Below are 55,426 nucleotides of genomic sequence, written 5' to 3'. Positions count from 1 at the left end.
AAGGGGCGTCCGTACGACGACGAGGCGGACGCCGGACTGCGCGCCATGGTCGAGCAGCAGATCGAGTCCGAGTCCCTGCCGATGTTCCTGTCCGGGCGGCTGTACGACGACGGGGTCATCGACCCGCGCGACACCAGGACCGTCCTCGGGATGTGCCTGTCCGCCGTCCACACCGCACCGGTCGAGGGCGCCCGCGGCGGCTTCGGCATCTTCCGGATGTGAGCTGACATGATCACCACTCTGCTTGTGGCCAACCGGGGCGAGATCGCCTGCCGGATCTTCCGCACCTGCCGCGCGCTCGGCATCGCGACCGTCGCCGTGTACTCCGACGCGGACGCCGGCGCGCTGCACGTACGGGAGGCCGACACCGCCGTACGGCTGCCGGGGGCCGCGCCCTCCGACACGTACCTCCGCGGCGATCTCGTGGTCGCCGCCGCCCTCGCGGCGGGCGCCGACGCCGTCCACCCCGGATACGGCTTCCTCTCCGAGAACGCCGGATTCGCCGCCGCGGTGCAGGACGCCGGGCTCACCTGGGTCGGTCCGCCGGTCAAGGCCATCGAGCTGATGGCGTCCAAGACCCGCGCCAAGGAGCTGATGGCCGCCGCCGGGGTTCCGCTGCTCGCCCCCGTCGACCCGGCCGCGGCCCGCGCCGAGGACCTGCCGCTGCTGCTCAAGGCGGCGGCGGGCGGCGGCGGGCGCGGCATGCGGATCGTACGGGAACTGGGGGATCTGCCCGGCGAGTTGACGGCCGCTGCGGCCGAGGCGCTGTCCGCGTTCGCGGACGGCGAGGTGTTCGCCGAGCCGTACGTGGAGCGCGGCCGGCACGTCGAGGTCCAGATCATGGCCGACGAGCACGACGGCGTCTGGGCGCTCGGCACCCGCGACTGCTCGCTCCAGCGCCGCCACCAGAAGGTCGTCGAGGAGGCCCCTGCGCCCGGCCTCGACGACGGACTCCGGGACCGGCTGCACGACGCCGCCACGGCCGCCGCGCGAGCCGTCGGCTACCGGGGCGCCGGCACCGTCGAATTCCTCGTCGCCGCCGACGGACGTCCGTACTTCCTGGAGATGAACACCCGCCTCCAGGTCGAACACCCCGTCACGGAGGCCGTGTTCGGCCTCGACCTCGTCGCCCTTCAGCTGCGGGTCGCGGAGGGCGAACCGCTGCCGGCCGCCGTGCCCCCGCAGCCCACCGGGCACGCCGTCGAGGCCCGGCTCTACGCCGAGGACCCGGCACGGGGCTGGCAGCCGCAGACCGGAGCGCTGCTCGCACTCGACGTGCCGGCCGAGCCGGGCCTGCGCCTGGACACCGGATACACCGGCGGCGACACCATCGGCGTGCACTACGACCCGATGCTCGCCAAGGTCATCGCCCACGCCCCCACCCGCACCGAAGCCGTACGCCTGCTCGCCCGCGCCCTGGAGCGCACCCGCATCCACGGCCCGGTCACCAACCGCGAGCTCCTCGTACGCTCCCTGCGCCATCCGGACTTCGTCGCCGCACGCCTCGACACCGGCTTCTACGACCGGCACCTGGCAGCCCTGACCGCCGCGCCCGATGAGAGCGGCCAACGGCTCGCCGCCACCGCCGCCGCCCTCGCCGAAGCCGCCCGCCGCACCACCGCCACCGGCGGCGTCGCCCGCTTCGGTGCCTGGCGCAACGTCGCCTCGCAGCCCCGGCTGCGGCGCTACCGCGGCGAACCCGACGGCCGTGAGTACGACATCACCTACCGCACCACGCGCGAAGGCCTCGCCCTTGAAGCGGGCACCCGCGTCGTCGCCGCCCGCCCCGGCCACGTCACCCTCGAAACCGGCGGTGTCACCCGGCACTTCGCGGTGGCCAGCGAAGGCGACCGGGTGTACGTCGACACCGCCACCGGCTCGTACACCTTCACCGCCCTGCCCCGCTTCACCGACCCCACCGATCGCACCGAACCCGGCTCCCTGCTCGCCCCGATGCCCGGCACCGTCGTCCGCCTCGCGGACGGACTCGCGACCGGGACCGCCGTCGAGGCCGGGCAGCCGCTGATCTGGCTGGAGGCGATGAAGATGGAGCACCGCATCCTCGCCCCCGCCTCCGGCACCCTCACCGCCCTGCACGCCGCCCCCGGCCTCCAGGTGGAGGTCGGCGCGCTGCTCGCCGTCGTCACTGACGCACAGGAGGAACCGACCGCATGAGCACCGTCCTCGAAACCGAAGAGCACCAGGGCCTGCGCGCCGCCGTCGCCGCACTCGGACAGCGGTACGGGCGCGACTACATGACCTCCGTCGTCCGCGACGGCTCCCACCCGCGCGAACTGTGGGCCGAGGCCGCGAAGCTCGGCTACCTCGGCGTGAACCTCCCGGAGGAGTACGGCGGCGGCGGCGCGGGCATGGCCGAACTCTCGATCGTGCTGGAGGAGTTGGGGGCGGCCGGATCCCCACTCCTCATGATGGTCGTCTCACCCGCCATCTGCGGCACCGTGATAGCCCGCTTCGGTACCGACGACCAGAAGCGGCAGTGGCTCCCCGGCCTCGCCGACGGCAGCCTCACCATGGCCTTCGGCATCACCGAACCCGACGCCGGATCCAACTCCCACCGCATCACCACCACCGCCCGCCGCGACGGCGAGGAGTGGGTGCTGAGCGGCCGCAAGGTCTTCGTCTCCGGCGTCGACATCGCCGACGCGACCCTCATCGTCGGGCGCACCGAGGACGCCAGGACCGGCAAGCTGAAGCCCTGCCTGTTCATCGTCCCGCGCGAGGCCCCCGGCTTCCGGCGCTCCCACATCGAGATGGAACTCCAGGCCCCGGAGAAGCAGTTCGAACTCGTCCTCGACGACGTACGCCTGCCCGCCGACGCGCTCGTCGGCGAGGAGGACGCCGGACTCCTCCAGCTCTTCGCCGGACTCAACCCCGAACGCATCATGACCGCCGCGTTCGGGATCGGCATGGGCCGGTACGCGCTGGGGCGTGCCGTCGAGTACGCGAAGACCCGCCAGGTGTGGAAGGAGCCCATCGGCGCCCACCAGGCCATCGCGCACCCACTCGCCCAGGCCCACATCGAACTCGAACTGGCCCGTCTGATGATGCAGAAGGCCGCCCGGCTCTACGACGACGGCGACGACATCGGCGCGGGCGAGGCCGCCAACATGGCGAAGTACGCCGCCGGGGAGGCCTGCGTCAAGGCGGTCGACCAGGCCGTGCACACCCTGGGCGGCAACGGTCTCACCCGCGAGTACCGCCTCGGGTCCCTGATCACCGCGTCCCGGGTGGCCCGGATCGCGCCGGTCAGCCGGGAAATGATCCTGAACTACGTCTCCCACCAGTCCCTGGGCCTCCCCAAGTCCTACTGAGCCCACCGGCTCCCGCTCATCGTTCACGGCCCGCTCTGCCCGCGTCGAAGGGAACCGCCATGGTGTTCCACAGCGAGTACGAAGACGTTCCGGCCCTCGAAACGCCCATCCACGAAACGGTCCTCGGCGGGGCCGCGGCCTTCGGTGACACCGTCGCCCTGATCGACGGAACGAACGGCCTCTCCGTCACGTACGCCCAGCTCGACACGTTCCACCGCCGCATCGCCGCCCACCTCGCCGAGGCGGGGGTGCGCAAGGGTGACGTCCTGGCCCTGCACAGCCCCAACACGATCGCCTACCCCGCCGTCCTCTACGGCGCCACGCGCGCCGGAGCGTCGGTCACCACCGTGCACCCGCTGTCCACGGCCGAGGAGTTCGCCCAGCAGCTCAACGACTCCGACGCCCGCTGGATCGTCACCGTGTCCCTGTTCCTCGACGTCGCCCGCCGGGCCGCCACGCTGGCGGGCGGCATCCAGGAGATCTTCGTCTGCGACCGGGCCGAGGGCCACACCTCCGTCCTCGACATGCTCGGCTCCACCGCCCCGGAACCCGACGTCGAGTTCGGCCCCCAGGACGTCGCCGTCCTCCCGTACTCCTCCGGGACCACCGGCGCCCCCAAGGGCGTCATGCTCACGCACCGCTCCATCGGCACCAACCTGGAGCAGCTGCGCCCCTTCATCCCCATGGAGCCCGGCCACAGCATCCTGGCCGTTCTCCCCTTCTTCCACATCTACGGGCTGACCGCCCTGATGAACGTCCCGCTGCGCTGCGGGGCCACCGTCGTCGTGCTGCCCCGCTTCGACCTCGACCAGTTCCTCGGCGTGATCCAGGAACACCGCATCACCGGGCTGTACGTGGCCCCGCCCATCGTCCTGGCCCTCGCCAAGCATCCGGCCGTCGGCGACTACGACCTGTCCTCGCTGGAGTACGTCGTCAGCGCCGCCGCGCCCCTGGACGCCGACCTCGCCGCCGCCTGCTCCGCCCGCCTCGGCATACCGCCCGTACGTCAGGCGTACGGCATGACGGAACTCTCGCCCGGCACCCATGTCGTGCCCCTCGAAGCCGAGAACCCGCCGCCCGGGGCCGTGGGGAAGCTGCTGCCGAGCACCGAGATGCGGATCACGTCCATCGAGGACCCCGGGACGGACCTCGGCATCGACGCCGACGGCGAGATCCTCATCCGCGGCCCCCAGGTGATGAAGGGCTACCTCGGCCGCCCCGAAGCCACCGACGCCATGATCGACGACGACGGCTGGGTGCACACCGGCGACGTCGGACGCGTCGACGCGGACGGCTGGCTCTTCGTCGTCGACCGGGTCAAGGAACTCATCAAGTACAAGGGCTACCAGGTCGCCCCCGCCGAACTCGAAGCGCTCCTCCTGACCCACGCGTCGATCGCCGACGCGGCCGTCATCGGCGTGAACGACGCCGACGGCAACGAGATCCCGAAGGCCTTCCTCGTACGCCGGCCGGCCACCCCGGACCTCACCGCCGAGGACGTCATGGCGTATGTCGCCGCACATGTCGCCCCGTACAAGAAGATCCGCCGCGTGGAGTTCGTCGACGCGGTACCGCGTGCGGTCTCGGGGAAGATCCTTCGCCGTGAACTGCGCGACAGGGAGAAGGAGAGGCAGCAATGACCCTCGCCCCACCCACCCACGACCGGGGCATCACCACGCTCACCCTCGACTCCCCGGCCAACCGCAACGCCCTGAGCGCACCGCTCGTGGCCGGCCTGTCCGAAGCCCTCGCCGCCTGCGCGGCGGACGACACCGTACGGGCGGTGGTCCTGACCCACACCGGCAACACGTTCTGCGCGGGCGCGGACCTCAGGGCGCCGGCCGACCCGCACGCCTTCGTCGCCCTCATGAGGCTGATCATCACCCTCCCGAAACCGGTCATCGCCCGGGTCACCGGCCACGTCCGGGCGGGCGGTCTCGGACTGCTGGGCGCCTGCGACATCTCGGTCGCCGGACCCGACTCCTCCTTCGCCCTCACCGAATCCCGCCTCGGCCTCGCCCCCGCCGTCATCTCCCTGCCGCTGCTGCCCCGCCTCGACCCCCGCGCGGCAGCCCGCTACTACCTCACCGGCGAACGCTTCGACGCGGCCGAGGCTGCCAGGACCGGCCTCGTGACCCTCGCCGCCGAAGACGTGGACAAGGCGCTCGTACCGGTACTCGACGGGCTGCGCAGAGCCTCGCCCCAGGGGCTGGCCGCATCGAAGGAGCTGGTCACGGCTACTGTGCGGGAGACTTTCGACCAGTACGCGGAAGACCTCATCGCCCGCTCCGCGGCACTCTTCGCCTCCGACGAGGCACGGGAGGGGATGACGGCCTTCCTGGAACGACGGGATCCCGCATGGCTGCTGTGACACCACCCAAGCAGGACCGCAGCCGTGCCACCCGGCAGAGGCTCCTCGAAGCCGCGGTGGCCTGCCTCGCCGAACACGGCTGGGCAGGCTCCACCGTCTCCGCCGTCGCGGAGCGCGCGGGCGTCTCCCGCGGCGCCGCCCAGCACCACTTCCCGACCCGCGAGGACCTGTTCACCGCAGCCGTCGAGTACGTCGCCGAGGAACGCTCCGCCGCCCTGCGCGCCGTCCCCGACCAGGACCGCGCCGAGGTGGTCGCCGCCCTCGTCGACCTCTACACCGGCCCCCTCTTCCGCGCCGCGCTCCAGCTCTGGGTCGCCGCCTCCAACGAGGAACAGCTCCGCCCCCGCGTCACCGAACTCGAAGCCCGCGTCGGCCGCGAGACCCACCGCATCGCCGTGGGCCTCCTGAACGCCGACGAGACCCGCCCCGGTGTACGGGAAACGGTCCAGGGGCTCCTCGACATGGCCCGCGGCCTGGGCCTCGCCAACGTCCTCACCGACGACACGGCCCGCCGGGGGCGGGTCGTGGCGCAGTGGGCGGCGCTGCTGGACGGGGCGCTGGGCCGATGAGCGGGCGGCGCGCCGCCGTCAGGCGCGTACGGCGGTGATCTCCAGGCCGTTCCCGGCCTGGATCCTGAGCGTTCTGCCGTCCCAGACGACGGGCAGCGGCGTGGGTGTGGTGTCCACCGGCGAGCCGGCGTCGACGGGGCCGGACTCCTCGTCATGGCCCCACTGGAGGGTGAGGGCGGCCTTCTCGCCGACCGTGGCGGGCAGGCCGGACGCGGCCCATACGTTCTCGGAGGTCCGGCCGTCGACCCGGACCACCAGCTCGCTTCCGGAGAGTTCGAAGGAACCCGTCTCGTCGTCCCCGTCGAGACTCCACCGGCGGCCCGTGAACTCGATCCGCTGATACGCGTCGTTGACCTGTCCCTGCGGGGAGTACGAGAGCTTCCAGGCACCGCTGACGAAGGCCTCGACCGCCGCCCCGGCGACCGTCGGCCCGGCGGCCGGCTTGCCCGCCGCGCCCGGTGCCTCCAGCGATCCGTCGGAGCCCTTGTCCCTGGAGCAGGCCGCCAGGGCGACCGCGAGCAGGCCGATTCCCCCGTATCGGAGCGCGTCCCGTCTTCGGACGACCTTCCGTAACTGCCGCATGTCGTCGAGCATGGGGTCCCGCCTTTCCCTGGTTAGGACCGGTCTGTCATGGTCCGGAGCCAGAGTGTGTCCCAGGAATCGCCTTGGTGTCAGCGAGTTGCGCGTATATGGTCCGCAGCATGAGCGGCACCACCACACCCCCCTTCCCCGAGCACATCGAACTCACGGGCGAGGGGCTCGTCCTGCGCGACTGGACGGAGGCGGACCTGGCCGCGATGCCGGACCTCTTCGACCACCCCGACGTCGCGCACTGGACCCCGATCGTCTCTCCCTTCGGCGAAGAGGCCGCGCGCACGCGGCTGGACAAGGCCCGGCAGCTGCGGCGGGAGGGCACGACGGTCCTGCTCGCCATCACCACGGACGGCGGGGCCGCGCTCGGCGAGGTCATGCTGCGGCGCGCCCCCGAGGGCAACGAGATCGGGTACGCGGTCGGCCCCGCACACCGCGGCCAGGGCCTGGCCGCGCGGGCGGTGCGGGTGATGGCCGCGTACGCCTTCGAGGAACTGGGCGTGGAACAGGTGATCCTGGAGCTGGAGGCCGAGAACGCGCCCAGCGTCGCCGTGGCGAAGAAGACCGGCTTCCGCCTGCTCGACGTGCCACTGATCAAGGGCGAGGAGAAGGGCCGGCCGTTCGTCCTGCAGACGTGGGGCCTGGACCGTCCCTGACACGTCTGGTTCGTGAACTTCCCCTGGAGGGCATGGGCATGACCACGTACGAGACGATGCCGTTCCACCTGGAGACCGAGCGGCTGATCCTGCGCCCGTGGTCCGACGCGGACGCCGCCGAACTCCGCGCCCTCCGCGCCGAACGCGGCGAGGGAACGTCCACGCTCGAGTACACCCGGAACCTCATCGCGCAGCTGATCACCGCGACCGAGACGACCGGGATCGCCCTGCTGCCCATCCAGCGCCGCGACGAGGGCGACTTCATCGGCTACTGCGGACTCATCATCGGCCGCTCCACCCTGGAGGAGCCCGAGATCGCCTACGAGCTCTTCCAACGGGTCCATGGCCACGGCTACGCCACCGAAGCCGCCCGCGCCGTGCTCGACGCCGCCGCGGCGACCGGGCGGGAGCGGATCGGGGCGACCGTCGACGCGGGGAACGCCGCGTCGTTCCGCGTCCTGGAGAAGCTCGGGTTCGTGCGGGACCGCGTCACCGTGGAGGACAAGGGCGAAGTGGTCTGGCTGACGCGCCCGTTGACGTGACGCCCGGCGGCGTGCGTCCGGGAATATGCGATGCTGCGCGCTCAGGCCCTCGCGCTCCCGCCCGCCGCCCGGGCCGTTTTCACCGCACACGTGGGCTGCTGAGGAACCGGGGGAATCATGGGTGACTACTTCCAGTCGATCGTCGACCTCGACGCCACCGAGCGGGACGCGCAGGAGCTCGGGGCCCGGGTACTGGACTGGCTGATCGCGGAAGGAATCGTGGCCGCCGAGCGCACCGACTGCGTCCTGGGCGGCGACGGATACGGCCACGCGCCCGGCCCGCACTTCACCAAGGCCGTCGATGACCCGGAGCCGGTCGACCTGTGGTCCAACGGACTTCACGTCCAGACCGGCCGTACGGTCTTCGACAGCGGCCAGGGAGAACCGGGCGCGGCCACCTGCCCGCTCTGCCGGACCGAGATCCGGCTGGTCGACGAGGTGTGGGAGCCCATCGAGTCCGCCTGGGACCCCTTCGACGGGCGGTTCCAGGACTGGGCGGAGGAAGGCGGCGAAGGAATCGTGCACTGCCCGTCCTGCGGAGGTTCCTCCGGCATCGACCGGTGGAGCTGGGAGGACGACTACTACGCGTGCGGGCACCTCGGGTTCACGTTCTGGGGCTGGGCGGAGCTCACCTCCGGCTTCACCCGCGAGGTCGGCCGCAAGCTGGGCGGCCACCGCACCGTGCTCCTCGCCGGAAAGCTGTAGAGCGCGGGCCGGCCGCCGGCCGGGCATCCGTCGAGGACGGGATGCCCGGCGCGCGGACTCGGGATCGGTCGGTCAGCTGGTCCAGAGGACCGGGCTGTCGCTGTACGCGTCACCCTCCTCGAACGAGGCAGCCGCGATGGGGTCGGTCTTCGTGGCGCTGAGCGAACAGGTCTCGTACGACGCGCCCTTGGCGGCGAATTCGCGCGGTGCCGACTCGCTGTCGCACTTGCCCGGGAGGTCACCGATCAGGATGACGCCCGTGGGGCCGCCGCCCGCCAGCTTGCCGCGCAGCTTCAGCGACGAGTAGGACAGGTCGGTGCCGCCGACGTTCTCCACCTTCATGCGGATGTAGTAGGGCGTCATGCCCTTCGCCTTCTCACCGAACGCGGCCATGTCGGCCTCGGCGCCCTTTTCGATCGCCGTGACCGTCACGGCGATCGTGCCCTTCTTCTCGGTCCCGTACTTGAACGGCAGGATCGCCCGGTCACCGATCTTGAGCTTCGTGCCCGGAGCGGCGACGTCACCGCCGGCGGGGGCGGCGGCGTCGTCGCTGGGATCGGCGGACGGGCTCTCGCCGGCCGGGTCGGACGAAGCCGGGGCGGAGGCCGAAGGCGATTCCTGTGTCGATGCCGAGTCCTCGCCGTCGTTGCAGGCCGTGAGACCGAGCCCCAGGGTGGAGGTGAGGGCGACTGCGAAGACGATGCGTCCCTTGTGTGTCATTTTGACCTAACTGGCAGTGAGGGCTGCCCTGGACGACAGCCGGAACGTTCAACAACTGGGCGACGCCCCCGGCCGTGCGACCGGGGGCGTCGGAGCGCCACGTCGACAGCGGTGCGTCAACGAGGCGCGCCGCGACGCCCATCCCAGACTGGGGCGGGAATGACACAGGCTCGCCACAGGCACGGCACAGATGCGCGACGGGTGCGACCAGGTCACCGCGCCGGACCCGCACACGACCGGGCGGTGGGCTCCACCGTCCGCGTCCGCCCTCTCCGGACTCGCCGGCAACGGTCGCCTCTACCGCCGTGGAGGACGCCGCGCATCCCGCCGCGGTACGGTCCGGCCGGACCGTACCGAGCCACGGGGGCACTGATGGGTGACTACTTCCAGACGATCGTCGACACGGAGATCTCCGGGGCGGACGCCGTGCCCATGGCCGCGCGCATCGTCGAATGGCTCGTCGCCGAGGGGGTCGTCGGGCCCGACCGCACCGAGCCCGTTCTCGGCGGCGGACCGGGGTACCCGCCGGGGCCCCGTCACCGCGCGGTCGTCGACAGCGCCGGCTGGAGCGAGCCGTGGCAGGCGGGCGGCCTGGAGGTCGTGACCACCCGCACGGTGTTCGACGCCGGGCAGTACGCGGAACCCTCGGGCGCCGACTGCCCGCGTTGCGCAAGGACCACCGAGTTCCGCGACGAGGAGACGTGGGACGACATCCCCGGCGCGTGGGACCCCTTCGCCGTCGCCGAGGGGGCCTGGCTCGCGGGTGCCGACGCGCCGGTCCGCTGCGCGCACTGCCGCGCCGAGTCCCCGCTCACCGACTGGACCGGCATGGACAGCGCCTTCGCGTACGGCAGCCTCGGCTTCACCTTCTGGGGCTGGCCCGACCTCACGCCCCGCTTCCTCGCCGAGTTCGGCCTCCGCCTGGACAAGCACCGCACGGCCCACGTGCGCGGCAAGATCTGACGGACGGGGGCGCGGAGGCGCCACGCAACCCTCCGCCCGTCAGAGCCTGCTCCGGGCCTCAGTTCCCGAGGTCCGCCAACTGCTCGTATCCGTCGATCTCCCGCGGACTGCGCGTCGACGGGCCGACGTACTTCGCCGACGGGCGCACCAGGCGCCCCGTCCGCTTCTGCTCCAGGATGTGCGCCGACCAGCCCGCCGTACGCGCACACGTGAACATCGACGTGAACATGTGCGCCGGAACCTCCGCGAAGTCCAGCATGATCGCCGCCCAGAACTCCACGTTCGTCGCCAGCACCCGGTCGGGGCGCCGTGCGTGCAGCTCCTCCAGCGCGGCCTTCTCCAGCGCCTGCGCCACCTCGAAGCGTGGTGCGCCCAGCTCCTCGGCTGTCCGCCGCAGGACGCGGGCGCGCGGGTCCTCGGCCCGGTAGACGCGGTGGCCGAAGCCCATCAGGCGCTCGCCCCGGTCCAGGGCCTGCTTCACGTACGCGGTGGCGTCGCCGGTCCGCTCGATCTCCTCGATCATGCCGAGGACCCGGGACGGCGCGCCCCCGTGCAGCGGGCCCGACATCGCGCCCACCGCGCCGGACAGTGCGGCGGCCACGTCGGCGCCGGTGGAGGCGATGACGCGGGCGGTGAACGTCGAGGCGTTCATGCCGTGCTCGGCGGCCGAGGTCCAGTACGCGTCGATGGCCTTCACATGCCGCGGATCCGGCTCCCCGCGCCAGCGGATCATGAACCGCTCCACGACGGATCCGGCCTTGTCGATCTCGCTCTGCGGCACCATCGGCCGGCCCTGTCCGCGCGCGGACTGCGCGACGTACGACAGTGCCATGACGGCGGCCCGCGCCAGGTCGTTGCGGGCGGTCTCCTCGTCGATGTCCAGCAGCGGCTTCAGGCCCCACACGGGCGCGAGCATCGCCAGGGCGGACTGGACGTCGACCCGGATGTCACCGGAGTGGACCGGGATCGGGAAGGGCTCGGCGGGCGGCAGGCCGGGAGCGAACGCCCCGTCGACCAGCAGTCCCCACACGTTGCCGAACGACACCTGGCCGACGAGATCCTCGATGTCGACGCCTCGGTAGCGAAGCGAACCGCCTTCCTTGTCGGGTTCGGCGATCTCCGTTTCGAACGCGACGACTCCTTCGAGTCCGGGTACGAAGTCGGACATCAGGCGGCTCCCTCGGATCGGCGGCTGCGGGCGGGCCCCAGGGCCCACCCAAGATACTGGCGGGTTCCGACGTGACCGGGAAGCGTGACATCCGGCACAGCCTTCCCGTTCCACCGCGTTACGGCGGGGCGGACCTCCTTACGACCTGTGTCCGGCCGCTGCGGCAGGATGACACCGTGCCCACCGCAGACTCCTCCTTCGATTCCACCACTGATCCGGCCGCGATGCGCGAGCAGTACCGGTCCGAGGCCTTCTCCGAGGACCAACTCGCCGCCGATCCGATGCGGCAGTTCGCCCACTGGTTCCGGCAGGTCGCCGCCGGCGGCATGCTCCACGAGCCGAATGCCATGGTGGTGTCCACGGCGACCCCCGAGGGCCGCCCGTCCTCCCGCACGGTCCTGCTGAAGATGTACGACGAGCGCGGCTTCGTGTTCTTCACCAACTACGACTCCCGCAAGGGCCGGGAGCTCGCGGCCAACCCGCATGTCTCGCTGCTCTTCCCCTGGCACCCCCTGGCCCGCCAGGTCATCGTCACCGGCACCGCCGCCCGCGTCCCGCGCGAGGAGACGGTCGCCTACTTCCGTACCCGCCCCCACGGATCCCAGCTCGGCGCGTGGGCGAGCGAGCAGTCGACGGTGATCGGCTCCCGGGAGGAGCTGATCAGCCGCTACGAGGAGCTGGAGAACCGCTACCCGGAGGGCGAGAAGGTCCCCGCGCCGCCGCACTGGGGCGGCTTCCGCGTCGTCCCCGACACGATCGAGTTCTGGCAGGGCCACGAGAACCGCCTCCACGACCGGCTGCGGTACGTGAGGGAAAGCGGCGCGTGGCGCGTGGAGCGGCTCTGCCCGTAGAACGCGGGACGCCGCCTCCGACATGCAGAAACCCGCAGGCTCTGGTCCCTCCTTGCGGAGGAGCCGGCCGGACTTACCGGCGAGCCTGCGGGTCGGTGACTGCTTGGGTTTCGGCAGACGAGCCTGCCGAGGTGCACTGTGTGCGACGACGGGCTGTCAGCCCGCAGCCACCTCACGAATCCGATAAGACTGCACTTTTCGGATCACCTCCTTTCAACGTGTAAGACCACCTTAGGAACGTCCCCCGGGCCCGCACAACCGAATTATCGAAGCGATTGATTTCGGGGAAGTCGCTGTGTGCTGGGTCACGTTCGAGTTCAATGGTCTGACGTGCGGCAATGGCGGACACGACCTGTCGGGGGTCCGGGATGAGCGCTTCCACGACCAGCGGAACGACCGATGCTCTCGGTCCCGACGGCCCCGGTCCGGTGTCCGGGGCGGAGCTGCTGGCGGCTCTCCTCGACGGGATGGACGCGGCCCTGTGCGCCTTCGACGCGGACGGGACCGTCACCCACTGGAACCGTGAGGCCGAGCGCATCCTCGGCTGGTCCGCGGAGGAGGCCGTCGGGCGGCCCGGGTTCGCCGGCTGGGCCGTGCGGCGGGCGGACGCGGGTGAGGTGCAGGGACGGCTGATGGCCGCCATGGACGGGCCCGGTCGGCAGGTCCACGAGTTCGCGCTGCTGCGCAAGGACGGCGGGCGGGTGCTCGTACGGACCCAGTCGGCCGGGGTGCGGAGCGCCGACGGGAAGCCCGCCGGGGTGTACTGCGCGTTCAGCGAGGTCCATGCGCAGATCGATCTGGAGCGGTCCATCGCGCTGAGCGAGGCGCTGTTCGAGGACGCGTCGTGGGGTGTCGTCCTCGTGGACGTCGACCTGCGGCCGACCGTCGTCAACGCGCACGCCGCCCGCGCGCTGGGCGGTGGCCGGACGACGCTGCTGGGACGGCCCCTGGGCGAGCTGATCGTGCAGGGCGTAGAGGACCTGGAGGGCGCCCTCCAGCACGTACTGGCCGAGGGCGCGCCGCCCGCCCCCGCCGAGCTGTGCGTCACGCTGCGGACGGGCGACGGCGACCGGCGCCGCTGCTGGCGCAGCGGATTCCTGCGGCTGGCCTCGCCGCTCGCGGAGGAACCGGTGCCGCTGGGCGTCGGCTGGCTGTTCCAGGACGTGACGGCGGCGAAGCTGGCGGCCCAGGAGGCGGACCGGGCCCGGTTCAGGTCCAGCCAGCTGCACCGGGCCTCACGGTCGGCCGCCGAGTGCGAGGACCCGATGGAGGCGGCCACGTCGTCGCTGGACTACGCCCTCGCGGGCTTCGCCGACCACGCGCTGATCGACCTGGTGGCGGGCGACCGCCTGGTACGCGCCGCGGGAACCCCGTCCGACGCCCCGGGCCCGTGCCTGCCCGTGGCCGGCGGCGGCATCCCGTTGCGGTACGCCCCGGGCCACCCGGCCCTCCAGGCCGTGGACCGCACGGGCTCGGTGCGGGCGTCGGCGGGTGCCGGGTCACCGCAGGCGGCAGGGGAGTGGGCGACGGAACGCCGCTGGCCGTCCGACGCGGTGCACGCGCTGTGCGTGGTGCTGCGGAGCCGGGGCCGGACCCTGGGCGTGGTGACGTTCCTGCGCTCCTCCCACCGCGCCGCGTTCGAGCGCCCGGACGCGGTGTACGCGGAGAGCGTCGCGGACCGGGTGGCGGCTTCGGTGGACCTGGGACAGGTGGTGGGGGGCGGGGCCGGGCCGTCGGGGGACTGAGGCCGGGGAGCGGGCGCCCTCAGACGCCGGCCGGCAGAAGCTGCCGGCGGAGGCGGGTGAAGGCGGTCGGGCCGGTGCGGTGCGGCAGGAACTCCTTGATGTGCTGCGCACAGGCGCGCGGGCTCGCCGTACCGGTGTCGCACTCCAGGTCGTAGTCGCCGTGGGCGTGGACCGCGTCGTACTGGAGGGCCGCGAGCCCCGGCGGGCGGTCGCCCCGGGCCAGCTCGCGGCGGACCAGCTCGTCCAGCGGGCAGCGGACGCCGACGAACAGGACGTTCTCGGGCGGCAGCACCGTCAGGCAGTCGAGCAGCCGCCACGGCTCGCTCAGCACATGGTCGACCACGACGTCGTTGCCCACCGCGGCCATGGCCGCGATCGAGCGGTGGAAGCCCATCCTGGTCCGGCGCAGCGCGGCGTCGAGCTCCTGCGCCCCGAGCTCCCGTTTGGTGCGCATCGCGTTGAAGCTGTCGACGGCCAGGTGGAAGAAGACGCCGTCGTCGAGGATGTCCAGCAGCTCCCGGGCAATGCTGGACTTCCCCGAACTGGACGTCCCGTTGAGGAAGATGATCCGGCCGGATGTCATGGCGGCATGCTCGCACGGTGGCCCGACGGGCGGGCCGGCCGGGCGGGCCGGCCGGGCGCTCAGTGGCGGTAGAAGATCCGGTCCGCGTACTCCGTCATCACGCGCCCGTTCCACTCGTGGCCCCCGTCGACGTTGCCCGACCGCAGCAGCGGCGGCTCGACGCCCCGCTCCAGCAGGCTCTCCGCCGCGGCGGCCATCATCGACTGCATGATCGCGCTGGTGACGACCGTCGACGCGGGAGCGAAGGGGGCCTCGATGCCGTCGACGTCCAGTTCCGCGTCGCCGATGGAGATCTTGCTGTCGAGGACGATGTCGCAGTGGTCCCGGAGGAATCCGCCCGAGCTGTGCCGGGAGCGGGTGCCTTCCGCGTACGCGACCGAGGTGACGCCGATGACCTTCAGGCCCAGCGCGCGTGCGTTCAGCGCCATCTCGACCGGCAGGGCGTTGCGGCCGGAGAGCGAGATGATCACGAGGACGTCGCCCGCCTTCGCCGGGCTGGAGTCGAGCACCGCGCCCGCGAGGCCGTCGACCCGCTCCAGGGCGGAGCCGAGGGTCGCCGGCATGACGTCGACGCCGAGGGTGCCGGGGACGGCCAGTACGTTCATGAGGGCGAGGCCGCCCGCGCGGTAGACGACGTCCTGGGCGGCCAGCGAGGAGTGCCCGGCGCCGAAGGCGAAGAGCCTGCCGCCGTCCACGACGGTGTCGGCGATCGCGGCACCGGCGGCCGCGATGGAGCCGGACTCCTCGTCGCGCACCCGCTCCAGCAGGCCGATCGCTGCGTCGAAGAACTGACCGGCCAGCTTGCTTTCGCTCATCGAGGAGGGCCTTTCCGGCGGAGTGGGGGTGATCGCGGGACGTCCTTGCCGCCGATCACGTTGCGGTCTGGACCAGTGACATGTCAATACCGCACAGGGCGTTCCGGGCCCCGCGGGGACAGCTCCTTCGGACGGTGAGGCACGGTTGTCGGCGCTATGCGTCAGAATTGGACGAGGGCCAGCGCACGACTGCATCGAGGGGCACGAATGTCCGGACTGATCGACACAACGGAGATGTATCTCCGCACCATCCTCGAACTCGAAGAGGAAGGCGTGGTCCCCATGCGCGCCCGGATCGCTGAACGGCTGGACCAGAGCGGTCCCACCGTCAGCCAGACGGTGGCGCGGATGGAGCGCGACGGCCTGGTGCAGGTCGCGGGAGACCGGCACCTGGAGCTGACGGAGGAAGGGCGCCGGCTGGCGACCCGCGTGATGCGCAAGCACCGGCTCGCCGAGTGCCTGCTCGTCGACGTGATCGGCCTGGAGTGGGAGCAGGTCCACGCCGAGGCGTGCCGGTGGGAGCACGTGATGAGCGAGGCCGTGGAGCGGCGGGTGCTGGAGTTGCTGCGCCACCCGACCGAGTCCCCGTACGGGAATCCCATCCCGGGCCTGGAGGAGCTGGGCGAGAAGGCCGAGGCCGACCCGTTCCTCGACGAGAGCATGGTCAGCCTGGCCGAGCTCGACCCGGGCGCCGACGGCAAGACCGTGGTGGTCCGGCGGATCGGTGAGCCGATCCAGACGGACGCCCAGCTGATGTACACGCTGCGGCGGGCGGGCGTGCAGCCCGGTTCGGTGGTCAGCGTGACGCAGTCGCCCGGCGGAGTGCTGGTCGGCAGCAGCGGCGAGGCGGCTGAGCTGGACTCGGAGGTCGCGTCGCACGTGTTCGTGGCGAAGCGCTGAACGGGGCGCGGGGCTCAGCAGTTCTGAAGGGACGTGCGGCGCTGCATCCGGTGCGGCGTTGAACGTGGCGGTGCTCGGAAGATGAGCTGCGCCGAAGTGCGGGTGGCGGACGATCAGCGGTTGCTGACGTCCGTTTTCCGTTTTTCCGTCCGGAATTGCAGCGCCCGGACGGATCGCGTGCCAGTCTGTGGCTGAGGGATACCTGAGAGTGTCGGCCGTCTGGCCGCGCGGTCGGGGAGGGGAGCAGGGAATGCGCCCGTCGTACTGGCATGTCCGGCCTGCGCACCGGGAGAGGGCTCCCGCAGACCCGCAGGCCCGGTCCGCGCACGCGGCCGTGGCGAGCGGCCCTGAAACGGCGGATGGCCCCGGCGCCGCAAGGCGCCGGGGCCTGTCCTCCCCTGTCCCGACCTGGAGCCCCGAGCTCTCGAGGTCGGTTCCCGCGAGCCCTCATCCCCGAGTGGCCCGCCTCCCGGAGAAGATCTCCCCTCCGTGGCCGACGTCAATCCTGAGAGGCGGTCACTCGAACGAGCGGTGTTGTGTGCCGGAACCCGGTTTTCGAATAAAGGTTCGATAGTCTGGCCGACGCGACCACATGGTGATCGAGGGACCAGAAGGGGGTGCCAGAACAGATGGTGCGGCGCATCGATGTGACCGGAACCGACGGCGTACGCCTCGCGGCCTGGGAGTTCGCAGACCCGCCCAAGGGGCCCGGGGAAGCGGAGCGCCCCGGAGGTGTCTTACTGCTCCACGGACTGATGGGCCGGGCCTCGCACTGGGCCTCCACCGCCCGCTGGCTCGCCGAGCGCCACCGTGCGGTCGGCCTCGACCAGCGCGGACACGGCCGCAGCGAGAAGCCGGCCGAGGGCCCCTACACCCGCGAGGCGTACGTCGCCGACGCGGAAGCCGCGATCGAACAGCTCGGCCTCGCCCCCGTCACCCTCGTCGGGCACTCCATGGGAGCGCTCACCGCCTGGCAGCTCGCCGCGAAGCGCCCCGACCTCGTCCGGGGCCTGGTCATCTGCGACATGCGGGCCTCCGCGCTGGGCGCGGCCTCGCAGCGGGAGTGGGAGGACTGGTTCACGTCCTGGCGGCTTCCGTTCGCCACCCTGGCCGACGTACGGAAGTGGTTCGGCGAGGACGACCCCTGGGTGGAACGGCCCAATCCGGCCCGCGGTGAGTTCTTCGCCGAGGTGATGGCCGAACGGGCCGACGGATGGCGGCCCGTCTTCTCCCGCCGGCAGATGCTCCGGTCCCGCGCCACCTGGGTCCACGACGCGCACTGGGAGGAGCTGGCCCAGGTCCGCTGCCCGACCCTGGTCCTCCGCGGCCTGGACGGCGAGCTGGGGAGGGCGGAGGCCCAGGAGATGGTCCGGGTGCTGCCCCGCGGGCAGTACGCGGAGGTGGCCGACGCCGGACACCTCGTCCACTACGACCGGCCCGAGGGCTGGCGCGCCGCGGTCGAACCCTTCCTGGAGCAGCTCGCCGAGGACACCCGGGACGACCGGGAACCGGTGGCACCCTAAGGGCTGTCCCGCGGATCCCGCCCGGACGGCCCCGCCCGTCACCCCTTGCTGACCGCCGTCAGGATCTCCGGCAGCCGGTCCGCCGTGCGGGGCGCGGCGACCCGCAGACCGGCCCAGGCGATCAGGGCCCCGTAGGCGGCGCCGCCCGGAAGCAGGAGCCACAGCCCGTCCTTCGCGTCGGAGAGATGCAGCCAGACCGTCAGACCGATCACGGGGGAGCACAGCAGCGCCGCCGAGACCATGCCGCCGAAGATCGAGATCCAGGCGAGCCCGGCCTGCCCGGGCGCCACGTTCTTGAACGCGCCGTCCTGCGGGATCGAGTACGGGAAGCTCGCCGAGGCCACCGCACCCGTCGCCAGCATCGCGCCCAGCAGCGCGAACGACAGCCCCATGACCCCCGGCAGCGCCGCCCAGTCCCCGAGCACCGCCGCCGTCAGGACCGTCACCAGAACCGTGTACGGCAGGGTGATCAGCAGCAGGGCCAGGGCCCGGGCCCGCAGTTCCAGATACGCGTCACGGGTCGAGGAGATCGTCAGCGCCACCATCCAGAACGCCGAGGTGTCCTGCCCGAACTGGTTGTACATCTGGATGCCGAGCATCCCGGCGCCGAAGCACGCGAAGTACAACGACCCCGTGCCCTGGAGGGCGTTGAACAGCGGCACGATCAGCCCGATCGCCAGCGCCGTCACCCAGGCGGCCTTGGTCTTCGGGTCCCGGGCGACGTACCGCAGGCTGCGCCGCATCACCGTGCCGGTGCGTCCCTCGGGGAACAGCGCCCAGAAGCCGGAGCCGTCCGTGCCGGACCTCGTGCGGGCCGGTTCGGCGGCGGAGAGCGTCGAGCCGTCCGGCTCCGTCATCAGCTTCTCCAGGCTGCGCCGCCACAGCACCAGCAGCAGGACGAGTGCGGCCGCGGAGAGGAGCAGTTGCACGGCGGCCCGCCCGTACGCCCCCTGGGAGGCGGAGTCCACCGAGCCGATCGCCGAGGCGGGCGGCAGCCAGCGCACCACGTCCGCCGCCGGGTCGAGCGCGGAGAGCCCGCCGGCCCGACTGAGCCGCTGGATACCGAAGTTGACGCCCTGGATCCCGACCGCGATCACGAGCCCGCTGAGCACCGCGAGATCGCGGCCCTTGCGCGAGGTCAGCAGCCGGGTGTTGGCCGTGGCGACGGCCCGGGCCAGTGCGACGCAGACCAGCAGGGTCAGCGGGGCCGCGAGGACGGCGAAGACCACCGCGCCCGCCCCGTGCGCCAGCGCGGTCACCGACCCGGCCGCCAGGCAGAGCGTGAACAGCGGGCCGATGCCGACCAGCGACGACACCAGGAGCGCGGTGATCAGGGGGCGGGGCCGCAGCGGAAGCATCACGAGACGGCTCGGGTCGAGGGTCTCGTCACCGGCGGCGAAGAAGAGCGGCATCACGGCCCAGCCGACCGCCAGCACCGCGGCCAGCAGCACGACGAGGGAGCCCGCGTGGGCGTTGCCGCGCAGCGCGATCAGCTCGATCAGCTGGCCCAGGGCGATCAGCAGGGTCGCGACGACGGAGGCGATGTACACGGCCCGGCGGCCGGCCGACTGCCGCAGCCCGTTGCGGAGCAGGGCGAGCTTCAGTCGTACGAGAACGGGGACCAGCTCCGTGCCGCCGGCCGGGCGGCTCGTGCGGGGGCCGGAGCCGGCCGGGGCGTCGAGCACGGTCATCGGGCACCGCCGAGCCAGTCCAGGGCGGCGCTGTCGTCGCGGTCGCCCGCGCCGACGAGTTCCAGGAAGGCGTTCTGCAGCGAGGACGCGTCGCCGCGGACCTCGGCGAGGGTGCCCTGGGCGCGGATGGTGCCCGCCGCCATGACGGCCACCCAGTCGCAGAGCGACTCGACGAGCTCCATGACATGGCTGGAGAAGACGACGGTGGCCCCCGAGCCGGTATATCGCTCCAGCACCCCGCGAATGGTCTGCGCCGACACCGGGTCGACGCCCTCGAACGGCTCGTCCAGGAACAGCACTTCGGGGTTGTGCAGCAGCGCGGCGGCGAGCCCGATCTTCTTGCGCATGCCCGTCGAGTAGTCGATGACCAGTTTGTGCTGGGCGCCCGCCAGGTCCAGGACGTCCAGCAGCTGGGTGGCCCTGCTGTCCACCTCGACGCCGGGCAGTCCGCGCAACCGGCCGGTGTAGCCGAGCAGTTCACGCCCCGAGAGGCGCTCGAAGAGCCGCAGGCCCTCGGGCAGGACGCCGATGCGGGACTTCACCTCGACCGGGTCGCGCCAGACGTCACGGCCGCCGATCTCGATCCGGCCCAGGTCCGGGCGGAGCAGACCGGTGACCATGGACAGGGTGGTGGTCTTGCCGGCGCCGTTGGGGCCCACGAGACCGATGAACTTGCCCGCGGGCAGCACCAGATCGATCCCGGCGACCGCGGTGTGTTCGCCGAACCGTTTCCACAGTCCTTCCACCCGTACCGCGGGCGATTGCGCCCGCGGTACGTCGGGCTCGACGGCCCGGTCGGCGCCGTCGCTGTCTGTCCGGTCCGGCATGCTGCACGCCCTTCGAAGTCCCCGTACTTGGGGACACCCTACGAAAGGCGCCCCCGCGCGTCGGCGGCTTCGCGTCCGCAGGCGTACGCGAGCGGGCTGATGAGCTCGTCCACCTCGGGCAGCCAGCGGTTGGCGGTGGAGGGGCTGCGGGCCCACTGCACCACCCCGGTGCCGCCGACGCGGGTCGGCGGGGCGGCGAGGTAGTGGCCCTCGCCGATTCCCCGCAGACCGATGGCCGTGGCGTCCCAGCCGACCCTCCGGACGAGGCCGTCGGCCTTGGCGGCGGCGCCCGGCAGGACGAAGAACTGCATCCGGCGGTCGGGGGTGCGGGTGACCGGGCCGAGCGGCAGGCTCATCCGCTCCATCCGGGCCAGCGCCAGGAAGCCCGCCGACTCCGGAACGTCGATCGCGTCGAAGGCGCGTCCGGCCGGCAGCAGGATGGAGGACGGGGGGTACTGGGACCACATCCGGCGGGCCGCCGCACCGCTGCCGGTGGCCCGGCCCGCCCAGTCGGCCCGGGTCGGATGGGCGCCGGGCGCCGCGCAGCCCGCCTCGCCGCACGAGCACCGTTCCGTGCCGCCGGCCGGCTCCAGCCAGGTGCCCGGGCACACGTCCCAGTGCCGCTCCTCCGCGTACCGCACCGCGGCGTCGAGCAGCTGCTCGGCTCGCTGTTGGGGGATCTGTGCGGCTTCCATGACTCCGATGGGCTCTTCCACGCACAGCACAACTCCCGCCGCCACCTGGGGTTACGGGCGTGGCGGACGCGGTTACGGTCCATCGCTTCCGCATGTGGGGCGCACTGGTGCACGGGTGGGGGCGCGCGGGAGGGACGTGGGCGGTGGGCGGGTAGCCACATACCGGAGATCCGGCACAGGTCGTTCGGCATCCTAGGGTGCGTGCCGGGAGAATAAGGCGGAGACGCCTCAAAAGTGACCAACACGATGAATCGGCGAATTTCTCAGGCATATGTCGGGCAGTGATCCTTTACCGATCACTGCGGCCTCAGGGGGACACACATGGCAGCCAGGCCTCTCGTCGCACGCCAGCCGAACGAACGGCTCCAGGCGCTCATTCAGGAAGCCGGATGCTCCAACGCGGGCCTCAGCCGCCGCGTCAACATGGTCGGGGCCGAGCGCGGGCTCGACCTCCGTTACGACAAGACCTCCGTGGCCCGCTGGTTGCGCGGACAGCAACCACGCGGCAGGGCACCGGGCATCATCGCCGAGGCGCTCGGCCGCAAGCTCGGCCGTACGGTCACGATCGACGAGATCGGCATGGCCAACGGCAAGAACCTGGCCTCCGGCGTCGGTCTGCAGTTCGCCCCTACGGTGGTCGGGGCGATCGAGCAGGTCTGCGAGCTGTGGCGCAGCGACGTCGGCCGCCGCGACTTCCTGTCCGGTTCCGCGGTCGCGTCCTCGGCGCTGGTCGAGCCCAGCAGGGACTGGCTGATCACCGGCGCGGATCCGCAGGTGGCACGGGTGGCCGGGGCCAGGGTCGGGATGCCGGACGTCGAGGCGGTGCGGGCGACGACGGCGGCGCTGGTCGACCTGGACCACCGCTTCGGCAGCGGCCATGTGCGGCCCGTCCTGGTCCACTACCTGAACAGCGTCGTCTCCGGATTACTCTCGGGCGCGTACCGCGAGTCGACCGGGCGGCAGTTGTTCGCCGCGGTCGCGCGGCTCACCGAGCTCGCCGGGTACATGGCGATCGACACGGGCCAGCCGGGCCTCGCCCAGCGCTACTACATCCAGGCGCTGCGCCTCGCGCAGGCGGCGGGCGACCGCGCCTACGGGGGCTATGTGCTGGCCGCCTCGATGAGCCATCTCGCCGCTCAGCTCGGCAATCCGCGGGAGATCGCCCAACTGGCCAGGGCGGCGCAGGAAGGGGCGCGCGGCAGGGTGACGCCGCGGGCGGAGGCGATGTTCTACGCGGCGGAGGCGCGCGGCCACGCGCTGCTCGGGGACGCCCGCACCAGCCAGGCGGTGGCGGGCCGGGCGCTGACGGCGCTGGAGCAGGCCGATCCGGAGAGCGGGGACGATCCCGACTGGATCACGCACTTCGACCACGCGTATCTGGCCGACGAGCTGGCGCACTGCCACCGTGACCTCGGCCAGGCGGAGGCGGCCGCGCGCCGGGCGAAGGAGGCGCTGGGCGGCCTTCCGGAGTCCCGTGCCCGCCGCCGGGGCATCGGCCTGGCCCTGCTGGCCGCGGCGCAGGTGCAGCTGCGCGAGGTGGAGCAGGCCTGCCACACCGGGACGCGGGCGATGGAGCTGCTGGGTACGGTGCGCTCCAGCCGGGGCGCGGAGTATCTGGACGATCTGCAGCAGCGCCTGGTGCCGTACGGGGACGAGCCCGCGGTAAGGGAGTTCGGCGCCCGTCTGGAGCTTCAGGCGGCCTGACGGGAGGACGTGTCCGGTCCCGCTGTGCGCGGGCGCCCCCTTAACTGCGTCGTGAGGCGGCTGAGTGTTACAACCCGTGTGAAGGGGTGGTGAGTGACAACACGCGCTTGGCGAACGACAGGGACCACCCGATAGCGTGAGCCGACGATTCCATAGGTTCACACGTAGGAGTCCCGGTGACACAGAGCGGACAGGGTGACGAGCAGCAGCTCCCTGCTGTACGACCCGCGCACGAGGGCGTCGTGCTGCCCGCGGGCGGCGGCGAGCCCTGGACGCCGGGGGGACCCGCGGACCAGGCGGCCCCGGCCGGCGGTCAGCCGTGGGGGCAGCCCTGGGGACCGCAGGCGTCCCACCAGGACCCCGCCCCGCAGGCGCAGAACCAGGTCCAGGGCGGGTACGGACAGGACCAGCGGAGCGGTGCGTACGGGCAGCAGCAGGGGCCGTACGGGCAGCAGGCGCAGCAGTCGCAGCACGGTGCGTACGGGCAGGCACAGCAGGACTCCGGGTACGGCCGGCCCCAGCAGCCCCAGCAGCCCCAGCAGCCGTCGCCGTACGCCCAGCCGCTGCCGCCCGAGGCGGTGCCCGGCGGGAGCGGCGACGCGGACGCCACGCAGTACATCGCGGCGGTTCCGGCCGGTCCCGGGCCGGGCGGTCTGCCGCCGGAGGCTCCCGCGGAGTCCACGCAGTTCCTCGGCCGTGACCCGCAGCAGGCGTACCAGCAGCCCGGCGGCCACGCGGCGCCGCCGCCTCCGCAGGGCGGTCAGGACGCCGACGCGACCCAGTACATACCGCCCGTGCCCGGTGGCGACATACCGCCCGTGCCCGGGGGCGCCCCGTACGGCATCCGGCCCGGGGCCCCCGGTGAGCGGCAGCCGCCCGCGGAGTTCGACAACCTCTTCCGCAGCGACGAACCCGCGGGCGCCACCCAGCAGATGCCCCGGTTCGACCCCACGCAGCAGCACCAGCAGCACCAGCAGAACCAGGGCGGACACCAGCAGTATCAGGGCGGGCCGCCCCCTCAGGCGTACCAGCAGGCGCCCCCGTACGCAGGCCCCGATGACGGGCTGCCGCAGGGCGGGCAGGACGGGCGGCGGAAGAAGTCCGCGCACGTCCCGCTGATCGCCGCGGTCGTCGTCGGCTGCGCCGTGATCGGGCTCGGGGCCGGCGCCCTGATGAGCGGTGGCGACGACAAGGGCGACGAGGCCAAGCAGCCGGTGGCGGCGGCGAGTTCACCCGCCTCCCAGCCCGCGACGCAGACCGCTCCGGACCCGGCGAAGCCACAGGCCGAGGAGCTCGACAAGCTGCTCGCGGACAGCAACAACAGCCGGGCCGCGGTGATCGGCGCGGTGGAGAAGGCCAAGAACTGCACCGACCTGGACAAGGCCGTGGCCGACCTCAAGGGCGCCGCCCAGCAGCGCCGCGACCTGGTGACCCGGCTCAAGGGGCTGTCGGTCGACAAGCTGCCGGACCACGTCCAGCTGTCCAACTCGCTCACCAAGGCCTGGCAGGCGTCCGCCTCGGCGGACGACCACTACGCGGCCTGGGCCACGCAGGCCAAGAGCAAGAAGGTGTGCAAGAAGGGCAAGGCCCGCTTCACCACGCACTACCAGCAGGCCAATGTGCAGAGCGGCGAGGCGACGGCGGCCAAGAAGCAGGCATCCAAGCTGTGGAACGCCATCGCGACGAAGTACGGCCTGACGAAGCGGGAGTCCACCGCGCTCTGAGGCCGGCCCCGGCGACAGGCCTAAGGGCTGTCCCGCAATTCCTGGCGGGCGCACGACGACAGCTACGGCACCTCGCCGCGTTGTCGAAACGCCCGAATACATCCAGTATGCGGGCGCCTCTCCGCCTTGCGATGCACCGCATCTGACGCCGCGCGCTGATCCACCAGGAATTGCGGGACAGCCCTTAGCCGGACGCGCTGGCGTCCGACAGCGTCTTCGTCACATCCACGAAGCCCTTGCTGTCGGCGACCAGCCGGCCGTCGCGCACGACCTGGAACGTCACCTTGCTGTTCACGATGCGGGGATACGAGGACGAGCCGATCATGTCCTCGTAGCGCCAGCGCAGGGCGGGGGTGAGGCCGCCCGTGTCCACCCGGATGCCGTCGTTGAGGGCCTTGGTGACCTTCCGGGACGTGATGTCCGCCTCGTTCAGCGACTCGACGATCGACTTCAGGGCGGTGTAGGCGATCCAGGTCGTCTGTACGCCCGTGTCGTCCGGATCGATGCGGTTGTCGCCGAAGGCGTGCTTGCCGATCACGTCCCGCATGAGATCCCAGCGCGCGTCGCCGGGGGCGGGGTACCACCCGGTGACGTAGGCGCCCTCGAACGGGCTGTCGCGACCGCCGGTGCGGTCGATGAGCGGCTGTCCGATGCTGCCGAGGACCGAGGAGATCCGCACCGATCCGCCGGCCGGCTCCAGCCGTCTGAAGGAGTCGAAGAAGGTCTCCGTACGGTCGCCGAGCACGGCCGTCACACAGCCGCCGTCCTTGCCCGCCCCCGTCAGCGCGCGCCCGGCCGCCCCGTCGTACGACGTGGTCCCCTCGTCCGCCCGGACGTCGACCGGCGCGGGGCGGCGGGCCTCGGAGAGGCCGGTGTTGAGGAGCCACGCCTGGCTGTCGCCGCCCAGGGTGTCGGGACGCACCAGGGAGACCCGGTCGCAGGTGGCTGCCAGCTGCTTCGCGTTGCCCGCCAGGAGCGCCGACTGGCCGCCGGTGACCGGGTAGGACATATAGCTCCGGAACTCCTCCTCGGAGGCGCCGTAGCCGCCGATGTACGGGATCCCGGCGACTTCGAGCGGCGCCATGAACGCCCGCCCGTGCCGGCTGTAGGAGCCGAGGACCGCGACGGCCTTCTCCTTGACGGCCCGGCGGGCGCAGTTGCCCGCGCCGATCGAGCTGTCCTGCTCGTCGCAGGTGACCACGCGCAGCTCGTGCCCGTCGATCCCGCCCTCTCCGTTGATCCAGCGGGCGTACGTCTGCGCCATCGCGGTCATGCCCGCCATGTTGGCGGCTTCCGGCCCCGAGGCGCCGCTCGGGGCCCAGGTCACGACGGTGACGGGCTCCCTGGAGTCCCCCGAGGCCCCAGGGAGCACACCGCAGCCGGTCATCAGCAGAGCCCCTGCCGCCACCGCTCCGGTGAGCAGTCTGAAGGGGCGGGGGGAGGTGGGGCGTCGCCGTCCGGTCATGGGCACAGACACTTCCCGTCCCCGGGTAACGCCACAGTGTGCTCCGTTCAACGCTCGGTGACGTCCAGGTGAATTACAGGGGGCCGTACGGAGAGCCGGAAAGGGAACGTACGATCGACAACCGTGCAGCAAGGTTCCGAGAACTCTTCCCGTCGCGGCCGTCGCTCCTCCACCATGGGCGGCATGCCGCTCAATGACATTCCGTGGTGGCGCTGGCGCAGCAACGTGCGCTCGGCGCTGCACATGCTCTCCGACCCCGTCTTCCATCACGAGTGCTGGCTGGCCGGCCGGGAGGGATACGGCGACGTCACCGACGCCGTGTACCGCCTGGTCGAGGACACCTGGCTGGACAACTGGTCCGCCGAGAAGTACGTCGGCACGGTCTTCCGGGACTCCGGTGAGGCCGCCCTCGTCGACGTCGCCGTGCTGCGGGTGCTGCGCATCATGCACCAGGTCGGCGCGGACGCCCCCGTCTCCGCCTATCTGGAGCACCACGGCTGGCCGGAGGCCGTCAGGGCCGCCCGCGAGGCCCATGTGCTGCTCGCCACGAACGACGGCGAGGACCCGGACGTCCCGCCGCGCTCACTGGACGTGCTCCGCATCATGACCAGGAGTTGAGAGGCCCCCTCGTAAAAGTTGACGGTGTGGCACGCTACGGGGATGACCGCGCCGCAGCCTGCTGACACAGCCCCCGAGCAGTACGTCCTCACCCTCTCGTGCCCCGACAAACAGGGCATCGTGCACGCCGTGTCGAGTTATCTCTTCATGACCGGCTGCAACATCGAGGACAGCCAGCAGTTCGGGGACCACGACACGGGTCTGTTCTTCATGCGCGTCCACTTCTCGGCGGACAGCCCGGTGACGCCGGAGAAGCTGCGGGCAAGCTTCGCGGCGATCGGTGACTCCTTCCGGATGGACTGGCAGATCCACCGCTCCTCGGAGCGGATGCGGATCGTGCTGATGGTCAGCAAGTTCGGCCACTGCCTCAACGACCTGCTGTTCCGTTCCCGGATCGGGGCCCTGCCGGTCGACATCGCGGCGGTCGTCTCCAACCACACGGACTTCGCCGAACTGGTCGCCTCGTACGACGTGCCCTTCCGCCACATCCCCGTGAACAGGGAGAACAAGGCGGAGGCGGAGGCGCAGCTGCTGGAGCTGGTCCGCGAGGAGAACGTGGAGCTCGTCGTCCTGGCCCGCTACATGCAGGTCCTCTCGGACGATCTGTGCAAGCAGCTCAGCGGCCGGATCATCAACATCCACCACTCGTTCCTGCCGAGTTTCAAGGGTGCCAAGCCGTACCACCAGGCGCACACCCGCGGGGTGAAGCTCATCGGCGCGACGGCGCACTACGTCACGGCCGACCTCGACGAGGGGCCGATCATCGAGCAGGAGGTCGAGCGGGTGGGCCACGGCGTCACGCCGGACCAGCTGGTCGCCGTCGGACGCGATGTGGAGTGCCAGGCCCTGGCGCGTGCGGTGAAGTGGCACGCCGAGCGGCGCATCCTGCTGAACGGCCGCCGTACGGTGATCTTCGCGTAGCGCCTGTCGTCTCCCGGCCGCTCAGGTCACAGCCTGCTGAGCGAGGCCGCCGCGAAGAGCACGTCCCGGATCGCCTCACGGTCCCCGCGCTGACCGGCCGCCGCCTCCACGGGCGGCACGTGCCCCGCCACCAGCTGGCAGAACTCCACCCCGTCCAGCGCGACCTGCGCCACCGTGTGATCGGGCGAACCGAGAGCGGCGGGGGAGTCCAGCGCGATGTACCAGTCGCCGCCGCCCGAACCCTCGACCTCCAGATGGAGCGAGCGGCCCGGCGATCCCGCCGTCACCAGATGGCGGGCCGGACCGGCGAGCCCCGCCCGGCGCCGTTCGGCCAGGGCGGCCGGCAGGAGCCGCGCTGCCAGGTCGATCATCCGGTGCAGATGGGCGGCGGCGGGCGGCTCGTACGGGTAGTCCACCGCCTCCGCGATGTCACCGGCGTGCACCCAGCACTCGAAGGCGCGGTCCAGCAGGGCGTCCTGCAACGGCAGGGCGAAGTCGCCGTAGGAGACGGAGAGCTCCGAGACGCCGCGCCCCGCGAAGGACACGGTGCGGATGAGGGTGTGGCTCTGGTCGCGCCACGGTTCACGGACGGTGCGGGTCGGCGGGCGCCGGGCGGCCGACCAGTACGTCTCGGTGCGGGAGGTGGGGGCGAGCGGCAGTCCGGAGCCCCGGCGCGGGGCGTCGGTGACGCTCTCGGCGAGCGGGTCGTCGAGACCGAGGGCGGTGCTGACCAGGCCGTCGACGGTCATCAGATGACCGATCACGCCGGCGACGGTCGTCTTGCGGTTCACCCCGCGCTCGCCCTCGAACCACTTCAGCCGTACCGGGGCGTGCCACTCGGAGTCACCGATGTCGCGCAGCAGCGCGTCGAGCCGGGCCGTCTCCGCGTCGTACGGGGAGGCCCACTCCGGGACCGGGATCTTGGCCGGCCGGCGGTTCAGGCAGTTCTCCAGCACCCGGCTCCGGAGCATCGGATCCAGGTCCAGGCTGCGGTCCGTGTGCAGCAGCCCGACCGCGTCCCGCAGGCGCAGCGCCTCGTCCGCGCAGGGGGCGCACTCGGTGAGGTGCTCCTCGACGGCCTCGGTCTCCGCGGCCGAGCACGCGGTCAGCGCCCAGGCTCCGAGCAGGGCCTTCAGGACGTGGTGCGGCAGCTTCGGGGCGGGCGGTCCGGCGTCGTGTTCCTGGGTCACGGGGACGGCCTTCGGTGGCGGGACGAAGCGGTCGGGGTCGAAGTCGTCGGCGGCGGCCCGTGGGCCCGGTATGCGCCGGGCCCCCCGCACCTCGTCGTCGCGGCCGTCCCCCTCCCGGCTGCCCCCGTCGCGGCCGTCCGGGTCGTCGGTCACAGCGGCCGCCCGTATCCGGGCGGCGAGGAGCCCTCCATCGGACGGGTGTGAGCGGTGGACAGCAGCTGCAGCCCGAGCCGCAGCCTGCGGCGCGCCTCGTCCTCGGTGACGCCGAGGTCGGTCGCGGTCTGCCGGTAGTCGCGGCGCTGGATGTACGCGAGCTCCAGCGCGGCCCGCAGCGGTGCGGGCATGGACGCGACGATGTAGTCGGCCCGGGCCGCCGCGGTGGCCAGCCGCACCCGCTCCTCCAGGTCGGCCGGCGCGAAGCCGGCCGCGTCGTCCCCGTAGTCGTCCCCGCGACCGCCGTACGCCTCGTCCGTCCGCGGGGCGGCGCTCCCGCGCAGCCGCTGCACGGACTCGCGGTGCGTGAGCCGGGCGACCCAGGCGCGCATCGAGCCCTGCCTGGGGTCGTAGGCGTTCGGGTTCTCCCACACGTAACCGAACACCTCGCGGGTGACGAGGTCCGCGGCGCTCTCGTCGTCGAGCATCCGGCTGGCCTGGCTGTGTACGAGGGAGGCGAACCGGTCGTAGAGCTCGCCGAGGGCCGCGGCCTCGCCGCGTGCCAGCCGCTGTTGCATGCTGCGGTCCCAGCGGGGTGGTGTGTTTTTAGCCATCCGACCCCCAGCCCTGTCTCGTCAGGGCCTCGTGCCCTGTACCCCTCGTCACATCGAATGTAGTCGGCAAGGCTGACCGAGCACGCCCCTTTGCGGCAAGTACGTCCCCGCGATCGCCCTGGATGGTAGGGAATGCGGCGCCCCACAGGATCGGAATCGGACCCGAAGTGATCATTTCTGCCCGAAACCGTTCTGGGCCTTCCTGCGGGAGGCGGTGTTTCATGGGGAGTACGCCGGGGCAGCCGCGAGGAGGAACGCAAACTTCCGGATCACTGGAATCCCCCGGGATCCCCGGAGCGAGAGGCCCAGTCGCGTGACACTGAGAGTGGCCGAGACCGAGCGGGGCGAGTGGACCGTTCTGCACATGCACGGCGAACTGGACCTGGTGACCTCACCCGTCGTTCGCCAGTCCGTCCACGACGCGGTGGCCGTGGGCCGCCACAACGTCGTACTCGACCTCTCCGAGGTCTTCTTCTGCGACTCCAGCGGCGTCGGTGTCCTGATCGCCTCCCGCCGTCTGATGCGCTCCTGCGGGGGCCGGCTGCGGCTGATCCTGCCCGCGCGGGGCGCCGAGGACGGCTCCCACGTCAACCGGGTGCTCGGCGCGCTGGGCGTACGGCGGCTGTTCGAGGTCTACCCGGACTGGGACTCCGCCGTCGACGACGAGGCCCAGCCGCTCTCGGCCTGAACGGCCCCGTCCAACCGCCCGCGGTGGACATTAATACCGGGTTGTCACACCGGTGACGCGCTTAAGTGACACGTGACGCCTGCGGGCGTCGTACGCTCCCCGCATGGACAGCGCAGAGTATGAGCGCAAGATCGCCTTCCGGTTCGCCGCCTTCGACCAGGACGGCAACGGATACATCGATCGCGCGGATTTCAGTGCCGCCGCGGCCCGTCTGCTCACCGAATTCGGTACGACGGCCCGCTGCGACAAGGGCCAGGCGCTCTACAGCGGCGCCGAGGCGTTCTGGCAGGGCATGGCGGGCATCGCCGACGTGGACGGGGACCAGCGGGTCACCCGGGAGGAATTCGTGGGCGGCGCGGTGAAACGCCTCCGCGACAGCCCCGAGCGCTTCGCGGAGATCGCCCGCCCCTTCCTGCGGGCGGCGATCGCCGTGGCCGACCCGGAGAACGACGGCGCCGCCGCGGTGTCCGCCGTCGAGCGGGCCCTGCGGGTCCTCGGCGCGAGCGCGGACGCGGCGGCGTTCGCCGCGCAGAGCCTGGACGCGGACCGCGACGGGCGGATCGCGGAGGCGGACGCGGTGGCGGCGTTCGCCGCGTATTTCACGGTGATCGAGCCTGACGCGTAGCCCTTGGGCGGGCGGCAATGGGGTTGCCCCGGTCCGGGGCGCGGGGTTCCGTCCTCAATCGCCGGACGGGCTTGATGGGGTGCGGGTCCCCCGCGGGGTGCGCCTTTGTCCGGTGGGTGGGGGTGGGGTCCCTCCGGGGAGATCTCCTCGGAACTGGCGTGTTCACCCGGGTCCGTGAGGGACCCGGGTCGTACGCCATTTCCTGCGGGGACTCCCCTGCACGCCCCCACCCGGCATCAGTCGCGTGTGCACACCGGCGTGACGACTGTCGCAGACGCAAGACGGGCCGGTCCGGGGCCGTGCAGGGGAGTCCCCGCAGGACGACGCACATCGACCCGGGTCGTTCGCGTACCGGCGGAACGTGCGGCGTCCGAGGAGATCTCCCCGGAGGGGCCCCGGACCCCCACCACCGGAGCAGGCGTCCCGCACCCGGCGGGGCACCCGCACACCCCAAGCCCGTCCGGCGATTGAGGACGGAACCCCGCGCCCTGCGGGGAACCCGCGCCCTGCGGGGAACCCGCGCCCCGCAGGGGACCCGTCAACCGCCGAACCGCTCCCGCAACTGGTACTTCAGGACCTTGCGGAGCGCCTCGTTGCGGGGCAGCGCGTCGACCAGTTCCAGTTGTTCCGGAAGCTTGTGGACCGACAGGCCCTCACCCCGCAGGTAGGCCGTCAGCTCGGGGAGGGTGAGCGCGGCGGCGCCGGTCGGCTGCTCCACCACCGCGCAGACGCGTTCGCCGCGTGACCGGTCCGGGAGGCCGATCACCGCCGCGTCGCCCACGCCGGGGTGGCGGGCCAGGAGGTCCTCTATCTCCTTAGCCGAGATGTTCTCGCCCTTGCGGATGATGATGTCCTTCAGCCGGCCGGTGAGCACCAGGTGCCCGCTGGGACGGACGTGCCCGACGTCCCCCGTGATCAGGAAGCCCTCGGCGTCGAAGGGGCTGGTGGAGGTGGACGCCAGGTAGCCGCGGCAGACCGCCTCGCCCCGCAGCCGCACCTCGCCGTCCACCCCGTAGGGCACCCGCTTGCCGTCCTCGTCGGTGATCCGGATCTCCATGCCCTCGGGCGGCCGGCCCTCGGTCTCGGCGAGCTGCTCCACCGTGTCGTCGGGGGCGCCCATCGTGATCATGGGGACCTCGGTCATGCCGTAGCCGTGGGTGAGCTGGACGCCCATCTCGCGGACCACCGCGTGGTAGAGCTCCGGGGGCTTCGGGGCACCGCCGCCCGCCAGCAGCCGGAGGGTGGGGACGACCCGGCTGGACGGGTCCTTGCGCTGCTCGGCCAGGAACATCGAGTAGAAGGCCGTGGAGCCCCCGGCGACCGTCACCCCATGGCGCCGAAAGCCCGCAAGGGCGCCCGGCATCGAGAACTGCTCGAACAGCACCGCGGGGAAGCCGTAGAGGAGCAGCATCACCGCGTAGTCCGGGCCGCCGACGTGGGCGAACGGGAAGGCCACCGAGCCGATGTCGTCGGCCGTCAGGTGCAGTGCGTGGGCCAGGCAGGCGCCGCCCGCGATCAGGCTGCGGTCGGTGTGCAGGACGCCCTTGGGGTCGGACGTGGTGCCCGAGGTCCAGTAGATCCAGCGCACCGACGTGCCGTCGGCGGGCGGTGGGGGCAGGACGGAAGGGTCGCCGTCCGGGAGGGTGTCGTACGCCTCGAAGACCTGCGGCGGGCGCGGCAGGTCCTCCGACAGACGGGCGGCCATCGCGGCGTGGTCGAAGCCGCGCCAGGTGCCCGGCACCGCGAAGAACTCCGCCTTCGACTCGCGCAGGGCGAAGCCGACCTCGCGGTCGCGGTAGAAGGGGATGACGGGCGTCTGTACCGCGCCGATCCGGGTCAGGGCGAAGGACAGCAGGACCGTCTCCACCCGGGTCGGCAGCTGCCAGGCGACGACGGTGCCGGGGCGCACGCCCAGGCCGTACAGGCCTGCCGCCACCCGTTCGGCCCGGGTGCGCAGCTCGCCGAAGGTGAGCGTGCGGTCGTCCTGGATCAGGAAGGGCCGCTCCGGCGTCAGGGCGGCCCGGCGTTCGATGAGCTCCCAGAAGGTGCCCGATGCACCCAGGGCGTGTGCGGTCTCGTTCACGGCGAACCCCTCACAGCTGACGGGTAGTCAGATCGTGCGGAGAGCGTAGAGCGCTGCGCCTTGTCGGTCCAGGGGTGCGGGGCTAGCCTGTGGGTGACGTCAATCTGACGGGTCATCAGAAATGCGTGCGCCGAAGGGGACACCATGACGGAACTGCCTCGGATCGTCAGCGTCGACGACCATGTGATCGAGCCGCCGCACCTCTTCTCGACCTGGCTGCCCGCCAAGTACCGCGAGCGCGGACCGCAGCCCCTGACCGCGGGCATCGGGGAGCTGGCGTACACCGGCGGGAAGTACGTCATCACGATGGACCCGGACGGACCGCCGACCGACTGGTGGATCTACGAGGACCTCAAGTTCCCGTACAAGCGGAACATCGCCGCCGTGGGGTTCGACCGGGACGACATGACGCTGGAGGGCATCACCCGGGCCGAGATGCGGCGTGGGTGCTGGGACCCCGTCGAGCGGCTCAAGGACATGGACCTCAACCATGTCGAGGCGAGCCTCTGCTTCCCCACCTTCCCGCGCTTTTGCGGGCAGACCTTCGCGGAAGCCCACGACAAGGAGGTCGCGCTCGCCTGTGTGCGCGCGTACAACGACTGGATGGTCGAGGAGTGGTGCGGGGACAGCGGCGGCCGGCTGATCCCGCTGTGCATCATCCCGCTCTGGGACATCGACCTGGCCGTCGCGGAGATCAGGCGGAACGCGGCGCGCGGGGTGCGGGCGGTGACCTTCTCGGAGATCCCTACCTACCTGGGGCTGCCGTCGATCCACACCGGCTACTGGGACCCGTTCTTCGCCGTCTGCCAGGAGACCGGCACGGTCGTGAACATGCACATCGGGTCCAGCTCGCAGATGCCCGCCGCCTCACCGGACGCCCCGCCCGCCGTCCAGGCCTCGCTCTCCTTCAACAACGCGATGGCCTCGATGATGGACTTCCTGTTCAGCGGCGTGCTGGTGAAGTTCCCGCAGCTCAAGCTCGCGTACAGCGAGGGCCAGATGGGCTGGATCCCGTACGCGCTGGAGCGCGCCGACGACGTCTGGGAGGAGCACCGGGCGTGGGGCGGGGTGCGCGATCTGATTCCCGAGCCGCCGTCCACGTACTACTACCGGCAGATGTTCTGCTGCTTCTTCCGCGACAAGCACGGCGTCGCCTCGCTCGATGTCGTCGGGCGTGACAACGCGACGTTCGAGACGGACTACCCGCACGTCGACTCGACCTTCCCGCACACCAAGGAGGTCGCGCTCGACCACGTCAAGGGACTGGACGACGAGACCATCTACAAACTGATGCGCGGGAACGCGATCCGGATGCTCGGTCTCGACCTCGACAAGTAGGCGCGTGCGACATGGACCTTGCCTACACGGAGGAAGAGGAAGCCTTTCGGGCGCGGCTGCGGGAGTGGCTGGGCTCGGTGCTCCCGGGGCTGCCCGGGAAGCCGGATCCCGGTGACTGGCCGGGCCGCAGGGCGTACGACGCCGGCTGGCAGCGGCTGTTGTACGACGCCGGGTACGCGGGCCTGCACTGGCCCGCCGACGCCGGTGGCCGCGGCGCCACCCCCACCCAGCACCTGATCTTCCTGGAGGAGACGGAGCGGGCCGGGGCGCCCTATGTCGGGGCGAACTTCGTCGGGCTGCTGCACGCCGGCCCCACCATCGCGGCCGAGGGCACCGCCGAGCAGCGGGCCCGTTGGCTGCCGCCGGTGCTGCGCGGCGAGGAGATGTGGTGCCAGGGGTTCAGCGAGCCGGACGCGGGATCGGATCTGGCCTCGCTGCGGACCCGGGCGGTGCGCGACGGTGACGACTACGTGGTGAGCGGGCAGAAGATCTGGACCTCGCACGCGGAGGTCGCCGACTGGTGCGAGCTGCTGGTGAGGACGGATGCGCAGGCGCCGAAGCACCGGGGCATCAGCTGGCTCGCGATGCGGATGGACGCCCCCGGCGTCACCGTCCGGCCGCTGCGGACGCTGGCCGGGTCCACCGAGTTCGCCGAGATGTTCCTCGACGAGGTGCGGGTGCCCGTCTCGCACCGCGTCGGGGCGGAGAACGACGGCTGGCGGGTCACCATGGTCACGCTCTCCTTCGAGCGCGGCACGGCGTTCGTGGGGGAGGTCGTCGCCTGCCGCCGGACGCTGGACGCGCTGGCCGCCGAGGCCCGCAGGAACGGGCGCTGGGACGACGCGGTGCTGCGCCGGAGGCTGGGCAGGCTGAGTGCCGAGTTCCGGGCGCTGTGGCGGCTCACCCAGTGGAACGTCAGTGAGGCGCAGGCCAGTGGGGGAGTACCCGGGATCGGCGGTTCGGTCTTCAAGCTGCGGTACTCGCATGTCCGCCAGGAGCTGTACGAGGCGGCGGCCGAGGTGCTCGGCGCCGGAGACGCCCTGGATCTGGACCGGGAGTGGGTACTGGACCGGCTCTCCTCGCTCTCGTACACGATCGCGGCCGGCACCTCGCAGATCCAGCGGAACATTGTCGCCGAGCGGATTCTCGGCCTGCCGAAGGGACGGTGAGCGGGGAGTGGACTTCCAGCTCTCGGAGGATCAGCGGGCCCTGCGGGCGGGGATACGGGGCCTGCTCGCCGGCCGGTTCGACAGGGACCGGATGCGGGCGGCGCACGAGCGGGGAGGGGGCGTGGACCGGGCGCTGTGGCGGGAGCTCGGTGCGGCCGGCTTCTTCGCGCTGCGGCTGCCGGAGGCGGCGGGCGGGGTCGGTCTCGGACTGCCCGAATCCGTACTTTTGTTCGAGGAGGTGGGGCGGGCGCTGCTGCCCGGGCCGTTGGCCGCCACCCAGCTCGCCGCGGGCGCGGTGAAGGGGGCGGCCGAGGGTGGGGCCGTGGTCGCGCTGGCTGAGGCGGGGCGGCCCGTGGGGCACCTGGAGGGGGCCGACGCGCTGCTGGTCCTGGACGGGGACCGGACTCGGCTGGTGAGCGGCGGGGCGCTGCGGCGGCTGGTGGACGAGGCCCGGCCCGTGCGCTCGCTCGATCCGGGTACGCCCTTGTGGCGGGTGCCGGACCTGTCCGCGTGCGAGGGTGAGGTGCTGCCGGACGGGGCGCGGCTGCGGTGCGAGGGTGCGCTGCTGGCCGCGGCCGAACAGCTCGGCAGTGCCACCCGCAGCCTGGAGGCGGCCGTCCAACACGCCGGTGGGCGGGAACAGTTCGGAGCGCCGATCGGGGCGTTCCAGGCGGTCAAGCATCTGTGTGCCGGCATGCTGGTGCGCGCCGAGCCGGCCCGCAGTGCCGTCTACGCGGCCGCGGTGACCGGGGACCCGGTGGAGGCCGCGGCGGCCAAGCTCCTCGCCGACGAGGCGGCCGTCGACAACGCCCGCGACTGCCTCCAGGTGCACGGCGGCATGGGCTTCACCTGGGAGGCGGATGTCCATCTGCGTCTCAAGCGGGCCTGGCTGCGGTCGGGGCAGTGGCTGACGGCGGCGGACGCGGAGGAGGCGCTGGCGGCCGATCTGGGGTGAGCGGGGTGCGTGGGTGCCCGGTGCACGCAGGTGACGCGACGGACCCCTGAGGTTCACGCTGCGGAGTGACGCAGCGCAGTCGGCACGTCCCGATACCGGCTTGTGTCCTTTGCGTAATTCGTCACGGGCCGGAGTCGGCGCCGGGCTCGGGTACGCTCCGTTGGATGCGAGTGGTTCTGGAACCTGGCGATCCGGATGTGGCCTGTGCGGCGACTCCGGTCCGCGAGAGGTGCCCTGCTCGTGATCCACACGGAAGCGCCGGGCCTGCCGGGGAAGCGATTCCCGGGGCGACCGCGCGCCTCTGTTCGACTCTCCGCAACGCGCGTCGCACAGTATGCACCACGCGTACTCCTTCGCGTTGGAATATGCCCGAAGCGCTTGTTGCGGTGACTGTACGTCAACCATGCTGTCTCGTAAGGGAATCACGTTCCGTGACCCTGAGGAGGCGCGAGGCGATGTGTCCGCCGGTTCGGATGGTGTGAGCGGTGCAGGTGCTTCAGGTTCAGTTGGAGGTCGGGCCCGACCCCGCGGAGGTCGGACGGGCTCGCAGATGGGCGCGTTCGAGGCTCGTCGGTTCCGGGATAGGAGACGACGAGCCGCTGGCCGAGACGCTCATCCTGCTCATCTCTGAGCTGGTCACGAACGCGGTCGTGCACACGGGCTGTCCGGCCGTGCTGCGCATGCTGTTCGGTTCGACGGGTGCCCCGGGCAACGCCGGGACCGTCCGGGTCGAGGTGGCCGACGCAAGCTGCCGCCCACCGCAGCAGCGGCACGCGGAGGGCGAGGACACCGGCGGCCGAGGCCTTGAGCTGGTCGACGGCCTGGCCGACCGCTGGGGCTGGCAGCCGGAGGGCGCGGGCAAGCGGATCTGGTGCGAGGTCGACCGCGGCATCCCGCTGATCCAGGTGCAGCTGCAGCCCGGACCGCCCGAGCGCGAAGGCGCCGACGGCTGCGGCGCGGGTGCCGCGTACGAGGCGCACGCGGGCAGCCACCGCGCGTAGCGGCGCTGCCGCCCGCGCACGGGGAGGGCGGGGGCGGGTTGCCGTGCGCGCGGCGGCGGCTCAGAGGATCGCGACCGGGGCGACCGGTGTGCCGGTGGCGCCGGTGAAGGGCTCCGGCATGGCGGAGAGCAGGAAGGCGTAGCGCCCCGCGTCCGCACAGGCTGTGGACAAGTCCTCCAGGTTCCAGTTCTGGCCCTGGAGCATGCCCATCTCGACCAGGTCGAGCGCGTGCACCCCCAGCCACAGGTCCTCGATCTCCGGCGGGAAGATCTCGAAGGTCAGCGTGTCGTTGGCGACCGCGGCCACGTCGCGGGCCCGGAACCACTCCGGCGTGCGGATCGACAGACCCGGTGACGGGTACCCGTACGCGTTCTTGTCCCCGGAGAGGTACACCCGCACCTGCCCCGTACGCACGAGGACGATGTCCCCGGCCCGCACCCGGACCCCGGCCAGCTCCTCGGCCGCCTCCAGGTCCTCGGGAGTGACCGCGTGGCCGCCCGGCAGCCGGTCGACGCCGTGGGCGCGGGCGACGTCGAGGAGGACCCCGCGCGAGACGATGTGCGGCGCCTTGTCGATGCCGCTGAACTGTGCGCCGCCGTGGGCGGTGATGGTGGCGGCCGGCCGGCCGTTGTAGATCTTCCCCGAGTGCGAGGCGTGGGTGAGCGCGTCCCAGTGGGTGGCGGTCTGGAGGCTCATGACCACGCTGTCGTCGCTGGTGGCGACGGTGCCGGGGCCGAAGAGCTCCTGGTTGATCTGGACCATGGTGTGCAGCGGATTGACCCGCCCCGGGATGAGCCCGTTCTGGACGCCGTCCTGCTGGAGCGGGAGGGCGAGCGGGACGCGCCGGCCGCTGCGGACGGTGGCCGCCGCCTCCCGTACGACCTCGTCGGTGATGAGGTTGAGGGTCCCGATCTCGTCGTCGGCACCCCAGCGACCCCAGTTGTTCACGCGCTTGGCGAGGTCGTGGAACTCGTCCGGCAAAGACATGGCGCCTCCTGGGGCTTGTGCCGGTGGACCTGATGACCCATAGAATCTAACGGTCCGTCAGAAACCGCGGGAAGGGGCCGGGCATGGGGAACTTCTTGGCAGGCAAGGTCGTGGCAGTGACGGGTGCCGGCCGCGGCATCGGGCGGGCCGTCGCGCTCGCCGCGGCGGCGGAGGGGGCGCGGGTCGTGGTCAACGACTACGGCGTCTCCATCGAGGGAGGTGAGCCCGCCAGCGAGATAGCCGAGTCCGTCGTCAAGGAGATCGTGGCGGCGGGCGGCGAAGCGGTCGCGGTGGCGGACGACATCTCCACCATGGCGGGCGGGCAGCGGGTCGTGGACACCGCGCTCGCGCAGTTCGGCCGGATCGACGGCGTCGTCTGCGTGGCCGGGATCCTGCGCGAACGCATGCTCTTCAACATGTCCGAGGCGGAGTGGGACCCCGTGGTCGCCACCCACCTCAAGGGCACGTTCACCGTCTTCCGGGCGGCCTCGGCGGTCATGCGCAAGCAGGAGGGCGCCGGCACGCTCATCGGCTTCACGAGCGGCAACCACCAGGGCAGCGTGGCCCAGGCCAACTACAGCGCGGCCAAGGGCGGCATCATCTCGCTCGTCCGCAGCGCGGCGCTGGGCCTCCACAAGTACGGCGTCACGGCGAACGCGGTCGCGCCGGTGGCGCGTACCCGGATGTCCGCGAACGTCCCCATGGAGCTGAAGGAGATCGGCGAACCGGAGGACGTCGCGGCGCTCGTCGTCTACCTGCTCAGCGAGCGCGCCCGCGCGGAGAAGATCACCGGCCAGGTGTACACGATCGCGGGCCCGAAGATCGCGGTCTGGGCCCAGCCGAGGGAGCTGCGCGCCGGGTACGCGGAAGGGGCGGCGTGGACTCCGGAACGCATCGCGGACTTCCTGCCCGGGACGGTCGGGACGGACCCGATGCCGATGCTGGCGCAGCTGGAGGAGATGGCCGCGGCGGCGAAGGCGGCGGAGCGCCCGAACGCGTAGGCGGCGTGCGCCGCCTGATCCCTGGGTCTGCCTGTGCGGCCTCTGCGGGTGGCGGCAAACCAAGCCCCTCCGGCGATTGAGGAGCGGGGGTGCGGGGGCGGAGCCCCCGGTGGGGGCCGAGCCCCGTTTGCCGGCGCGGGCGCCTTGCCGGGGCGCTGCCCCGGACCCCGGTCCTCAATCGCCGGACGGGCTTGAAAGAGGGCCCCGGGCCAACGGAACACCACCGCCGAGCGCAGCACGCGCTCGGCCTAGCGAGGGAGCCGAGATGAGAGGCGTCGTCTTCGACGGCAAACGGACCGAGGTCGTCGACGACCTTGAGATACGCGACCCCGGCCCCGGCGAGGTGCTGGTCGGCGTCGCCGCGGCCGGGCTCTGTCACAGCGATCTGTCGGTGATCGACGGGACGATCCCGTTCCCGCTGCCGGTCGTGCTCGGCCACGAGGGCGCCGGCGTCGTCGAAGCGGTCGGCGCAGGCGTGAGCCATGTCGCGCCCGGCGACCACGTGTCGCTGTCCACGCTCGCCAGCTGCGGCGCCTGCGCCCAGTGCGACCGGGGAAGGCCCACGATGTGCCGCAAGGCGATCGGTATGCCGGGGCAGCCGTTCTCGCGCGGCGGGAAACCGCTGTACCAGTTCGCGTCCAACTCGGCCTTCGCCGAACGGACCCTGGTCAAGGCCGTGCAGGCGGTGAAGATCCCCGACGATCTGCCTCTGACCTCGGCCGCCCTGATCGGCTGCGGGGTGCTGACGGGAGTCGGAGCCGTACTGAACCGGGCCAAGGTCGACCGCGGCGAGAGCGTCGTCGTCATCGGCACCGGCGGCATCGGGCTCAACGTGATCCAGGGCGCGCGGATCGCCGGTGCGCTGACCATCGTCGCGGTCGACTCCAACCCCGACAAGGAGGCCGTGGCGCGGCAGTTCGGCGCCACGCACTTCCTCACCTCGGCCGAAGGGGTCAAGGAGATCCTTCCGCACGGCGCCGACCACGCCTTCGAGTGCGTGGGCCGCACCGAGCTGATCCGCACCGCGATCGACCTGCTGGACCGGCACGGCCAGGCGATCCTGCTCGGCGTACCGGCGGCGACGGCCGAGGCGTCGTTCCTGGTCTCGTCGATGTACCTGGACAAGTCGATCCTGGGCTGCCGCTACGGCTCCTCGCGCCCGCAGCGCGACATCGCGCTGTACGCGGAGCTGTACCGCGAGGGCCGGCTGCTGCTGGACGAACTCGTCACCGAGACCTACCCGGTGGAGGACTTCGCCAAGGCGGCGGACGACGCGCACCACGGGCGGGTGGCCCGGGGCGTGCTGGTCTTCTGAGGAGCGATCGAACGTGCGGGGCGCGGCCGGAGGGACCGGCCGCGGCCCGGTTCCGGCCCCTCAGAGGGGCACGCTCCGGGCATCCTCCCCCTTCTGCCTGCCGATGGCGTCAGGACCGGCCGCCGGCGGCGGCTTGCGGAGGGAGAAGGCGAGCAGGCCGCCCGCGGCGGAGGCGGCGCCCCCGATCCACATCGCGCTGCGGAGCCCGTCGGCCGCCTCCGCCACCGCCGGGACGGCCCCGGCGTCCCCGGCCGTACCCGCGGTGGCCACCGCGACGAGCAGGGCCAGCCCCGCCGCGCCGCCGATCTGCTGCGACGTGCTGGCCAGCGCGGACGCGATACCGGCTTCCTGCGGGGCGACACCGGACGCGGCGCAGGCGAACATCGCGGGGAACGTGATGCCGCCGCCCACTCCCCAGACGACCAGGCCGGGGACCAGGTGCCAGAAGGAGGCGTCGGCGGACATGGCGACCGACAGCGCGACCATGCCGACGCCATTCGCGGTCATGCCCAGGAACAAGGTGGTCCGCGGACCCAGCCGGCCGAGCATCGCCCCGGCCGCCTTCAGTGAGGCCGCCATGGAGATCACCGTCAACGGAACGAAGGCGAGACCGGCCTCCAGCGCGTCGTAACCCAGCACGCCCTGGAGGTAGTTGGTGAACAGGTAGTACGCGCCGCCCAGGGCGCTCTGGAACACCAGGATGATCAGGATCGCCGTCACCAGGCTCCGGTTGCCGAACAGACGCAGGGGGACGAGCGGGTCCTTCGTCCGCTTCTCGACCAGTACGAAGACCGTGAGGACCACGGCACCGGCCATGATCGAACCGGCCCCGCGCAGTGAGCCCCAGCCGGCTTCCGGGCCGCTGACCAGGCCGAGTACGAGAAGTGAGGAGCCGACGGTCGCGAGCAGCGCACCGAAGGCGTCGAAGCCGTTCCGGCCCGGGTGCGTGCGCGCGTCGGGTGCCAGCACGGCGGGCGCGGCCGCGGCGGCGAGCAGCGCGAGCGGGACGAGGACGAACAGCACCCACTCCCACCCCCACGCCTGCGTGAGGACGCCGCCGAGCAGAGCGCCGGCCGCCAGTCCGCCGCTGCCGGCCGCGCCCCAGAGCGCGAGGGCCTTGTTGCGCTGCACGCCCTCGGCGAACCGGGTGTGGATGAGGGCGAGGGTGGCGGGCGTGAGCAGTGCGGCGCCGAGGCCCTGGATCGCGCGGGCGGTGACGAGGAGGGCGGGGCTCCCCGCGAAGCCTCCCAGCAGGCAGGAGAGTCCGAAGACCGTCAGGCCCAGGACGAACACGCGACGGGCGCCGAGCCGGTCGACCGCGCGGCCGCCGAAGAGCAGTAATCCGCCGAAGGCCACCGCGTAGGCGCTGACCACCCATTGCAGGGACTGGGTGCTGAAGCCGAGCGCGCTGCCGATCTCCGGGAGCGCCACGAACACGATGTTGTAGTCGACGGCGACGATGAACTGGGCGAACGCCAGCAGCGCGAGCATCGCCCCGGTGCGCCGCGCCGGGGGGACGGGAAGGGTGACCACTGATCCGACTCCTGAGTGCGCATCTGCGTGCACATCGTGGATTGAACGCCGTGGATTTACTACACGGCGTGTAGTGACTGCACGGAGGTTAGTACCTGCACGCTGTAAGCTGTCAAGCGTGGGAGACCAGACACCGAACCGCCGGGCTCGCCTCCGTGCCGAAACGGGGGCGGAGATCAAGGCGATCGCCCTCGAACTCATGGCTGCCAGCGGGCCGGACGCGATCACGCTGCGGGCCATCGCCCGCGAGATGGGCATGACGGCAGGCGCCATCTACGGCTACTTCGCGACGCGCGACGACCTCATCACCACGCTGATCAGGGACGTGCACACCTCGCTCATCGACACGCTCGAAGCCGCCCGCGACGGGGCGCTCCGCGATGACGCGGCCGGCCGCATGCTGGCGTGGGCCGGAGCGTTCCGCGCATGGGCGCTGGCCAACCCCGAGGGGTTCCGGCTCATCTACGGCGATCCCGTGCCGGGTTACGCGGCCCCTGAGGGAGGCGCGGCGCCCGAGGCGGAGCGGCGTACGTGCGCCGGGCTCACCGGGCTCGTCGCCGACGCCTGGCCCGAAGCGGAGTCCCGCCAGCCGCGGGGCGACTACGCGTGGTCCGACTTCGACCCGCACCTGACGGCCATGGTGCGGGAGCGGTTCCCCGGACTGCCCCCGGCCGCGGTCGCGTTGGCCCTGCGCGTCTGGGGGCGCCTGCACGGACTGGTGTCCCTGGAGGTGTACGGCCACCTGCGCCATCAGACGCTCGATCCGGCGAAGGTCTACCGCGCCGAGATGCTCGACCTGCTCGCCTCGCTGGGCCTCGGGGCGCCGGCGTAGGGCGGTCGCCTCAGACCCGGTCGGCCGCCGTCGACCGGAACGTCCGCCGGTACATCGTCGGCGACACCCCCAGCGCCGCCTGCAGATGCTGCCGGAGGGAGGTGGGGGTGCCGAAGCCGGCGTCCCGCGCGATCCGGTCGACCGACAGATCGGTGGACTCCAGCAGCCGGCGGGCCAGCTCCACCCGCTGCTGGGTCAGCCACTGGACCGGGCTGATCCCGACCTCCTCGCGGAACCGCCGGGTGAACGTCCGTATGCTCATCGACTCCTGCTGCGCCATGTCGCGCAGCAGGATCGGCGACTCCAGCCGGCCGAGCGCCCAGGCGCGGGCGGTGGTCGTGGCCGAGACGCCCGGGTCGGGGAGCGGGCGCTGGATGTACTGGGCCTGGCCGCCGTCGCGGTGCGGCGGTACGACCGTGCGCCGGGCGACGTCGTTGGCGACGGCGGTGCCGTGGTCGCGGCGCACGATGTGCAGGCAGAGGTCGATGCCGGCGGCGACCCCGGCGGACGTGAGGACGTCCCCGTCGTCGATGAACAGGACGTCGGGGTCGACCCGCACGGCGGGGAACAGCTTCTGGAAGTGGTCGGCGGAGGACCAGTGGGTGGTGGCCGGGCGCCCGTCGAGGTATCCGGCCGCTGCGAGCACGTAACTGCCGGTGCAGATGGAGACCATCCGGGTGCCGGGCCTGATGTACGCGAACGCGGCGGCGAGCTCGTCGGTCAGCCGGCCCTCGGTGTAGACGGGGCCGAGTTCGTAGCTGGCGGGGATCACCACGGTGTCGGCCGTGGCGAGCGTCTCCGGGCCGTTCTCGACGGTGATCGTGAAGTCCGCGTCGGTGCTGACCGGGCCGGGCGGCCGGATCGAGCAGGTCACGACTTCGTACAGTTTCCGGCCCCGGTTCAGCGGCTCGGAACCGAGCGAACGGCCGAAGATCCTTTGAGGGATGCCCAGTTCGAAGGGGAGCAGCCCATCGAGGGCGAGAACGACGACCCGGTGCGGCACGGTACGGCCTCCCTTCGCACTAGCTGGTGTAGACCATAAGCTGATACATGTCCTCGGTGTGAAGGAAAAGTCAGCAGACCTCGCGGGCATTCCCGCCGCGGATCATGAAGGCGCTCTGCGCGATGCGCCGCCCCTGCCACCGCTGCCGTGCTCGCCGCTCGGGCCCGACCGGCTCTGGAACCGTAACTTCCGGCTCTTCTTCGTAGCCCGGACCGCCGCCCTCTTCGGCGACGGAATGATCCCGGTGGCGCTCACCGCGGGGCTGCTGGGAGCCGGGCGGCCGCACTCCTCGGTGGGGTTCGCGCTGGCGGCCTGGATGGGCCCGCTGGCCCTGTTCGTCCTCTTCGGCGGCGTCCTGGCGGATCGTTTCACTCCGCGCCGGATGATGATCATCGCCGACGCGCTGCGGCTGATCGGCGCCTCGGTGCTCGCGGTCTCCTTCGCCACCGGCAATCCGCCGCTGTGGGCGGTGTACGCGCTGAGCGCGGTGGCCGGCGTGGGGGCGGCGCTCTTCCAGCCGGGGGTCGCGTCGACGACTCCGCGGGTGGCGACGGACGTGCAGCGCGGCAATGCGGTGCTGCGGGTGTCCGAGGCGCTGATGACCATGGCCGGCCCGGCGTTCGCGGGCATGCTCGTCGGGCTGGCGAGCGCCGGGGCGGTCTACGCGGCCAACGCGACGACGTTCCTGGTCTCCGGCATCTGCCTCTTCCTGCTGAGGCTCGCGCCCGCCCCGTCGGACGAGGCCCCGCGCGGGACGTTCGTCGCGGAACTGGTGGACGGCTGGCGCGAGTTCAGGGCGCGCAGCTGGCTGTGGGGCGTGATCGCGATCTGGACGGTGTACGGATTCGCCGTGCTCGGGCCGATGCTCCCGCTGACCGCCGTCGAGGTCACCGAGGCCCACGGCTCGGGGACGTACGGCGCGATGATGGCGGTGAACGGCGCGGGCAGCGTCCTGGGCGGCCTGCTGGCCCTGCGGCTGCGGCCGCGCCGCCCGCTGACCGCGGGGGCCTTCGCCCTGACCGGGGTGTGCGTGAACCTGGTGGTGCTGGGGCTCGGACTGCCGGTGGCGGCGCTGGGTGCCGGACAGTTCGTGGCGGGTGCGGCGTTCGCGTTCTGGCTGGTGATGTGGTCGACGACCGTGCAGACGCATGTACCGCCGGAGGCGCTGAACCGGCTGCACGCGTACGACGTGGCCGGCTCGCTGCTGATGCTGGCGGCGGGCCGCGCGCTGGCGGGACCGGTCGCGGACCGGCTGGGCGCCCCGGAGGTGCTGCTCGCCGGTGCGGTGATCAACATGCTGGCGGTGGGCGTCCTGCTGGCGGCCCGGCCGATCCGGCGGCTGGAGCGGGTCGGGTGAGCGGGCAGGGGCGAAGTGCGCGCCGGACCAGGGGCGTTGCGGCGGGCGCCGCCGTGCTGACCGTCGCGGCCGGGCTCGGAGTGCGTACCGTGGCGGACGGCGCGGTCGCCACGTACGCGGGTGACGCGCTCTACACCGTCCTGGTCTGCGCCCTCGTCGCCCTGTGCGCACCCCGCGCCCGCCCGCTCGCCGTGGCCGGTGCCGGGCTGGGGATCAGCTGGGCGGTGGAGTTCTTCCAGCTCACCGGCGTACCCGCCGAACTGTCCGAACGCGGCACGGCGGCGCGGCTGGTGCTCGGATCGACGTTCGACGCACCCGACCTGCTCTGGTACGCGGTGGGGGCGGCAGCCGCCTGGGCGGTGTGTGCGGCGGCTACTTCCGGCGCGACCGCTCCTCGGACTCCTGCATCTCGATGACGCGGAGCACATGTGCGCTGGTCTGCCGGCGCACACTGCCCGCGACGAGCAGCCCCGCGCCGGCCACCGAGAGGGGTGCGGAGACGGCCAGGAGGATCAACTGCGTGGGCATGGTGCTGTCCAGCTCGCAGATCGACGACGCGCGGAAGCAGTACAACGAGTCGTCCTGGTCCCACATCAGGAAGCCGAGCCGCACCCACAACCCGCAGGCCACGAGCAGCAGAACGGCCCCCCAGCCCTGCATCAGCGCCGACCTGTGGTGGAAGTGCTGACGTTCGACCCACTGCATGAGAGACCCCCGGGACGTGGACGGAGCGGCGCGGACGCGTACCACTCGCCCTGTTCCGTGTGTCCGGCCGCCGATCGACGCAGATCGTACGCGCATCCGCATCACCGGTCCCTGGCCGGGCGGCGCCTCTGGCCCGATCCTTGCGAACCATGTCCGTCGGGCCACTTACCGGAGGAGCCGCGGAGGCCGGATGCTGGGCGGCGTGACCCAGACAACCGAACCCGCCGCCCGCGACCGCAGCCCGCGGACCGGCCACGAGGTACCCCGGCCCCGCCGCGTTCACCGCGCCTGGATCGTCGCGGCCGTCGCCTTCGTGACGATCATCGGCGGCGCCGCCTTCAACGCCCTGCCCGGGCTGCTCATCGACCCTCTGCACGAGGACTTCGGATGGTCGCGCGGGGAGATCGGGCTGGCCGTCTCGATCGACATGGCGCTGTACGGGCTCACCGCGCCGTTCGCCGCGGCGCTGATGGACCGGTTCGGTATCCGCCGGGTCGTGGTCGTCGCCCTCAGTGCCGTGGCGGCCGGTGCGCTGGCCAGCGTCTGGATGACCGCGGCCTGGCAGCTGATGATCTACTGGGGGCTGCTCGTCGGCCTCGGTACGGGCGCGATGGCGATGTCCTTCTCCGCGACGGTCACCAACCGCTGGTTCGTCGCCCGCCGGGGCCTGGTCACCGGCATCCTCACCGCGGCCGGCGCCTCGGGGCAGCTCGTCTTCCTGCCCCTGTGCGCCTGGATCGTCGACCGGCACGGCTGGCAGCCCGCCTCGGTGACCGTCGCCCTGGCCGCCCTGGCCGTCGTCCCGTTCGTCATGCTCCTGATGCGCGACCACCCGGCCGACGTGGGCCTCGCCCCGTACGGCGGCGAGTACGTCGCCAAGCCCGCGCCCGCGAGCGGGGCGGCGCGCCGGACCGTACGCGTCCTGTTCGACGCGGCCCGCACCGGACCGTTCTGGCTGCTGGCCGGGTCGTTCGCGATCTGCGGCGCCTCCACCAACGGCCTGATCCGCACCCACTTCGTGCCCTCGGCCCACGACCACCACATGCCGATCACCGCCGCGGCCTCGCTGCTCGCCGTCATCGGGATCTTCGACATCATCGGCACGGTCTTCTCCGGCTGGCTCACCGACCGCTTCGACGCCCGCCGGCTGCTGGCCGTCTACTACGCCCTGCGCGGGGTGTCGCTCCTCTTCCTGCCGGTCCTGATGCAGGCCACCGTGGAGCCGCCGATGATCTTCTTCATCGTCTTCTACGGCCTCGACTGGGTCGCCACGGTCCCGCCGACCCTGGCCCTGTGCCGGGAGCAGTACGGCGAGGACAGCGCGATCGTCTTCGGCTGGGTCCTCGCCTCCCACCAGGTGGGCGCGGCCCTGGTGGCATTCCTCGGCGGGGTGGCGCGCGACCACTTCGGCTCGTACGACGTGGTCTGGTACGCGGCGGGGGCGCTGTGCGCGATGGCGGCGCTGATGGCACTGATGATCCGCCGGGTGAAGGGGGCGACCGCGGACGCCGTCGCGGAGTGAGCCGATCTGCGGCTGAAGTGCCGGAACGTGTGTGCCTGTTCTGCGGCTGAAGTGCCGGAACGCGTGGTCCCGTTCAGCCGCTGAAGCGCCCGAACACCCCGCGGTGGAAGAGCAGCGGACCCTCTCCGTCCTCGTCCGCCGTGGCCCCCAGCGCCTCGACCCGGCCGACCACGATCAGATGGTCGCCGCCGGTGTGGACGGCCTGGATGCGGCAGTCGGCCCACGCGGGCACGCCCTCCAGCAGCGGCGAACCGGTCCCGGGGGCGGGGGAGTGCGCCACCCCGGCGAACTTGTCGGCCCCGCTGACCGCGAAGCCACGGCACAGCGCGCCCTGGTCCGCGCCCAGGATGTTGACGCAGAAGGCGCCGGCCCGGGCGATGCGCGGCCAGGTCGTCGACGTACGGGCGACCATGAACGCGACCAGCGGCGGGTCGAGCGAGAGCGAGGAGAACGACTGGCAGGCGAAGCCCGCCGGGCCGCCCGGCCCGTCGGTGTCGCCCGGATCGTGGGCCGTGACGACGGTGACCCCGCTCGCGAAGTGCCCCAGCACCCGCCGGAACTCGCCCCGGTCGAGCGGCAGCCGCTCGTTTTCCGCGACGGCCCGCAGCGAGGGCGGCGGCAGCGGATCGACCCGCTCCGGGCCGGTGGCCGTCGGAGCGCCGACGGACCTGAGGTAGCGGACTGCGGTTGCGGCCATGCCTGCGTGTCCCATCACCCTTCGATTAGAACTGACGAGGCGTCAGATTGGAAGGGCGGGGTCACCCCCGACCTTCGTCAGGGGTGGCCCCTGCCCTTCGTCCCGGGAGTTCCGCCTCCGTCGCTCCTAGGTTCGGGCCTCATGAGAACAGAATCCGGAAGCACGACCCGGAACGCACGGCCCCTGCTCGCCTGCCTGGTCCTGGGCGCGGGGGCGGCCACGGTCGTGGGCCTCGCCCCGGGAGGCCTGGGGAGCGAACAGGCCGTGGAGGTGACCGACGGCGCCTCGGCCTCCGTGTACCGGTCGGTGACCGATGCGGTGGCCGATGCGCCCTCCTGGGCGGGACCGCTGCTGGAGGCGGCCTGCGACGGGACGCTCGTGGCCCTCGGGCTTCTGCTGGTGTGGGTCTGGTGGTGTGCCGTACGACGGGGCGACACCCGGGTCTCCGCCGGTGCGGTGCTCACCGGGACCGGCACCGTGCTCGCCTACGCGATCAGTGAAGCCGTGAAGCTCGTCGTCGACGAGGAGCGCCCCTGCCGGGTTCTGCTCCGTGGCGCGGCGGCGGTCGCCGAGTGCCCGCCACCCGGCGACTGGTCCTTCCCGAGCAACCACGCCACCCTGGCGGCCGGACTCGGCGTGGGCCTGGCCCTGCTGCGGCCGCGACTGGCCGCCGTCACCCTGCCGTTGGCCGGCGCGGCCGCGCTGCTGCGGGTCCTGGTGGGGGCGCACTACCCGCACGATGTGCTGGCCGGTGCGGTACTCGGTGGGGCGGTGGTCGCCGGCGTGCTGCTCGCGTTTCTCCCGATCGCCCGGGCGGCGGCGTCAGTACTCGGCGGGCGGCTGCGCGGGGGCGACGACCCCGGCCTCGTGGGCGACGACCGCGGCGGCCGCCCGGTTGTCTACGCCCAGCCGGGCAAGGATGGAACTCACGTGGGCCTTGACCGTCCCCTCGACCAGGTGGAGCCGCCGCGCGATCTGCCCGTTGGACAGCCCGCCGCCGAGGAAGGCCAGTACGTCGCGTTCCCGGGCGGTGAGCGTACGGACCCGGTCCCGGGCGGCGGTACGGCGGCCGGCCAGGGCGCCCGCACCCGTCGCCGCGAGATGGGCGACGACCCGGGCCGCGACCTTCGGTGACAGATAGGCGGCGCCGTTGGCCACCGCGCGGACTCCGGCGATCAGCTCCTCGGGCTCGCCCGATTTGATCAGGAATCCGGCGGCGCCGCCTCCGAGGGCCTGGAGGATGTAGTCGTCCTCGCCGAAGGTCGTCAGCATCACGACGCCCGTCGCCGGGACGGTGCGCCGGATCTCGGCGGCCGCCTCGATGCCGTTGGTCCCCGGCATCCGGATGTCGAGCACGGCCACGTGCGGGTGGTGGCGGTGCGCCTGTTCCACGGCCTCGTGGCCGTCCGACGCCTCGGCGACGACCTCGATGCCCGGATCGGTGGACAGCACGGCACGGACTCCGGCGCGGATCATCGGCTCGTCGTCGGCGATGAGGACGCGGATCATCTGTCTTCCTTCGTGGTGGGGGAGGGGGCGTGTGGGGCGTTCATGGGGCGAGTGCCTCCTTGGATATCAGCCGGCCGTCCCGGAAGCAGAGCCGGTACGCGTCCCCGGACCGGTCGTCAAAACGGTCGGCCGTCATCGCGTAGTACGCACATGTGATGCCCGGCCCCTTCGGCTCCCCGGTCACGGGCCGCTGTGTGGTCTCGCGTCCGGGCAGCAGGCCCGTGACCGCGGCTCGTTCCTGGCCCACCCGCAGCCGGGCGTAGTCGCCCGGGTCCAGGACGGACTGCCGGGCCGAGTGGATGTCCCACCCCATGAGCGCGGCGCTCAGGACCGCCCACACCGCCAGCGGCAGTACGACGGCGAGGGCCAGGGCCCGGCGGACGCGGCTGCGGGCGTGCCGGTGCTCCGGAGGCAGGTCCTGCTGGACGGCCTCGGGTACGGCGGCGGGGAGGTGGACGGGCGGGGCGTGCGGGAGGTGTGCGATGACTACGAAGCCGTCGTCGTACGGGCCGTGGGTGAAGGTGCCGCCCGCCAGCCGTACGCGTTCGGCCAGCCCGATCAGCCCCAGTCCGGTGCCGGGGGCATCCGTTCGGCCCGTCGGTCCGGTCGCCGGGCCGTTCCCGACCCGCACCGTCGTCACCCCGCCTCCGTGAACCAGCCGCACGTCCACCCGGGCCCGCGGCGCGTGCTTGGCCGCGTTCGTCAGGGACTCCTGGACGACGCGGTGGGCGGCCCGGGCGGCCGGCGGGGGCATGTCCGCGGCGTCGCCCTCGGTGTGAAGGGTGACCGGGAGACCGGCGGCGGCGGCTTCCGCGACGAGCCGGGGGATGCCGGTGCCCGGAGGTCCGGGCGGCCCGTCGCCCGCCTCCTCACGCAGGAGGCCGATCACCTCGCCGAGCCGCTCCACCGAGGCGGCCGCCCGGGCCCGGATGTCGCCGGCCGCTGCCCGGTGGACCTCGTGCAGCCCGGGAGCGAGTTTGAGGGCGCCCGCCGACAGGGCGATGAGGCTCAGCTCGTGTCCGAGGACGTCGTGCATGTCCTGCGCGATGCGGGCCCGTTCACGGGACCGCGCCTGTTCCGCGACGAGCCGTTGCTCGCGCTCCAGCCGTCCCGCCCGCTCCCAGCCGGCCCGTACGAGCTCCTGGTACTGACGCCAGAAGCGTCCCGCGAACCACGGCAGCATCGCGGCCACCACGACCACGGCGACGAACCGGCCCGCCATCAGCAGCCAGGACGGCACCAGAGCCACCGCCACCACTCCACCGGCCACCACCGTGACGAGCACCAGAACGGTCGGCCCGGTCCTGCCCGGCTCGCGCCCGGCCACGAATGCCGTCACCGCGGCGGGCAGCGCCCACCACAGACTGACCGTGCTCAGCGCGACGCAGGCCGCAGCGGCGACGGTCCACAGATGCCCCGGGGCTGCGGCCCGCCGGACCGCGCCGCTGATCTTCGTTCTCTCCACCCCGTCGACCGTACGCATCCGGAGGCCGGGGCGGCACTGCCGAAAGTCAGGGGTATCCACGAGGTGAGCGGCAACCCGTCGTAGGCATCTGCGACAGCTGGTGGCGCAATAGTTACTCTGAGTTGCCAGAGGTGATGGGGTGAGTGGAGACGCAAGATGACCAGTGCTCCCGACTACGGGCAGGGCATCGACTCCGAACGCGCCGTCAACTACCCGGGACTGAAGTCCCGGGCTTGCTGCTCGGGTCATCACTGGCTGTGATGGGTCCCGGCTGCGTCCGGCTCTCACGCGATGAGTGTGAGGGCTGGGGCCGTTGACTGGGCCCCGCAGACCCATGCCATCCACCCTCTTCGGGTGATGTTGTGGGACGAGTTGTGGTCCGCGTGCTCGATGAAGCCGCAGGCCTTGCACGCGAAGCGGGCCTGGGTAGGCCGGTTGGTGCGTGCGGTGTGGTGGCACTGGGAGCATTCCTGGCTGGTGTACGCCGGGTCGATGTAGATCACCGGTACTCCGGCCTTCTTCGCCTTGTAGGCGATGAACGAGCCGAGCTGGGCGAAGGGCCAGGAGTGGAGTGTGGTGCGTTGGGGCTTTCTCAGCCGTGCCCGCTCGCGGATACCCGTCAGTTCTTCCAGGGCGATCCCACGACCGGTGCGTTCAGCCTCCGCCACGATCCGCTTCGAAATCTTGTGGTTGATGTCCTTGTTGCGGCGGGCTTCCTTGCCCGCGTACTTCTTCGCCCGCCGCTTCGCGGACTTCGTGCCCTTCTTCTGGAGCTTGGAGCGCAGCGCCCGGTCGTTCGTACGCTTGCGGTTGGTCCGGCGCCCGCAGTGGCGCTCGCCGTCGGACGTGGCGGCGATGTTCACGATTCCCAGGTCGACCCCGACGAAGCCCACCGGGTGAGCGTTGAGGGTCTTCTCGGGGATCTCGCACGTCGCGATCAGGAACCACTTCCCGCCCTGGCGGACCAGGTCGGACTCACCGTGGCGGTGCCGGGCCAGCACGGCCAGCTGCTCTGCTTGCCCGGTGAACGCCATGCCTTTCAGCCGGCCTGCCGTGGTCCAGATGGAGACCGTGCGGGCCTGGTGCTGCCAGGACAGCATGCGGTCGTCGTAGGGCTGGGCCGCGTTCTTGCGGAAAGTGACCGGCTTGCCCGAGACGCGGGTGTGGCGCTTGGTGCCGGGCCGGCCGTACCGGCCGCCTCGGAGGTTGGCCTTCAAGGTGGTGTAGGCGTCACAGGTCTTTTTGATCGTGTGCTGGGCGGCCTGCGCCCCCAGTCCCCAGCGTTGTCTGATCTCGGTGTAGGTGTGCTTGCGCAGGCCCAGGGGGCGGTGCACGCCCTCCTCGAAGGCGACCTGCGCGGCCCAGGCAGCAGCCTCGTTGCAGACGTGCAGGGTTTCCTCAAGTGCCTCCGCCTGTACGGGCGGCGGCAGGAGTTTGACCCGCACCACCAGCTTCATGACAGCGAGGCTAGCACTCCTACAATCAGTCCATGTCACCTCGATGGGAGCCAAACCCCGATCTGAGGAGGGGTAGAACAGTTGTCTACACCCTTCACGCGCACTTGGTCTTCACCCCGAAGTACCGACGCGGCCCCTTCACCGACGAGATCCTCGTCCGATGCGAGGAGATCATGCGGGACGTCTGCACCGACTTCGGCGCTGAGCTGACCGAGTTCAACGGCGAAACCGACCACGTCCATCTCCTGGTCCACTATCCCCCCAAGATCGCACTGTCCCGGCTGGTCGGCTCCCTCAAGGGCGTCTCCGCCCGCCGACTGCGCCAGGAGTTCCCCGCCCACATCCGCCGCTACCTATGGGGCGACCACTTCTGGTCCCCGTCCTACTTCGCCGCTTCCGCCGGTGGGGCTCCACTCAAAGTGATCAAGGAGTACATCGAGAACCAGAAACGCCCCGGCTGAGCCTTCACGTCCGGCTCCGCCGGACCGGCCGTCCCCACGCTCCGCGCCGCCTCGATTTCACCGACTCCGCCGGTCACGCCACCGCGACGCTCCGCGTCGCAACCACGGGACGCGATTCCTCCCGGGCGTGAACGCCCGGGGCGCCTCGCAAGAATCCGCTGAAATTCGCCGTACAGCGCATCCGCGGAGATCGTGTCCAGATCATCGACGGGACCATCGAGGCCGTTTCACCGACGTGGGACCACGAACGCGCCGCCCGGGTGGTCCGCCGCCAGATCGAGGACCGTGCCGACGCACTCGGGTGCGTCGAGGGCTCGGGGAATCTGGACCTGCCGGGGTCGTCGAACTGGTACGTGCCCGACATCGCCGTCGTACCCGAGGAGCTCGCCAAGGGCGGCGGGGCGCTGCTCCCCGACCAGACGCTCCTCGTCGTGGAAGTCACGTCCGAGTCGGACGCGGAGACCGACCGGGTCGTGAAGCGCCGCCGGTACGCCGAGTACCGCGCACCCCTCTACCTCCTCGTCGACCGGATCGAAGGCAGCGTCACCCTGTTCTCCGAGCCCGGTGAACTCGGCTACACCCACGTGGACGGCCCGCATCCGTTCGGTACGGTGCTGCGGCTGCCGGACCCGTTCGGCCTGGACCTGGACACGAGCGGGCTGTCCGCCGCGTGACGCGGGCGCCCCTCACACCCCCCGGTACTTCGGCACCCGCCGCTCCACGAAGCTCGCCACGCCCTCGTTGGCGTCCTGCGTCGTCATGTTGATCTCCTGAGCCATCGCCTCGGCGGCGAACGCCGTGGCCCGGTCCGCGTCCAGCGACGCGTTGACCAGCTGCTTCGTGAGGGCGATCGCGCGGGTCGGCCCGTCGGCCAGCCGCTGGGCCCAGGCCCGTGCCGTCGCCGTCAACTCCTCGTCCGGCACCGTCCGGTTGACCAGGCCCAGGCGCTCCGCCTCCGCCGCCGGCAGCGAGTCCCCGAAGAACATCAGCTCCTTGGCGCGCTGCGGGCCGATCAGGCGCGGCAGCAGGTACGCCCCGCCGCCGTCCGGTACGAGGCCGCGGCGTACGAACACCTCGATGAACTTCGCCGACTCGGCGGCCAGCACCAGGTCGCAGGCGAACGCGAGGTGCGCGCCGATGCCCGCCGCCGTGCCGTTGACCGCCGCGATGACGGGCTTCTCGCAGTCCAGGACCGCGGCGATCAGGCGTTGGGCGCCGAGCCGGATCGTGCGGGCCACGTCGCCCGGCACCCGGTCGCCGGTGGCGGGAGAACCGGTGGCGGGGGAACCGGTGGCGGGGGCGCCGCGCAGGTCGGCGCCCGCGCAGAAGCCGCGGCCGGTGGCGGTGAGGACGACGGCCCGGATGCCGGGGTCGGCGGAGGCCTCGGCGAGCAGCGCGATGATGCGTTCGCGCTGGTCCCAGGTGACGGCGTTCATCGCCTCCGGGCGGTTGAGCGTGATCCAGGAGACGCCGTTGTCAGTGGCGTGGAGTATCAATGATTCAGGCGATCCGGACGGGTCGGCGGGGTCATTGGTGTCTTCGGGGGAGGACGGCATGAGGCAGCTCCTGAGCGGGTGGCGGGCCCGGTGGCGGGGTGGACGGTCGGCGTGGTGGCGGGGTCGGTCAGCGGCAGACCGCCAGCGCGTCCAGGGCGACCGCTCCCTGTCCGCGGCCCAGCACCATCAGCGGGTTGATATCGAGTTCGCTGAGGTCGTCGCCGAGTTCCAGGGCCATCCGCTGCACCCTCAGGACGACTTCGACGAGGGCGTCCACATCCACCGGCGCACCGCCCCGCACGCCTTCCAGCAGCGCCCGGCCGCGCAGTTCGCCGAGCATCGCCCGCGCCTGGTCCTCGCCGAACGGCGGCACGCGCACCGCCGCGTCGTGCAGCACCTCGACGAGCACGCCTCCGAGGCCGACCGTCACCGTCGGCCCGAACAGGGCGTCCTGCGTGACGCCGACCATCATCTCGACGCCCCGCTCGACCATCTGGCAGACCAGGATGCCGTCCAGCTCGATGTCCTCGTAGCGCGCGATGTCGGTGAGTTCGCGATAGGCGTCCCGCACCTGGCTGGCGGAGGTGAGAC

The 55,426-nt window shown here is 72.1% G+C and carries 54 protein-coding genes and 1 pseudogene (2 of these 55 only partly in view); 33 read left to right on the top strand and 22 right to left on the bottom strand.

Annotated features, from left to right (window positions below; translation table 11 throughout):
• The 6 genes in view from OG959_RS15775 to OG959_RS15750 are tightly spaced (at most 59 nt apart) and all read left to right on the top strand, a layout consistent with a single transcriptional unit that may run on beyond the window.
• Positions 1 to 222 carry the final stretch of an acyl-CoA carboxylase subunit beta gene (locus OG959_RS15775; RefSeq protein WP_326658915.1) on the top strand. 1,386 nt of this gene lie to the left of the window's left edge, so only the last 222 of its 1,608 coding nucleotides appear in the window; the start codon falls outside the window, past its left edge; it ends in the stop codon at positions 220 to 222.
• A 6-nt stretch (positions 223 to 228) separates the two neighbouring features.
• Entirely contained in the window at positions 229 to 2,175 is a 1,947-nt protein-coding gene (locus OG959_RS15770; protein WP_326658913.1) for an ATP-binding protein, read from the top strand.
• Positions 2,172 to 3,332, top strand: a complete 1,161-nt coding sequence (locus OG959_RS15765) for an acyl-CoA dehydrogenase family protein (protein WP_326658911.1) — start codon at positions 2,172 to 2,174, stop codon at positions 3,330 to 3,332. The genes OG959_RS15770 and OG959_RS15765 overlap by 4 nt, the downstream gene beginning before the upstream one ends.
• Positions 3,333 to 3,391: 59 nt before the next feature.
• Positions 3,392 to 4,972, top strand: coding sequence for a 4-coumarate--CoA ligase family protein (locus tag OG959_RS15760; protein WP_326658908.1), 1,581 nt, complete (start codon positions 3,392 to 3,394; stop codon positions 4,970 to 4,972).
• Positions 4,969 to 5,703 carry an enoyl-CoA hydratase family protein gene (locus tag OG959_RS15755; protein WP_326658906.1) on the top strand — a complete coding sequence of 245 codons (735 nt, stop codon included), beginning with the start codon at positions 4,969 to 4,971 and terminating at the stop codon, positions 5,701 to 5,703. Before OG959_RS15760 ends, OG959_RS15755 begins: the two co-directional genes overlap by 4 nt.
• Positions 5,691 to 6,272 (top strand): TetR/AcrR family transcriptional regulator, encoded by a 582-nt coding sequence (locus OG959_RS15750; protein ID WP_326658905.1) that lies wholly within the window; start codon positions 5,691 to 5,693, stop codon positions 6,270 to 6,272. Before OG959_RS15755 ends, OG959_RS15750 begins: the two co-directional genes overlap by 13 nt.
• An 18-nt stretch (positions 6,273 to 6,290) precedes the next feature.
• Here OG959_RS15750 and OG959_RS15745 read toward each other — a convergent pair whose 3' ends face one another.
• A complete protein-coding gene (locus OG959_RS15745) occupies positions 6,291 to 6,866 on the bottom strand; it encodes a hypothetical protein (protein ID WP_326658902.1) in 576 nt (191 codons plus the stop codon).
• Positions 6,867 to 6,973: 107 nt separating this feature from the next.
• Between OG959_RS15745 and OG959_RS15740 the strand changes: the two genes are divergently transcribed.
• The 3 genes from OG959_RS15740 (at position 6,974) to OG959_RS15730 (ending at position 8,766) form a co-directional block, all read left to right on the top strand.
• Positions 6,974 to 7,519, top strand: coding sequence for a GNAT family N-acetyltransferase (locus OG959_RS15740; RefSeq protein WP_326658901.1), 546 nt, complete (start codon positions 6,974 to 6,976; stop codon positions 7,517 to 7,519).
• Positions 7,520 to 7,557: 38 nt separating this feature from the next.
• The gene (locus OG959_RS15735) at positions 7,558 to 8,061 is read left to right on the top strand and encodes a GNAT family N-acetyltransferase (RefSeq protein ID WP_326658899.1); all 504 of its coding nucleotides are present in this window, start codon (positions 7,558 to 7,560) and stop codon (positions 8,059 to 8,061) included.
• A gap of 117 nt (positions 8,062 to 8,178) precedes the next feature.
• A complete protein-coding gene (locus OG959_RS15730; protein ID WP_326658897.1) occupies positions 8,179 to 8,766 on the top strand; it encodes a hypothetical protein in 588 nt (195 codons plus the stop codon).
• Positions 8,767 to 8,838: 72 nt separating this feature from the next.
• On the opposite strand, the gene OG959_RS15725 is transcribed toward OG959_RS15730, so the two are convergent.
• Positions 8,839 to 9,486: a hypothetical protein gene (locus tag OG959_RS15725; protein ID WP_326658895.1), complete on the bottom strand. Its 648-nt coding sequence runs from the start codon at positions 9,484 to 9,486 to the stop codon at positions 8,839 to 8,841.
• 372 nt (positions 9,487 to 9,858) lie between these two features.
• Between OG959_RS15725 and OG959_RS15720 the strand changes: the two genes are divergently transcribed.
• The gene (locus OG959_RS15720) at positions 9,859 to 10,449 is read left to right on the top strand and encodes a hypothetical protein (RefSeq protein ID WP_326658893.1); all 591 of its coding nucleotides are present in this window, start codon (positions 9,859 to 9,861) and stop codon (positions 10,447 to 10,449) included.
• Positions 10,450 to 10,507: 58 nt separating this feature from the next.
• Here the strand turns inward: OG959_RS15720 and OG959_RS15715 are convergent, their stop codons facing one another.
• Positions 10,508 to 11,617: a citrate synthase 2 gene (locus OG959_RS15715; RefSeq protein ID WP_326658891.1), complete on the bottom strand. Its 1,110-nt coding sequence runs from the start codon at positions 11,615 to 11,617 to the stop codon at positions 10,508 to 10,510.
• Between the two features lie 224 nt (positions 11,618 to 11,841).
• Between OG959_RS15715 and pdxH the strand changes: the two genes are divergently transcribed.
• Entirely contained in the window at positions 11,842 to 12,468 is a 627-nt protein-coding gene (gene pdxH / locus OG959_RS15710) for a pyridoxamine 5'-phosphate oxidase (RefSeq protein ID WP_326666408.1), read from the top strand.
• A 368-nt stretch (positions 12,469 to 12,836) separates the two neighbouring features.
• Positions 12,837 to 14,213: a PAS domain-containing protein gene (locus tag OG959_RS15705; RefSeq protein ID WP_326658889.1), complete on the top strand. Its 1,377-nt coding sequence runs from the start codon at positions 12,837 to 12,839 to the stop codon at positions 14,211 to 14,213.
• 19 nt (positions 14,214 to 14,232) lie between these two features.
• Here the strand turns inward: OG959_RS15705 and OG959_RS15700 are convergent, their stop codons facing one another.
• Together OG959_RS15700 and OG959_RS15695 are read right to left on the bottom strand one after the other, a co-directional pair.
• Complete coding sequence (locus tag OG959_RS15700; RefSeq protein WP_326658887.1) at positions 14,233 to 14,796, bottom strand: chloramphenicol phosphotransferase CPT family protein; 564 nt, start codon at positions 14,794 to 14,796, stop codon at positions 14,233 to 14,235.
• Positions 14,797 to 14,855: 59 nt separating this feature from the next.
• Positions 14,856 to 15,611, bottom strand: a complete 756-nt coding sequence (locus OG959_RS15695) for an SIS domain-containing protein (protein WP_326658884.1) — start codon at positions 15,609 to 15,611, stop codon at positions 14,856 to 14,858.
• Positions 15,612 to 15,818: 207 nt separating this feature from the next.
• On the opposite strand from OG959_RS15695, the gene OG959_RS15690 reads away from it, so the two are divergent.
• Complete coding sequence (locus OG959_RS15690; protein WP_219570496.1) at positions 15,819 to 16,511, top strand: metal-dependent transcriptional regulator; 693 nt, start codon at positions 15,819 to 15,821, stop codon at positions 16,509 to 16,511.
• 629 nt (positions 16,512 to 17,140) lie between these two features.
• On the top strand, positions 17,141 to 18,034 hold the full coding sequence (locus OG959_RS15685; protein WP_326666407.1) for an alpha/beta fold hydrolase: 894 nt from the start codon (positions 17,141 to 17,143) through the stop codon (positions 18,032 to 18,034).
• Between the two features lie 38 nt (positions 18,035 to 18,072).
• Here the strand turns inward: OG959_RS15685 and OG959_RS15680 are convergent, their stop codons facing one another.
• From OG959_RS15680 to OG959_RS15670, 3 genes are read right to left on the bottom strand one after another with little or no spacing between them, the layout of a single operon-like run.
• Entirely contained in the window at positions 18,073 to 19,725 is a 1,653-nt protein-coding gene (locus tag OG959_RS15680; protein ID WP_326658881.1) for a transporter, read from the bottom strand.
• A complete protein-coding gene (locus OG959_RS15675; RefSeq protein WP_326658879.1) occupies positions 19,722 to 20,552 on the bottom strand; it encodes an ABC transporter ATP-binding protein in 831 nt (276 codons plus the stop codon). Before OG959_RS15675 ends, OG959_RS15680 begins: the two co-directional genes overlap by 4 nt.
• 38 nt (positions 20,553 to 20,590) lie before the next feature.
• On the bottom strand, positions 20,591 to 21,247 hold the full coding sequence (locus OG959_RS15670) for a bifunctional DNA primase/polymerase (protein ID WP_326666405.1): 657 nt from the start codon (positions 21,245 to 21,247) through the stop codon (positions 20,591 to 20,593).
• Between the two features lie 321 nt (positions 21,248 to 21,568).
• On the opposite strand from OG959_RS15670, the gene OG959_RS15665 reads away from it, so the two are divergent.
• On the top strand, positions 21,569 to 22,951 hold the full coding sequence (locus tag OG959_RS15665; RefSeq protein WP_326658877.1) for a transcriptional regulator: 1,383 nt from the start codon (positions 21,569 to 21,571) through the stop codon (positions 22,949 to 22,951).
• A gap of 176 nt (positions 22,952 to 23,127) precedes the next feature.
• On the top strand, positions 23,128 to 24,675 hold the full coding sequence (locus OG959_RS15660; RefSeq protein WP_326658875.1) for a hypothetical protein: 1,548 nt from the start codon (positions 23,128 to 23,130) through the stop codon (positions 24,673 to 24,675).
• 184 nt (positions 24,676 to 24,859) lie between these two features.
• On the opposite strand, the gene OG959_RS15655 is transcribed toward OG959_RS15660, so the two are convergent.
• Positions 24,860 to 26,140 (bottom strand): ABC transporter substrate-binding protein, encoded by a 1,281-nt coding sequence (locus OG959_RS15655; protein WP_326658873.1) that lies wholly within the window; start codon positions 26,138 to 26,140, stop codon positions 24,860 to 24,862.
• Positions 26,141 to 26,314: 174 nt separating this feature from the next.
• Between OG959_RS15655 and OG959_RS15650 the strand changes: the two genes are divergently transcribed.
• Together OG959_RS15650 and purU are read left to right on the top strand one after the other, a co-directional pair.
• Complete coding sequence (locus OG959_RS15650; RefSeq protein WP_148019301.1) at positions 26,315 to 26,758, top strand: SCO4402 family protein; 444 nt, start codon at positions 26,315 to 26,317, stop codon at positions 26,756 to 26,758.
• Between the two features lie 42 nt (positions 26,759 to 26,800).
• A complete protein-coding gene (purU, locus tag OG959_RS15645) occupies positions 26,801 to 27,679 on the top strand; it encodes a formyltetrahydrofolate deformylase (protein WP_219572849.1) in 879 nt (292 codons plus the stop codon).
• Positions 27,680 to 27,705: 26 nt separating this feature from the next.
• Here purU and OG959_RS15640 read toward each other — a convergent pair whose 3' ends face one another.
• Positions 27,706 to 29,022, bottom strand: coding sequence for a zf-HC2 domain-containing protein (locus tag OG959_RS15640; protein ID WP_326658870.1), 1,317 nt, complete (start codon positions 29,020 to 29,022; stop codon positions 27,706 to 27,708).
• The gene (locus tag OG959_RS15635) at positions 29,019 to 29,636 is read right to left on the bottom strand and encodes an RNA polymerase sigma factor (protein WP_326658868.1); all 618 of its coding nucleotides are present in this window, start codon (positions 29,634 to 29,636) and stop codon (positions 29,019 to 29,021) included. The genes OG959_RS15640 and OG959_RS15635 overlap by 4 nt, the downstream gene beginning before the upstream one ends.
• A gap of 313 nt (positions 29,637 to 29,949) precedes the next feature.
• Here OG959_RS15635 and OG959_RS15630 point away from each other — a divergent pair, with 313 nt between their 5' ends.
• Positions 29,950 to 30,324: an STAS domain-containing protein gene (locus OG959_RS15630; RefSeq protein WP_326658866.1), complete on the top strand. Its 375-nt coding sequence runs from the start codon at positions 29,950 to 29,952 to the stop codon at positions 30,322 to 30,324.
• 103 nt (positions 30,325 to 30,427) lie between these two features.
• Positions 30,428 to 30,949, top strand: coding sequence for an EF-hand domain-containing protein (locus OG959_RS15625; RefSeq protein WP_326658864.1), 522 nt, complete (start codon positions 30,428 to 30,430; stop codon positions 30,947 to 30,949).
• Between the two features lie 538 nt (positions 30,950 to 31,487).
• Here the strand turns inward: OG959_RS15625 and OG959_RS15620 are convergent.
• The gene (locus OG959_RS15620; RefSeq protein ID WP_326658862.1) at positions 31,488 to 33,032 is read right to left on the bottom strand and encodes an AMP-binding protein; all 1,545 of its coding nucleotides are present in this window, start codon (positions 33,030 to 33,032) and stop codon (positions 31,488 to 31,490) included.
• A gap of 144 nt (positions 33,033 to 33,176) precedes the next feature.
• Here OG959_RS15620 and OG959_RS15615 point away from each other — a divergent pair, with 144 nt between their 5' ends.
• The 4 genes from OG959_RS15615 (at position 33,177) to OG959_RS15600 (ending at position 37,495) form a co-directional block, all read left to right on the top strand.
• The gene (locus tag OG959_RS15615; RefSeq protein ID WP_326658860.1) at positions 33,177 to 34,370 is read left to right on the top strand and encodes an amidohydrolase family protein; all 1,194 of its coding nucleotides are present in this window, start codon (positions 33,177 to 33,179) and stop codon (positions 34,368 to 34,370) included.
• A gap of 11 nt (positions 34,371 to 34,381) precedes the next feature.
• A complete protein-coding gene (locus OG959_RS15610) occupies positions 34,382 to 35,539 on the top strand; it encodes an acyl-CoA dehydrogenase (protein WP_326658858.1) in 1,158 nt (385 codons plus the stop codon).
• Positions 35,540 to 35,546: 7 nt separating this feature from the next.
• Positions 35,547 to 36,494 (top strand): acyl-CoA dehydrogenase family protein, encoded by a 948-nt coding sequence (locus tag OG959_RS15605; RefSeq protein ID WP_326658856.1) that lies wholly within the window; start codon positions 35,547 to 35,549, stop codon positions 36,492 to 36,494.
• A 485-nt stretch (positions 36,495 to 36,979) separates the two neighbouring features.
• A complete protein-coding gene (locus tag OG959_RS15600) occupies positions 36,980 to 37,495 on the top strand; it encodes an ATP-binding protein (protein WP_326658854.1) in 516 nt (171 codons plus the stop codon).
• Between the two features lie 60 nt (positions 37,496 to 37,555).
• Here OG959_RS15600 and OG959_RS15595 read toward each other — a convergent pair whose 3' ends face one another.
• Positions 37,556 to 38,482: a cyclase family protein gene (locus OG959_RS15595; RefSeq protein WP_326658852.1), complete on the bottom strand. Its 927-nt coding sequence runs from the start codon at positions 38,480 to 38,482 to the stop codon at positions 37,556 to 37,558.
• Positions 38,483 to 38,565: 83 nt separating this feature from the next.
• Here OG959_RS15595 and OG959_RS15590 point away from each other — a divergent pair, with 83 nt between their 5' ends.
• Together OG959_RS15590 and OG959_RS15585 are read left to right on the top strand one after the other, a co-directional pair.
• Complete coding sequence (locus tag OG959_RS15590; RefSeq protein WP_326658850.1) at positions 38,566 to 39,483, top strand: SDR family oxidoreductase; 918 nt, start codon at positions 38,566 to 38,568, stop codon at positions 39,481 to 39,483.
• Between the two features lie 265 nt (positions 39,484 to 39,748).
• Positions 39,749 to 40,798 (top strand): Zn-dependent alcohol dehydrogenase, encoded by a 1,050-nt coding sequence (locus tag OG959_RS15585; RefSeq protein WP_326658848.1) that lies wholly within the window; start codon positions 39,749 to 39,751, stop codon positions 40,796 to 40,798.
• Between the two features lie 60 nt (positions 40,799 to 40,858).
• Here OG959_RS15585 and OG959_RS15580 read toward each other — a convergent pair whose 3' ends face one another.
• Positions 40,859 to 42,331 (bottom strand): MFS transporter, encoded by a 1,473-nt coding sequence (locus OG959_RS15580; RefSeq protein WP_326658845.1) that lies wholly within the window; start codon positions 42,329 to 42,331, stop codon positions 40,859 to 40,861.
• A gap of 118 nt (positions 42,332 to 42,449) precedes the next feature.
• On the opposite strand from OG959_RS15580, the gene OG959_RS15575 reads away from it, so the two are divergent.
• Entirely contained in the window at positions 42,450 to 43,163 is a 714-nt protein-coding gene (locus OG959_RS15575; protein ID WP_326658843.1) for a TetR/AcrR family transcriptional regulator, read from the top strand.
• 10 nt (positions 43,164 to 43,173) lie between these two features.
• Here OG959_RS15575 and OG959_RS15570 read toward each other — a convergent pair whose 3' ends face one another.
• The gene (locus OG959_RS15570) at positions 43,174 to 44,166 is read right to left on the bottom strand and encodes a GlxA family transcriptional regulator (RefSeq protein ID WP_326658841.1); all 993 of its coding nucleotides are present in this window, start codon (positions 44,164 to 44,166) and stop codon (positions 43,174 to 43,176) included.
• Between the two features lie 115 nt (positions 44,167 to 44,281).
• Between OG959_RS15570 and OG959_RS15565 the strand changes: the two genes are divergently transcribed.
• Entirely contained in the window at positions 44,282 to 45,523 is a 1,242-nt protein-coding gene (locus OG959_RS15565; protein WP_326666401.1) for an MFS transporter, read from the top strand.
• A complete protein-coding gene (locus OG959_RS15560; protein ID WP_326658839.1) occupies positions 45,520 to 45,939 on the top strand; it encodes a ribosomal maturation YjgA family protein in 420 nt (139 codons plus the stop codon). Before OG959_RS15565 ends, OG959_RS15560 begins: the two co-directional genes overlap by 4 nt.
• Here OG959_RS15560 and OG959_RS15555 read toward each other — a convergent pair.
• On the bottom strand, positions 45,896 to 46,228 hold the full coding sequence (locus OG959_RS15555) for a hypothetical protein (protein ID WP_326658837.1): 333 nt from the start codon (positions 46,226 to 46,228) through the stop codon (positions 45,896 to 45,898). The genes OG959_RS15560 and OG959_RS15555 overlap by 44 nt on opposite strands.
• A gap of 202 nt (positions 46,229 to 46,430) precedes the next feature.
• On the opposite strand from OG959_RS15555, the gene OG959_RS15550 reads away from it, so the two are divergent.
• The gene (locus OG959_RS15550) at positions 46,431 to 47,750 is read left to right on the top strand and encodes an MFS transporter (RefSeq protein ID WP_326658835.1); all 1,320 of its coding nucleotides are present in this window, start codon (positions 46,431 to 46,433) and stop codon (positions 47,748 to 47,750) included.
• A 73-nt stretch (positions 47,751 to 47,823) separates the two neighbouring features.
• Here OG959_RS15550 and OG959_RS15545 read toward each other — a convergent pair whose 3' ends face one another.
• Positions 47,824 to 48,447 carry a flavin reductase family protein gene (locus OG959_RS15545; protein ID WP_326658833.1) on the bottom strand — a complete coding sequence of 208 codons (624 nt, stop codon included), beginning with the start codon at positions 48,445 to 48,447 and terminating at the stop codon, positions 47,824 to 47,826.
• A 141-nt stretch (positions 48,448 to 48,588) separates the two neighbouring features.
• Between OG959_RS15545 and OG959_RS15540 the strand changes: the two are divergent.
• Positions 48,589 to 49,311 (top strand): annotated as a pseudogene (locus OG959_RS15540) (phosphatase PAP2 family protein); the annotation flags it as partial.
• Here the strand turns inward: OG959_RS15540 and OG959_RS15535 are convergent.
• The 3 genes from OG959_RS15535 to OG959_RS15525 form a co-directional block, all read right to left on the bottom strand.
• Entirely contained in the window at positions 49,270 to 49,956 is a 687-nt protein-coding gene (locus tag OG959_RS15535) for a response regulator transcription factor (protein WP_326658831.1), read from the bottom strand. The pseudogene OG959_RS15540 and the gene OG959_RS15535 sit on opposite strands and share 42 nt — an antisense overlap.
• A gap of 40 nt (positions 49,957 to 49,996) precedes the next feature.
• Positions 49,997 to 51,439 (bottom strand): sensor histidine kinase, encoded by a 1,443-nt coding sequence (locus OG959_RS15530; protein WP_442805744.1) that lies wholly within the window; start codon positions 51,437 to 51,439, stop codon positions 49,997 to 49,999.
• A gap of 266 nt (positions 51,440 to 51,705) precedes the next feature.
• A complete protein-coding gene (locus tag OG959_RS15525) occupies positions 51,706 to 52,878 on the bottom strand; it encodes an RNA-guided endonuclease InsQ/TnpB family protein (RefSeq protein ID WP_326658829.1) in 1,173 nt (390 codons plus the stop codon).
• Positions 52,879 to 52,910: 32 nt separating this feature from the next.
• Between OG959_RS15525 and tnpA the strand changes: the two genes are divergently transcribed.
• Complete coding sequence (gene tnpA / locus OG959_RS15520; RefSeq protein ID WP_326658827.1) at positions 52,911 to 53,339, top strand: IS200/IS605 family transposase; 429 nt, start codon at positions 52,911 to 52,913, stop codon at positions 53,337 to 53,339.
• A 158-nt stretch (positions 53,340 to 53,497) separates the two neighbouring features.
• Positions 53,498 to 54,013 (top strand): Uma2 family endonuclease, encoded by a 516-nt coding sequence (locus tag OG959_RS15515; protein ID WP_326666397.1) that lies wholly within the window; start codon positions 53,498 to 53,500, stop codon positions 54,011 to 54,013.
• Between the two features lie 12 nt (positions 54,014 to 54,025).
• Here the strand turns inward: OG959_RS15515 and OG959_RS15510 are convergent, their stop codons facing one another.
• Positions 54,026 to 54,895, bottom strand: a complete 870-nt coding sequence (locus OG959_RS15510) for an enoyl-CoA hydratase/isomerase family protein (protein WP_326658824.1) — start codon at positions 54,893 to 54,895, stop codon at positions 54,026 to 54,028.
• A gap of 67 nt (positions 54,896 to 54,962) precedes the next feature.
• Positions 54,963 to 55,426, bottom strand: partial view of an acetate--CoA ligase family protein gene (locus OG959_RS15505; protein ID WP_326658822.1) — the 3' portion only. Its footprint extends 1,765 nt past the window's final position; the window shows 464 of its 2,229 coding nt (coding positions 1,766-2,229); the start codon falls outside the window, past its right edge; it ends in the stop codon at positions 54,963 to 54,965.

Source organism: Streptomyces sp. NBC_00385, from assembly GCF_035917155.1.
GTDB classification, from domain to species: Bacteria; Actinomycetota; Actinomycetes; order Streptomycetales; family Streptomycetaceae; genus Streptomyces; species Streptomyces poriferorum.
The sequence above is the reverse complement of the archived record's forward strand: the minus strand, read 5'-3'. Positions and strand labels throughout refer to the sequence as shown.

Bases quoted from the DNA above. Each gene is read 5' to 3' on its own strand.
- OG959_RS15770 (WP_326658913.1), top strand. From the start codon at position 229: ATGATCACCACTCTGCTTGTGGCCAACCGGGGCGAGATCGCCTGCCGG.
- OG959_RS15765 (WP_326658911.1), top strand. From the start codon at position 2,172: ATGAGCACCGTCCTCGAAACCGAAGAGCACCAGGGCCTGCGCGCCGCC.
- OG959_RS15760 (WP_326658908.1), top strand. From the start codon at position 3,392: ATGGTGTTCCACAGCGAGTACGAAGACGTTCCGGCCCTCGAAACGCCC.
- OG959_RS15755 (WP_326658906.1), top strand. From the start codon at position 4,969: ATGACCCTCGCCCCACCCACCCACGACCGGGGCATCACCACGCTCACC.
- OG959_RS15750 (WP_326658905.1), top strand. From the start codon at position 5,691: ATGGCTGCTGTGACACCACCCAAGCAGGACCGCAGCCGTGCCACCCGG.
- OG959_RS15745 (WP_326658902.1), bottom strand. From the start codon at position 6,866: ATGCTCGACGACATGCGGCAGTTACGGAAGGTCGTCCGAAGACGGGAC.
- OG959_RS15740 (WP_326658901.1), top strand. From the start codon at position 6,974: ATGAGCGGCACCACCACACCCCCCTTCCCCGAGCACATCGAACTCACG.
- OG959_RS15735 (WP_326658899.1), top strand. From the start codon at position 7,558: ATGACCACGTACGAGACGATGCCGTTCCACCTGGAGACCGAGCGGCTG.
- OG959_RS15730 (WP_326658897.1), top strand. From the start codon at position 8,179: ATGGGTGACTACTTCCAGTCGATCGTCGACCTCGACGCCACCGAGCGG.
- OG959_RS15725 (WP_326658895.1), bottom strand. From the start codon at position 9,486: ATGACACACAAGGGACGCATCGTCTTCGCAGTCGCCCTCACCTCCACC.
- OG959_RS15720 (WP_326658893.1), top strand. From the start codon at position 9,859: ATGGGTGACTACTTCCAGACGATCGTCGACACGGAGATCTCCGGGGCG.
- OG959_RS15715 (WP_326658891.1), bottom strand. From the start codon at position 11,617: ATGTCCGACTTCGTACCCGGACTCGAAGGAGTCGTCGCGTTCGAAACG.
- pdxH (WP_326666408.1), top strand. From the start codon at position 11,842: ATGCGCGAGCAGTACCGGTCCGAGGCCTTCTCCGAGGACCAACTCGCC.
- OG959_RS15705 (WP_326658889.1), top strand. From the start codon at position 12,837: ATGAGCGCTTCCACGACCAGCGGAACGACCGATGCTCTCGGTCCCGAC.
- OG959_RS15700 (WP_326658887.1), bottom strand. From the start codon at position 14,796: ATGACATCCGGCCGGATCATCTTCCTCAACGGGACGTCCAGTTCGGGG.
- OG959_RS15695 (WP_326658884.1), bottom strand. From the start codon at position 15,611: ATGAGCGAAAGCAAGCTGGCCGGTCAGTTCTTCGACGCAGCGATCGGC.
- OG959_RS15690 (WP_219570496.1), top strand. From the start codon at position 15,819: ATGTCCGGACTGATCGACACAACGGAGATGTATCTCCGCACCATCCTC.
- OG959_RS15685 (WP_326666407.1), top strand. From the start codon at position 17,141: ATGGTGCGGCGCATCGATGTGACCGGAACCGACGGCGTACGCCTCGCG.
- OG959_RS15680 (WP_326658881.1), bottom strand. From the start codon at position 19,725: ATGACCGTGCTCGACGCCCCGGCCGGCTCCGGCCCCCGCACGAGCCGC.
- OG959_RS15675 (WP_326658879.1), bottom strand. From the start codon at position 20,552: ATGCCGGACCGGACAGACAGCGACGGCGCCGACCGGGCCGTCGAGCCC.
- OG959_RS15670 (WP_326666405.1), bottom strand. From the start codon at position 21,247: ATGGAAGCCGCACAGATCCCCCAACAGCGAGCCGAGCAGCTGCTCGAC.
- OG959_RS15665 (WP_326658877.1), top strand. From the start codon at position 21,569: ATGGCAGCCAGGCCTCTCGTCGCACGCCAGCCGAACGAACGGCTCCAG.
- OG959_RS15655 (WP_326658873.1), bottom strand. From the start codon at position 26,140: ATGACCGGACGGCGACGCCCCACCTCCCCCCGCCCCTTCAGACTGCTC.
- OG959_RS15650 (WP_148019301.1), top strand. From the start codon at position 26,315: ATGGGCGGCATGCCGCTCAATGACATTCCGTGGTGGCGCTGGCGCAGC.
- purU (WP_219572849.1), top strand. From the start codon at position 26,801: ATGACCGCGCCGCAGCCTGCTGACACAGCCCCCGAGCAGTACGTCCTC.
- OG959_RS15635 (WP_326658868.1), bottom strand. From the start codon at position 29,636: ATGGCTAAAAACACACCACCCCGCTGGGACCGCAGCATGCAACAGCGG.
- OG959_RS15625 (WP_326658864.1), top strand. From the start codon at position 30,428: ATGGACAGCGCAGAGTATGAGCGCAAGATCGCCTTCCGGTTCGCCGCC.
- OG959_RS15615 (WP_326658860.1), top strand. From the start codon at position 33,177: ATGACGGAACTGCCTCGGATCGTCAGCGTCGACGACCATGTGATCGAG.
- OG959_RS15610 (WP_326658858.1), top strand. From the start codon at position 34,382: ATGGACCTTGCCTACACGGAGGAAGAGGAAGCCTTTCGGGCGCGGCTG.
- OG959_RS15595 (WP_326658852.1), bottom strand. From the start codon at position 38,482: ATGTCTTTGCCGGACGAGTTCCACGACCTCGCCAAGCGCGTGAACAAC.
- OG959_RS15590 (WP_326658850.1), top strand. From the start codon at position 38,566: ATGGGGAACTTCTTGGCAGGCAAGGTCGTGGCAGTGACGGGTGCCGGC.
- OG959_RS15585 (WP_326658848.1), top strand. From the start codon at position 39,749: ATGAGAGGCGTCGTCTTCGACGGCAAACGGACCGAGGTCGTCGACGAC.
- OG959_RS15555 (WP_326658837.1), bottom strand. From the start codon at position 46,228: ATGCAGTGGGTCGAACGTCAGCACTTCCACCACAGGTCGGCGCTGATG.
- OG959_RS15545 (WP_326658833.1), bottom strand. From the start codon at position 48,447: ATGGCCGCAACCGCAGTCCGCTACCTCAGGTCCGTCGGCGCTCCGACG.
- OG959_RS15535 (WP_326658831.1), bottom strand. From the start codon at position 49,956: ATGATCCGCGTCCTCATCGCCGACGACGAGCCGATGATCCGCGCCGGA.
- OG959_RS15530 (WP_442805744.1), bottom strand. From the start codon at position 51,439: ATGCGTACGGTCGACGGGGTGGAGAGAACGAAGATCAGCGGCGCGGTC.
- OG959_RS15525 (WP_326658829.1), bottom strand. From the start codon at position 52,878: ATGAAGCTGGTGGTGCGGGTCAAACTCCTGCCGCCGCCCGTACAGGCG.
- tnpA (WP_326658827.1), top strand. From the start codon at position 52,911: ATGTCACCTCGATGGGAGCCAAACCCCGATCTGAGGAGGGGTAGAACA.
- OG959_RS15510 (WP_326658824.1), bottom strand. From the start codon at position 54,895: ATGCCGTCCTCCCCCGAAGACACCAATGACCCCGCCGACCCGTCCGGA.